The organism is Marinomonas algarum, from assembly GCF_020532605.1.
GTDB lineage: Bacteria > Pseudomonadota > Gammaproteobacteria > Pseudomonadales > Marinomonadaceae > Marinomonas > Marinomonas algarum.
This window is the reverse complement of the sequence record NZ_JAJATW010000001.1, coordinates 173,014-230,684: the sequence shown is the minus strand read 5'-3', so window position 1 is coordinate 230,684 and position 57,671 is coordinate 173,014. Positions and strand designations below refer to the sequence as shown.

Sequence of the window (57,671 nt, the reverse complement as noted above, 5' to 3'; positions counted from 1 at the left end):
ATTGGTTGCTCAAATTACTTTGGCAGGCCTAGAAGTAGATGAAGTACTGTCTGTGGCGTCTGCTTTTTCGGGTGTTGTCGTAGGTGAAATAACCGCGGCTGAGCAGCATCCCAATGCGGATAAGTTAAGAGTTTGCCAGGTCTCTGACGGCGTTGAGACGTTTCAAGTGGTATGTGGTGCGCCTAATGCGCGAGCAGGTATTAAAATTCCCTTCGCAAAGATTGGTGCTGTATTAGGGGAAGATTTTAAGATAAAAAAAGCAAAGCTGCGTCAAGTGGAATCATTTGGCATGCTGTGTTCTGCTTCCGAATTAGGTTTGAGTGATGATCACGACGGTATTATGGAATTGCCGTTATCGGCTCCCGTTGGTGAAGATTTCCGTGCTTTCTTAGATTTAGACGATTGCATTATTGATGTTGATTTGACGCCGAACCGTAGCGATTGTTTAAGTCTTGCTGGTTTGGCTCGTGAAGTTGGCGTACTGAATAAAGTAGATTTAACGCCTGTACAGATCGTGCCAGCCGTAACAACATTGGAAGACGTCTTTCCTGTTCGTGTTGAGGCGCCTAAAGCTTGTCCTCGTTATTTAGGTCGTGTTATCCGTGGTGTTAATGTTGCGGTTGAAACACCTTTATGGATGGTAGAGAAACTGCGTCGTAGTGGTATTCGCTCCATTGATCCTATTGTTGATATTACCAACTACGTCATGCTTGAGCTTGGTCAACCGATGCACGCTTTTGATTTGTCGAACTTATCGAATTCTGTGGTTGTACGAATGGCGACGCAGGGCGAACAAATTACTTTGCTTGATGGTCAAGATGTCACGCTCCGCGAAGACACTATGGTGATCGCAGATGAATCTAAGGCATTGGCTATTGCGGGTGTGATGGGCGGTGAGGGATCAGGTGTCACCACGGAGACACAAGATATCTTTCTTGAGAGTGCGTTCTTTGCCCCTATTGCTCTGGCTGGAAAAGCGCGTTCTTATGGTTTGCATACAGATGCTTCTCATCGTTATGAGCGTGGTGTTGATGCCACTTTACAAGAAAAAGCGATGGAGCGTGCTACCGCGCTCGTGTTAGATATCGCAGGTGGTAATGCCGGCCCGATAACCCATACCGTTGACGAAGGCTCTCTTCCTGAGGCAATGATCGTGACATTGCGCCGTAAGAAGCTTGATCAGTACCTTGCTGTGTCTATTGATCAGTCACTTGTGACCGATATTTTGACGCGTCTGGGTCTGGAAATGGTTGAGGTAACGGATCAGGAGTGGGTAACAAAAGCGCCATCACATCGCTTTGATATTGCTATTGAGGCGGATTTGATTGAGGAAGTCGCTCGCATCTACGGGTATGACAATTTGCCTTCTTCCATGCCAACGGCGGCGGTTAACTTTACACCATTGTCAGAATCAAAAGCACAAATACAGGCGTTGCGTTCTATTTTGGTGTCTCAAGGCTATCAAGAAGCGGTGACTTACAGTTTTATTGATCCTGTGCTGAGTAAACAGTTTTTACCGGCGATTGAGCCTGTGCCATTAGCAAACCCTATTTCAGTTGATATGGGGGTTATGCGACCTAGTTTAGTGCCAGGTTTGGTGAAGGCGTACTTGCATAACCAGAATCGTCAGCAATCCCGTGTTCGTCTGTTTGAAACAGGTCGTCGCTTTATTGGGTCTGTTGAGGCGTTGTCTGAGTTGGATCAGCAGCAGCAAATTTCAGGTCTTATTGCGGGGTCTCGTTACCCTGAAGGCTGGTATCACGGCAGTGAGAAAGTGGATTTTTATGACTTAAAAGCCCACGTTGAAGCCTTGTTTGCTTTAAACGACGGTGATCGTCCAAGTTATGAGCGCTCTCAGTGTGAGTTTTTGCACCCAGGCCGTTCTGCAGATCTGTTCGTTGGAGGCAAGTTTGTTGGTCTGATGGGGGAGTTGCACCCTCAGCTTGCTAAGTCATTAGGCGCCAATCAGCCTATTTATGTGTTTGATATTGCTTTAGACGCCGTGCTTGATGCTCAGCTGCCACAATATCAGTCTGTGTCTCGCTTTCCTGAAGTTAGAAGAGACCTGGCATTGCTGGTGGACCGTGATGTACCTGTTAGTCAACTTGAAAAGGTCATAGCGGACGCGGCCGGTGATGCTTTTAAAGCTGTGCTGGTATTCGATATTTATCAAGGCCAGGGCATTGATGAATCGAAAAAAAGTGTCGCATTGGGCTTGACGTGGCAGCATCCATCACACACTCTTAGTGATGAAGAAGTAAACAACTCTGTCGAAAAAACTGTCACCGCTTTGGCGGATCAGTTAGGAGCCGTTGTAAGGGGATAGATGTATGGCATCGTTGACGAAGGCCGATCTTGCTGAAAATTTAGTTGATTCAGTTGGGTTGAGTAAAAAAGACGCAAAAGATTTGGTTGAAGGTTTCTTTGATGTGGTGAGAGCTTCGTTAGTAGAGAGACAACAAGTTAAGCTGTCGGGCTTTGGTAACTTTGAAGTTCGAGAGAAAAGTCAGCGGCCTGGTCGAAACTCAAAAACAGGTGAAGAGATTCCTATTACTGCACGTACTGTTGTGACTTTTCGTCCGGGTCAGAAACTGAAGTCCAAAGTTGAAGACTATATGCAAGAGTAATTATTGCGACGAATGAAGTTCTGCTTTTACTGAAGAAGATCGGATCTTACTTAAAAAGCCACCTTTGAAGTTATTCCCATCAGTTGGGCTATCCAATTAATAGGGACTTCACTTAAAGGTGGCTTTTTAATGATCATAGTTTAGACGAGTTAAGAGGGCAAAAGGCCCCCTTGTTGGTTTGACGTAAAACAAGATTGATTTCTCGATATTTTTTTAAGAAAAGGCTTCCCTTTTTAAATTGTTATAGTAATATACGCACCCGCTGACAATGACAGGGAATACTCTTTTATTGTTAGTGTTCGGGGCGTAGCGCAGCCTGGTAGCGCACTAGCATGGGGTGCTAGTGGTCGCAGGTTCAAATCCTGCCGTCCCGACCAAGATTATTTATTTGCCGCTATAGCTCAGTTGGTAGAGCATCTGACTTGTAATCAGAGGGTCCCGAGTTCGACTCTTGGTGGCGGCACCAAAATAAAATTGGTCAAAGTTTTTGTTTGTTGGTAACAATAAATAGAAATAAAATAGTATCTGCTTTTTTAGCCGCTATAGCTCAGTTGGTAGAGCATCTGACTTGTAATCAGAGGGTCCCGAGTTCGACTCTTGGTGGCGGCACCACTTAGATTAAGTGTTAAAAAAGTGGAGAGCAGGGTGCGTTTTGTATTGCCGCTATAGCTCAGTTGGTAGAGCATCTGACTTGTAATCAGAGGGTCCCGAGTTCGACTCTTGGTGGCGGCACCACTTAGATTAAGTGTTAAAAAAGTGGAGAGCAGGGTGCGTTTTGTATTGCCGCTATAGCTCAGTTGGTAGAGCATCTGACTTGTAATCAGAGGGTCCCGAGTTCGACTCTTGGTGGCGGCACCACTTAGATTAAGTGTTAAAAAAGTGGAGAGCAGGGTGCGTTTTGTATTGCCGCTATAGCTCAGTTGGTAGAGCATCTGACTTGTAATCAGAGGGTCCCGAGTTCGACTCTTGGTGGCGGCACCATTTCTTAGTGATATGGTAATAATGTATGTTGGGTGTGTAGCTCAGTTGGGAGAGCGTCGCCCTTACAAGGCGAATGTCGGGAGTTCGAACCTCTCCACACCCACCACTAACTAGACAGTGGGTTTATTAATCGATAAACAAGAGTCCTAGAATGTGTTGGAGTGGTAGTTCAGTTGGTTAGAATACCTGCCTGTCACGCAGGGGGTCGCGGGTTCGAGTCCCGTCCATTCCGCCATTTTTACAATCGCAAACTATGAGTTGGGTGTGTAGCTCAGTTGGGAGAGCGTCGCCCTTACAAGGCGAATGTCGGGAGTTCGAACCTCTCCACACCCACCACTAACTAGACAGTGGGTTTACTTAAAAGGTAAATAAGAGCCCTAGAATGTGTTGGAGTGGTAGTTCAGTTGGTTAGAATACCTGCCTGTCACGCAGGGGGTCGCGGGTTCGAGTCCCGTCCATTCCGCCATTTTTATAATGGCAAAACAACGAGTTGGGTGTGTAGCTCAGTTGGGAGAGCGTCGCCCTTACAAGGCGAATGTCGGGAGTTCGAACCTCTCCACACCCACCATTAGTAATATTAAAAACACTCTTCAAGTTTCCAGTCTGTAAGTTTTTTCCTCTTTATGTGTTATATTACATCCATGGCTATAAATTTTTGAACTATGCCTTGTGTCGTAAATATAGCTAATCTACCTCTCAAAAATTATTCCTCTTTTTTATTACCTATATTCTAAAATTATTTTTGTGTATTCTGATTTTTGTATTAATAAGTCAAAAATTCTCTCTTTTTTCTTTCTAAATACGTAATCTCACTTCATCGAACTTCTTTATCACGCCAATATTTGTAGCTAATGAGTTAACTCAATGATTGTGTCTATTTTTCATAAGGTGCCAATTGGTATTCGTTATGTGTTGATGTCGGCGGCGGGCTTCGCTCTGATGGCGACCTTGGTTAAGTGGGTAAGCACCTACGGTATTCCTGTCTTTGAAATCGTGGCGGCGCGTTGTTTGGTGTCGGTAGTGATGAGTTATGTGGCGGTAAAGCGCAAAGGCATTTCTATTCTTGGTAATAATCGAAAACTGCTGTTTGCGCGTGGTGCGATTGGAACGCTGGCGTTGATGTGCGTGTATTACGCTTTAACAACCTTACCTTTGGCGGAAGCAACTTTATTGCAATACGTTCACCCTGTTTTTACCGCGTTACTCGCTTTATTTTTTTTAGGAGAAAAAATCACGAAATACATGGTTATTTGCATTGCGTTGAGTTTATCCGGCTTGTTGTTTATTGCGGGTGCAGATGTGTTTTCTATTGCCCATGCAAGCTTGCCGTTGCTCAGTGTTGTACTTGCCTTGATGGGGGCATTGGGAAGTGCGATTGCTTATGTCATTGTACGCCGGTTAAGTAAAACAGAAGACAGTTCAGTCATTATTTTTTACTTCCCCATGATTGCGTTCCCCTTATCGGTTTTATTACTAGGGGACAATTTTGTGATGCCCACGTTTGATGTTTTTATTCTACTGATTTTTATTGGTGTCTTTACACAAATAGGGCAGCTTGGCATGACCATGGGGATGAAAACGTTAGCCGCTGGCGTGGCTTCAGCTTACTCTTACATTCAATTGGTTTTTACGGTGGCATTAGGTTGGCTGGTCTTTAGCGAGATTCCTGTGATTACCACTTGGATTGGAGGGGCTCTCATTGTGTGTGGCGCTCTAGTGAATGTGTATGGTGAGATGAACAGAAAAAAAGTGCGTTAAAAACGCCATAATGGATATGGCTGCCCTTGCCATTATTCATATCAAATGTATTAGTGCATTGCCGACGGTTTTGATTGTGTCGTTCAGCTTCCTAGCACGTTTTCTTATATTCATAATATTTTCCTTCTCTGTCGCAATTTGGCATTCCTAAGGCGTGCTCGCGCATAGCATCTTCAATCAGACCCGCTAATATCCACTTCTACTGATGACATTGCTACGACAATGAGAGGTAAAACGCATGCTCGTTGCGATATATTGCCGATCAAAAAAGGCTAAGGCCTTAGGCGCTGGCCATCGGTTTTATCAATTGTTTTTTTAGACATTTGGCGGCTTGCAGCGATGTGTTAATGGCAAGACGGCCAGTAAATGGGAGCTGATATTATGCAGAAATATTCAGGTTTCGGGCTGTTTAAACACAGTTTGACGCATCATGAAAACTGGCAGCGCGTATGGCGTAATCCAGCGCCAAAGAAAAAATACGATGTGATTATCATTGGTGGCGGCGGTCATGGTTTAGCAACCGCTTATTACTTGGCAAAAGAACATGGCATTACCAATGTGGCAGTGCTTGAGAAGGGGCATTTAGGTGGTGGTAATGCTTGTCGTAATACCACCATCGTTCGTTCTAACTATCTGTGGGATGAGTCGGCGGCTTTGTATGAGCACTCCATGCAGTTGTGGGAAGGGCTTTCACAGGAGCTTAATTATAATGTGATGTTCTCACAACGGGGTGTCTATCATACCTGTCATACACTTCAGGATATGCGCACCAACGAGCGTTTGGTCGCAGCTAACTGTTTGCAAGGTATCGACAATGAAATGGTCGACGCAGAACAACTGCAAAAAGAAATTCCAACCATGGACTGCTCGAAAAACGCCCGTTATCCCATTATGGGGGCATCGGTTCAGCGTCGTGCGGGTAATGCTCGCCATGATGCAGTCGCTTGGGGCTATGCCCGTGCCGCAGATGCGTTGGGTGTGGATCTGATTCAAAACTGCGAAGTGATTGATATGGAGATCAACGATGGCAAAATCACCGGGGTGAAAACGAAGCAATACGGCATGATAAAAGCCGATCGTGTTGGCTGTGTTGTTGCAGGTAATAGCGGTGTATTGGCGAAAATGGCTGGCTTTGAATTGCCTGTTGAATCACATCCTCTACAAGCGTTGGTGTCTGAGCCGATCAAACCCTTCCTTGATACCGTGGTGATGTCTAACCATGTGCATGGCTATATGAGTCAGTCTGATAAAGGCGATTTAGTCATCGGTGCCGGTATTGATGGCTGGGTGGGTTACGGTCAGCGTGGTTCTTACGGCATTATCGAACATACCATTCAAGCCATTGTGGAGATGTTTCCGTGTACCAGTCGGGTTCGAATGAATCGTCAGTGGGGAGGAATTGTCGATGCCTGCCCAGATGCTAGCCCGATTATCTCTGAGACGCCGATTAAAAATCTGTTCTTTAACTGTGGTTGGGGAACCGGTGGGTTTAAAGGCACACCAGGGTCGGGCAATTTGTTTGCGCATACTTTGGCCGATGGCAAACCGCATCCCATTGCGGAGCCTTTTTCCATTAAGCGCTTTCACACAGGTGCACTGATTGATGAACACGGCGCTGCCGGCGTCGCACACTAATAGGGGCTAAACATGTTGCATATCTATTGCCCGCATTGTGCGGAATACCGTGAAGAAGAAGAGTTTCATTGTGCTGGTCAAGCGCATATTGCTCGCCCATTGGACCCTGAAGCCTGCTCTGATGAAGAATGGGGTGAGTATTTGTTCTTCCGTAAAAACCCACGTGGTCTTCATCATGAATTATGGGTGCATGCTGCCGGGTGTCGGAAATTTTTCAATCTGACTCGTGACACCCAGAGCTATGAGATTAAAGAAGTCTACATGATTGGCGAACAGCCATCTGTAGTCGCAGGGTCTGTTCAACAAACAACGGCGTCAGGAGCGAAATCATGACACAACGAAACCGTTTAACGAGCGGGGGACGTATCGATCGCTCGACCTCACTAACGTTTACCTATAATGGCAAAAGCTACCAAGGGTACAAAGGGGACACGTTAGCCTCAGCGATGTTGGCCAATGGTATTGACGTGGTTGCACGTAGCTTCAAATACAGCCGTCCACGAGGCATCGTTGCTGCGGGTGCCGAAGAACCAAACGCCGTTTTACAACTGGGTGCAACAGAAGCCACTCAAGTCCCGAATGTGAGAGCCACGCAACAAGAATTATTTGACGGTCTGGTCTCTTCTGCAACGAATGGTTGGCCAAGTGTCGACACCGATGTAATGGGAATGATCGGCAAACTAGGTGGAAAGATGATGCCACCGGGTTTTTACTATAAGACCTTCATGTTCCCCGAGTCCTCATGGGAAACTTACGAATCGATGATTCGTAAGGCGGCAGGCATGGGTCGTGCACCTCGGGAAACAGACCCAGACACTTACGACAGTATCAATCAGCATTGTGATGTGATGGTGGTCGGAGCCGGCCCTGCAGGTTTAGCGGCCGCGCTGACGGCGGCGCGTGGCGGTGCACGTGTCATTATTGCCGATGAGCAAAATGAATTGGGTGGCAGTTTACTCAACAGTGTGGCGTTGCTTGATGGTAAACCCGCGGCTGATTGGGTTCATGATGTTGTGCAAGAGTTAGGTACTTTTGAAGATGTGACTCTATTGCCGCGATCGACAGTAAACGGTTATCACGACCACAATTTTTTAACGATTCATGAACGTCAAACGGATCACCTGGCGGACAGTGCGCCGGCTAAAATGGTGCGTCAACGGATGCATCGTGTTCGAGCGAAATGGGTCGTGCTGGCCACTGGCGCCCATGAGCGTCCTTTGGTGTATGCGAATAATGACGTGCCAGGCTGCATGATCACAGGTGCGGTTTCAGCTTATATTAATCGCTATGGGGTGGTGCCGGGTAACGATTTAGTCGTGATGACAACCAATGATTATGGGTATCAAGCGGCGTTAGATTGGGCGGACGCAGGACGTAACGTTGTTGCGATCGTAGACACTCGTAGTGTGGCCAATGGCGATCGCGTCGAAGCCGCGCGCCAACGTGGCATAAACGTCATTACGGGTTCTGCAGTGATAGAAGTACAAGGCAGCAAGCGGGTTACGGGTGTTTCCGTTGCTGCATTAAATTCAAGTGGAACGCAAATTGTTGGTTCAGTCACCAAATTAAAAGCAGATACCGTAGCGACCTCTGGAGGTTGGAGTCCTGTTATTCATCTGTCTTGTCATACCGGTAGCCGTCCTGTTTGGAGTGACTCCGTAGTGGGCTTCTTGCCAGGGCCAACGGTGCAGAGGCAACTCACCGCCGGTGGGATTAATGGTCAGTATGAAACGGCGATAGCCTTGCAAGAGGGTCTCGATGCCGGTCAGCAAGCGTTGGTGAAACTGGGTTTAGCTGTCGTGAATGTAATATTACCTAAAACCAAAGCGCTTCACGTCGCCGCACCCATGAGCTTGTTTCATATTCCGCATTTGAAACCAACCTCTCAAGCGCCAAAGCAGTTTGTCGATTATCAAACTGATGTGACTGCGGCGGGTATTGAAATCGCGTGTCGCGAAGGCTTTGAAGCGATTGAGCATGTGAAGCGTTACACCGCGATGGGGTTTGGTACCGATCAGGGTAAGTTGGGGAATATCAACGGCATGGCAGTGGCCGCTAAGGCCTTGAACAAAACCATTCCTGAAACTGGCACAACGGTTTTCCGTCCAAACTACACACCGATTGCCTTTGGTGCGATTATCGGTCGTCACTGTGGTGCTTTATTCGAACCTGAGCGCTATACCGCCATGCACAAATGGCATGTAGAGCAGGGAGCCTTATTTGAAGACGTCGGTCAGTGGAAGCGCCCATGGTATTTCCCGAAAGCGGGCGAAACCATGCAGCAAACTCTTAACCGTGAGTGCCTCGCCGTGCGTAATTCGGTTGGTATTCTGGATGCTTCGACACTGGGTAAAATTGATATTCAGGGTAAAGATGCACGTGAATTCCTCGGCCGTGTGTATTCCAATGCTTGGGCTAAGTTAGCCGTAGGCAAGTGTCGTTATGGACTGATGTGTGGCGAAGACGGCATGGTGTTTGATGACGGTGTGACGGCTTGCTTAGGTGAGAATCACTTTTTGATGACCACAACTACTGGTGGCGCCGCGCATGTCTACGAGTGGCTAGAAATCTACCATCAAACCGAATGGCCTGAATTGGAAGTGTATTTCAATACGGTGACGGATCACTGGTCAACCGCAACCATCACCGGCCCCAACAGTCGTAAACTGCTGGCTGAACTGACTGAGTCTGATGTCACCAATGATGATTTTCGTTTTATGGATTGGAAGCAGATTACGGTGGCGGGTGTACCTGCTCGTGTGTTCCGTATCTCCTTTACCGGTGAGTTGTCATTTGAGATCAACGTGCAAGCAAACTATGGCATGTATGTATGGGAAAAACTGATCGAAGCGGGTAAAAAATACGATTTAACGCCTTATGGCACAGAAACCATGCACATTCTGCGTGCGGAGAAAGGCTTTATTATTGCCGGTCAAGATACCGATGGTTCGGTGCACCCTTATGATTTGGGTATGGGCTGGTGTGTCTCTAATCAGAAACCGTTTAGCTATATTGGTAAACGCGGCATGAACCGTTCCGACTGCACGCGTGAAAATCGTAAGCAATTGGTGGGCCTAAAAACCAAAGATCCTAAGCAAGTGATTCCGGAAGGATCTGCTGCTGTGTTGAATCCAAATGCACCGAAGCCGTTGTCGATTGAGGGGCATATCAGCTCCAGTTATTGGAGTGAATCTCTAGGACATTCTATCGCAATGGGCTTTATTAAAGGTGGTCTCGATAAAATGGGTGATACAGTCTATTACCCAATGGCTGATGGCACCGTGATTGAAGCTGAAATTTGCAGCCCGATCTTCTTTGATCCGAAAGGGGAGCGTCAAAATGTCTGAGATGAATAATATGACGGCTGCTGAAAGCGCAGCCACTAAAGCGGCTGTGATGAATCAAGTACCTGGTCCTGACGTTGAAGGGCAATCGCCACTGCATCACGCGGATTTTGCGGGTCTAGCCAAACGGGGAATGCAGGAAGGTGGCATTCATTTGCGTGAGCTTGCCCTGTTAGGGCATCTTACCTTGCGCTGTGATTCAAGCAATCATGAGCAGGTAGCGTGTGTGGCCGCTATTTTGGGTGTTTCCTTACCGTTAACGCCGCTCACTTCAGCCGAAAAAGGGGCGTATTCTATTCGTTGGATGTCGCCAGATGAATGGTTAATCTTAGTGCCAGGTTTAGAGGCGTTTTCAATTGAGAGTCAATTTCGTGACGCCATGCCAGGGCATTATTCGCTAGTAAACAGCAGTGGTGGTTCTACCGTGCTCATGCTCTCGGGTGATAATGCGGTTGAACTGCTGAAAAAATCCACCACGGTTGACTGGCATTTGTCTGAATTCCCTGTGGGTAAAGTGGTGTCCACCTTGTTCGCAAAAAGCACGGCAACGATTCGTCGGACAGGCGATCAGTGTTTTGAGTTGGTTATTCGCCGTTCTTTTGCCGATTATATCTGGCTGTGGATTCAAGATGCCAGTTTAGAGTATGGCCTCGTGATCAAAGCCTGACGGTTATCAAAGACCGACAGTTACCTAGCTTGCTCACGAGCATGGCTAGGAGAAACGCCAAAATAATCCTTATAACAATTACTGAAATGGCTGGTGCTCACGAAGCCACAGGCCAATGTAATGCTGGTGATTGATTCATTGCTTTGTAAGAGTAAGCGGCGCGCATGGGTAATGCGTAACTCTAAATAGTAACGCCCCGGCGATGTTTCGAGGTGGCTTTGGAATAATCGCTCGATTTGGCGACGTGAGACACCAGCGCAGGCTGCTAGCTCTTCCAGGCTCATGGGTTCTTCGATATTAGCAGCCATTAGCGTCATAATATCGCGTAAGTTTTGTGGTAAACGTGGGTTATCCTCTAGCGGATTAATCTGTACATCGCTACTTTCTGATAGCTGATCACAGCTGATAATTTCACGGACAGCGCGGGTTACATCATTGCCTCTCAGTTGGCTTATTAATGTCAACATCATGCCCATGGCGCTCATTGGGCCCGCGCTGGTCAAGCGTTTCCCTTCGATGATGCTCACCTGTTTACTGACGTTAACCTTTGGAAACTGTTCGTGCATATACGCATGGTTATCAGGGTGTAAAGCACAGTTTAACTGGTCTAATAATCCAGCATGAGCCAGTGCGATTGCGCCATTCCATAGACTGCCAATCAAACGGTCTTGCTTGTCGGCTAATTTGAGTAAGCGAGTGAGGGCGGTGTTGGGCTGGGTTGAGCAGCGATAACCGCCGCAGATAATCAACAGATCGGGCAATGGCTGATCGATCAGAGTGTTAAGTGATCCTTGCGTGGCGATCTCGATTCCCAAGTCACTCAACACGGGTGAAGCTTCAATAGCATAACTTTGATAACGAAATAACGGTGTTGTACAGACAAGGTTAGCGGTGACCAGCGTATCGACCGCAGCGGTAAAACTGGCTAGGGAAAAGTGTGGTTGAAGTACAAAGCCCACTTCTAGAGTGGCCTCAGCCTGCTTTTCTAATGGTAGGAAAGCCCTGTTTGTATCACGCATCAGCGTACTAAAATGTCGTTTGTCTTTCGTGATAGTCATGGTCCAACTCGTCTACTGTGTCTATTTTGCCTCCATCTTATCCATACCGTGCATTCATTAAGGAAAAATAAATGCAAATAGATAAAGGCTTTTTACCGTTATACTACAAATCTGATCGTTACTTGTCGTTTTTATACGACCGCTATTGAGTTAATTAAGTCCTTTATGACGAATGCATTTTACGTACTTCCTTTTAGTATGAGTGATCCGGCCATAGAAAATATACAGTAAGAAACAATAGTAATATTGTTATCTGCAAACTTGTTACCACAAAACTGGGATTAAAAAGTGCTTTTTAGTTATTATTAGGTAAAACTAATAAAATAGAGTTGACGTACTACAATGAAATCGTTTCTATTGAAATGCGACCTAATCAACATAAACAAAGACAAGGAAAGTAGCCAGTTAAGCTGCGCTCAATGACGATACTGTGAACAAAGTAAGCGTTTTGATTTGTCTTTTTTACGATCGGATTATAATTTTAACTGTTATTGCAAAGGAGAATGCTGGTTATGTTGAGCTTTTTTAAAAAGCCTGCGGTAATGGCAGAAGACAATGGTACATCTGATGATAAGCTGTTACTGAATGCGTTGTTGAAAGAAACCGCTCTGGTCATTTTTGGCAGCGATGGACTTATTATCGAAGTAAGTGAAAAATTTGCTGATTTTATGGGTTACAGCAAGGATGAGTTGCTTGGTAAGCACCATCGAACACTGCTTCAATCTGACTATGCGTCCAGTCCTGAATACGCGAGTTTTTGGCGTAACCTTCTCTCAGGCAACCCTGAGCGCGATACATTTAAGTATTGCACTAAAACCAAGGACACTATTTTTGTTGGTGCTCGTTATATTCCTATTAAAGACGACAGTGGTTCAGTGTATCGCATTGCCAAGCTGGCATCTGATATTACTGATCAGCATCGAGCAATTGAAACGCAAGATGCTGTTTTTGCCGCTCTGAATCGTTCTCAGGCGGTAATAGAATTCACACCTGATGGCCATATTCTCAATGCGAATCAAAAATTTCTTGAGGTTATGGGTTGTCAGTTAAGTGAGATCAAAGACAAACACCACCGCATTTTGTGTGAAGAGAGCTTCTACAAGGAGAACCCTCAATTTTGGGAAAAACTTGCGCGTGGTGAATATCAGTCTGGGCGATTTTCTAGACAGAGTTTTTCTGGGAAAAAAGTATGGTTGGAGGCGACGTATAACCCCATCATGAATGATGATGGGGAAGTGTTTAAAGTGATTAAGTTTGCAACAGACATATCAGAGCGTGTGAATGATGCGATTGATGCTGTTCTTATCGCGACACAAACTTCTGAGAATACCGCCGAGCTGACGGCAACAGCGATGCAAGAGTTGCAAAGCAGTGTACAGACGAGCACGCAAATCTCTTCTGAAGTGAAAAGTACCACAGAGGTTGGGCAAGAGCTGAGTGTCAATTCTAAAAATATCCAAGAAATTGTAACGATCATTCGCTCGATTGCAGATCAAACAAACTTATTAGCACTGAATGCTGCCATAGAAGCAGCTCGAGCGGGAACGTCAGGTAGAGGCTTTGCTGTGGTCGCAGATGAGGTAAGAACACTGGCTGCAAGAACCTCAACAGCAACCGCTGATATTGGTGATGTGGTGAAGAAAAATGCGGTTCTTATAGAGCAGATTGATTCAGGATTAAAGGAAATTAATATCACGGCACAGAGAGGTCAAGAATCCATAGAACACGTTTCAAACGCGATCAAGAGCGTTAACTCCGGAATAGATACGCTGGTGGAGGCTGTTGAAACGCTTAAACCATAATACTCTGTCTTTGCCTATCCTAATATTGACAAGGATATAATAGCCTGAAAAGCCCGAAGCGAAAGCGGTCGGGCTGTGGTTATCTTTCCCCTTCTGCCTCTATGATGCGAATAAAGATACTTTCTTCAAGTGAATTAAACGTCATCCTTCATTAAGAGACACCAATAAACGTAACTTGATTTTGTTTTTGTTGAGTGATTTTTACAATGTCGTAAGCATACGTTTTTGTTAGGTTAAGAAACTCTTGTTTCACTATGTTGAGTGCTTGTGCGACATGTCCGACGATCGGGTTTTCAGAAGAGAAACTGTCTTGGAATTGGCGAAGTTGATCGCTTAACGTCGCATAGGTCTCGATGGCTTCTTCAAACTGATCCATTCGACATTGAGCCTCAGCAAGGTTGAGTTTACTGATGACTAAAGCCGTTAAAGCGGTTTTGGTGTCATACCAGTGGGTAACTTGTTTTTGCGCTGCGTCAGCAGCTTGTTCGTAAAGGGAAATAGACCCTGAGTAGTCCGTTGCAGTGAAGGCTTGATTTGCTTTTACAATTAGATGTTTCCAGTAATCCATTGCACTATCTCCAAGAAGTAAGAGTAAGTTAATAATAACCATTATCATTAAAGGAGTCTAATAAAGTTTGTTCCATTTGTGCAATTAAGTGGTGTTATGAAAATCAACCTATTTCATTACAAGCCATTGCACTCTATGTATAATCAGCGCGTTGGATATTGAACGGTGCTACCCGAACACTATCTTGTATCAAATCAGCTGGAACGGATTAGCCAACAAGCTGACAGAGGGTTAACAGCTGTAAATAGAGGTAAGTATAATGGAAGACGAAAACTCTCCCGCTTTGCGCGTTGGTGTGGACTTTCGGGGTACCCCAAACGCCACAGAGCCAGTGCTTGAGCACATTAAGCCCGGTGGTAAACGCGCGCCACTTTTGCGCTATATTCGTATCAATCTGCCTAGAGCCACCCGGTGGTTGCTTGTCGCTCTCATCGCTTTAGTAGGTGTGGCTTCAGCAGCCGTAGCCTTGTCACAGCGTGACATCTTTCCGCTTGCCATTACTGCGCTGTGGAGTCTTGTTGGTTTGACGGTTGTGTTTGTCATTATAGGCTTGACGACCCATGCTCGAATCTGGACATGGGGTTTGCTTATTACCTTATTTTCCTTGCTTATTTACCTTGGTGGATTGCTAGGTAATGCCCCTTATGTATGGAATGGCGCCAGTGTTGCTGAAGCGGCGATTTGGAATCTGACATTGTTCGCTTCTGTCGTCTACAGCCTACTTTATTGGGCGCTGCGCTACGGAATGATAGTCGCCTCACCAGACCAACAAAATTTTACCGACTAATAAGGATTTCGTCATGGACCTCGGGTTTCCTTGGTGGCTTCGTGTGGAGCATTTTCTCAACATCATTTTTATTTCATTTCTTGTTCGTTCGGGCTTAGAGATCTTATCAACGTACCCCAAACTGTATCGATCACAACATACTGTACCAGGCCGTTCTTGGGCGCAATTTACGGTTCAAAAAGAGCCCAAGCATAAGTTTTATACCGTTGGGGGTGAATACAGCGATTACTCGCCCCGTATTGCTCTCCCTGGACGAGGTCTACTTGGTCTTGGACGATATTGGCATTTTATAACGGTTACCGGTTTTGTCACCTGTTGGGTGACGTATTTTATTTTACTGCTGGTGACAGGGCAGTGGCGACGTTACGTACCTACGAGTTGGGATGTGTTTCCACAGGCATGGCAAGATATGCTGTCTTATCTTGCTTTTACCATGCCACACCCTGTTGAGGGGATGGTGTTTAATGCGCTGCAACAATTGTCATACGGATTTATCATATTAGTTTTAACGCCTTTGGTTATCCTCACTGGTGCGTTTCAATCTCCCGCCATTGCCAATCATTTTTCGCGTATCACCCGTCTATTAGGTGGTCGCCAAGTGATTCGCAGTGCCCATTTTTTATGTCTTGTTGGGTATTTGGCGTTTTTTGCCATTCATGTGGTGTTAGTTTTTCTGCATGGCTATTTACATGAAACCTCCAAAATGGTGTTGGGACATTCTGATAACCCTGTGCTGGGCGGTACTATTTTTACTGTTGGCTTAATGCTTCTCGTGGTGTTGCATGTTGTTGCCACACGTTGGACATTGGCGGACGGTCGCGCGGTTGAAAAACTTCATAATAGAATTGTACGACCCTGGTCAAATCTACTTTATAAGCTACCGGCACGTATGCATTACGATCGATCCAATATTACCGGCAAGCCGGTTGGGCTTGATAATACGACGCAAAACTTTCGTGGCAGTGGGCGACCACCAGAAACAGAAGAGTATTTCGCTTTAATGGCTAACGGCTATGAAGATGATTATGTCCTTGAAATTGGTGGCTATGTAGAGCATCCGATGACACTGACGGTTGCAGAGCTGCGTGAGTTGGCTGCGGGTCATTCACAGACAACGCTTCATCATTGTGTACAAGGGTTTACTTCAATCGGACGCTGGCGAGGTATTCGGTTGTCGGAGCTTCTGGATCTGGCGGGTCCATTACCCGGTGCGACCGATGTCGTCTATACCAGTTTTCAAAACATGGGTCGTGATGATGTCTTATACGAGGGTGGCAGTTATTACGAGTCTACGCCGATGGTTGAAGCGAGGATGCCTCAAACATTGATTGCCTTTGAGCTTAATGACGAAGGTGAAATTCCCGCTAAGAATGGAGGGCCTGTACGCCTTCGCCTAGAGACGTCAACCGGATTTCGTAGTTTGAAATGGCTGGAGCGTATTGAGGTGGTCAACCGGTACGATATCATTCTTGAAGGTCGTGGTGGTTATTTTGAAGACACGGATTTCTTTGACCGTAACCAACTAATCTGACCGTTTACAAAAAAGGACAGGATTTCATGACGACAAAAAAGACACGACCACATACTCAAGCTGAACTTGACGCCTATATGGCGACAAGACCCAGGCCAGTTCGCAATACTTTTGAAGGCATGTACCCATTACACGAAGACATTGAGTTATCAGATGAGCAGGTTCAGATTGTATTGGATTATCTGAAAGAGGTGGATTTTCACTTACCCGGTGCGGCTGCAGATGAATTTCTTGTGGTGCGTTGGGCGCGTTACAGCGGTTTTCAATTCCTAAAAGAGGACTTGGAGGCTTATGCTATTGGGCTTAGATGCACACACCCGGGCATGGAGGATCAGCACACCTTTATTCGCCTTTCTTGGGGACAACTAATGGGCGATCCTGACGCCATTCGACTGCCCGTCAATAAGCCTGTATTGGCGAGTGATATGATGACACTCGCACGCTACCGTGACACACGTACAGGACCTTCAAGAACAGGAGTCGATGCTTACAAGGCTAAGTCTAAAAATACGGTGTCAGGCGTTGACTTTGATTTGACGTTATTGAACGGCGCTTTGGATGATGTGCTGAAGCATCATCTTACCGGCAAAGGTCGCGACATCAATTCATGGTGGGACCCTGCGCTTAACTGGGGGGTTGTTATGGCGGGTCGGTACCCACGGCTCAAGTATTTCGAGTCAAAAGGGCGCTTGACGGAAGAGGAATTAACAGCTTTGCATTCTTTTGAGGCACGGGCGACGAATGATGAAGCCATCTTAAAAGAGCTTGGCTTGGTAACGCCTTCGCCTGTTGCTAAAAAGACTCTGCAGCAGGCGGAGAAAGCAGAAAGCGGTAAGTTTTCCCATCGTCACCGCGTTCGCAATCCGGAGCCACTAACAAAAGAGTAAGCCTAGAGGCGCATGGTTAGGTGGCGGTAAGCAGGCTCTTTTTCCATTTGCTTAACATCTTAATATGGCTGGGCCAAATACCACAGCAACCACCAATAATATTGGCACCTAGATAACGCCAACGCTTAGCATATTCAAAGTATTGTTCGGGTGATACATCTCGACAGCCTTGCATGTTGTCATTGGCTTGGTGGTCCTGTGAAATGGGAGCAAAGCTGTTTGCGAAGACACCAATATCCAGTGTGATGTTGTGTTTTTTTAGGATGTCATTTGTAGCCTGAAGTGCTTGTTCCATGACTTCTGGTATAGAGCAATTGAAAAAAATGCCTTCTATTTTCCCCGTTATAATAGCTTCTATCGCGTCACATACCGACTCCCCAGAACGTAATGTTGAGGGAGAAGACACTTCGTCACTCAGTGTAAAGGCGTAATGACAAGGTTTTTGTGTTTGCTTAAAAATGCTCTGAACGACGAGGGCTTCTTTGATACTGGCGATGCTCTCAGCTAACCAGAGATCAACATAGTCATCTTGAGCCGCGAACAGTGCGGTTAAGATTTCTTTTGCACGTACGGGTTGGAATAAGTCTGGGCGATAAGAACCAAATGGAGGAGGCAGTGAGCCAGCGACCAACACATCCTGTTTTGCGTTAACAGCGGCGTCTTTGGCTAAGATGGCAGCGTGTGTTGCCAGTGTGCTGCCTTTCTCATCATAAAGCGCATCGCCTAAGTGAAAAGGAACGCAAGCATAGCTGTTTACTGTGATGATTTCAGCGCCAGATTCGATAAAGTTGAGATGAGCTTGTGTTACAAACTCTGGTGCTTCGATGAGGGCTTGCGCGCTCCACAAAGGCTGAGAAAAAGGGGCTCCAATGCGCTTTAATTCTCGTCCCATGCCGCCGTCTAAAATAGTCAGTGATTTCATATTTGTACTTTGTGAGATGGATGTAAGATGGTGCTATTTATTAAAGTGTTCTGCAATCCGATAAAACGACATTCGCATCACTACTTAAGTTCGAAGAAAAGCGTTTTTTAGAATCTCTCGATGTCTAGCAAACTCTGGGAAGTCCATTTTTTAGAGCGATTATGATTAAAATAATTTTCTTACTGGAAGATCCCTGGATAATGACGTTTTATGTTTGAAACGCCATTATTCAGTGATAACTGAGTGTCAGTTTACGTTAAAGCTAAAGTACATAGACTCTATTTAGAAATTATAAGCAGCACTTGCAAAGAAGCTACGACCTATTTCATAAGTGGTATAATTTGTATCTTCTTCATCTAAGCGAACATCACCGATGTTTTTAATGCCTGCACGGATAACAAGATTATCGGTAACATCCGCAACTAGACCGATATCGGTACGGTAGTAAGAAGGTAGCTCTTGATCACCTGAAGAAGATGCCTGCATACCTGAGATGTAATTAACCGTAGCGTATGTGCCTAAGATATCTGTTGCTTGATAATCAAAAGACAAGCTTGCTTGATCCTCTGGTCGTCCGGTTAGGACCGTTTTTGTACCATCAGAATCTTCGGCTTCCGTATCTAAATACGTATAATTTGCTTTAAGTTGCAAGTCTTCTGTCAATGAGGTGACAACACTTAATTCAAGGCCCTGTGTCATAGCTTTATTGACATTAATCCAGGCTACCTCTGTGTTACCATCAGAGTCTTTGCCGACATAACGATCGATTAAATTGTCAACGTCGTTACGGAAAACTGCACCCGTTATACCTAACCCTTTCTTATGATAATCAAAACCGAACTCATAACTCATACTGGTTTCTGCTTCCAGATCTGGGTTACCAGATAATAAGCAGCTACCACCACAGCTAGCCTGAGAGTAATTTTCACTATAATTAAGTAAGGCAGGTGCTTTAAATGCTTGTGTTACACCGCCTTTTAGAGTCAATGTCTCGTCAAGGTTATAAACAAGGTATGCTTTGGGAGAGAAGTTACTTCCATAGACTTCATGATTATCTAGTCTCCCACCCAGAGTAAGGGCAAGTTTTTCAGTCAATGCCATTTCATCTTGAGCAAAAAGGCCATATTGATAAGCACTTTCATCATCGCTTGTTAAATAGTAATCGTCTTTAAGCTCTTCCTGTTTGAAGTCGATGCCACCCATAAGTGCATGCTTACCTAACACCCTATTTGCATAGGCTTTCGCATAAGTGTTGTTAGATTCGAGGCCATCATGCTCGACTTCCCCTGTGCTTGCGTACTGAGTGTTGTAATCATACACATCACTTTCTTCTCGCTTAATATAGGCCGTCGTGTCTGCCCAGTCCCATTGTCCTTTATGAGTTATTGCTAAATCTGTGCGAGTAATTTCTTGCTCTCGATATGCTGTATTACTGAAGGCTTGGTAAGGTCGTTCATCATGGTTGTACCCAAAGTCGACATCAACCTGTTGATTCTCTGCTGCTTGCCAAGACAAGGTTGAGGAAAGGTTTTGAGAATTTCTTTCTTCACGTAGTGGATAGTTATCATCACTCTCTGCGAACCAAGCGTCTTGACTTGAGTCTTCAACGCTAATAGACATGGATAATTTATCTGTAATAGCCCCCATACCTGAAACACCGACACGATACTGATCACCGTCTTCTCCAGAATCAATAATTCGTGCTTCGGCAGTGATGGTACCAGTCCAGTCATCACCAGCCTGAGGCTTTTTAGTAATAACGTTCACCACGCCGCCAATCGCATCAGCGCCGTAAAGCACTGACATAGGGCCACGTATAACTTCAATTCGTTCAATAGAGTTTAGCGGTACACTGTTCACATCTGCGTCACTGCCTTTTGCAAAGGCACTTCCTGAGGAAACTCGTTTACCATTCACTAAGAAAACAGTGTAATCACCATCCATACCACGAATTTGAATCTCATCTCGACCTGATGAGTTGCTCAAGTTATTCACGCCAACCGTTTCACGCAATAAATCCGCAACACTATTAATAGAAGATTTAGCAATGTCATCTTTTGTAACAATAGTAGCAAAGGCTGGAGCATCTTCGATTTTTGTTTCCGCCATCGTAGCGGTCACTATCATGGCGTCTAATTGCACATCATTTTGATCTGTAGCTTCAGCGTAAGCACCTAGAAAAGGCGAAGTTGCAAGCATACTTATAAAAAGTTTTTTCTTAGTAAACATAAGATAAAGATCCCTACCATTTATCGGCAATTTAATAACGGAAGGAACAATATACATAATGAGAATTGTTATCAACAAAATTTACATTACTAATTATTGAAAGTAAAAAGCTTATTCAAATCATGAAAATAATCGATCTTGCTACCTATATAAGGGCACTTCCGCTGGAGGATAGCCGAAAGTTTTTTTAAAAGCATTGGTAAAATTGGAAGGGTATTTATACCCTGCACTGTAAGCTACTTCAGCTATTGAAAAGATACCTTTTTCCAATTGTTGCCGTGCAATTTCTAACCTTCGACGACGTATATAACTCTGCACATTACAACCCAAACTCTGCTTAAACCTTCTCTGTAGATTGGATTCACTCATAGCCATATATTCACTTAATGATTTAGCAGATAATTCTCTGTCTAAGTTATCTTCAATATAACGTATCAAATCATCGGTACTGTTCTTTGACTTGCTTGCACTGACACCTTCCCTCCCGTTAGATGCCTTTTCTAAGACTTCCATGCTAGCAGATTCCGTCGCTATAACTTGCTTTAACACTTGTACAATCAGTCTTTGAACCAAAATTTCTAAGTTGATTTTTTCCAGCAAATCGGCTGATTTTTTTTGACAAAGGATGTCAGCCACCAAGCTCAACATGTCATCCTTCAAATCCAAATATAAGCTCGCTTTATGTTCATTTATAAAAGCATTTAAGTTGAAATTCGCAGTGGCTCTCTCAGTGACCCATTCCGTCGGCAAGATAACGTTTAACTTGGTTAACCTATTTCCTTTACAAAGAATACGCCTAAAAATAACGGGTCTAGCAAGATTAACAAGCACTCCTACAGGGTGTACGCTAGCATCTAGCATAAACCGACGATCGTCATAACCGAAATCCAGCTTACCTTCCAGCAAAATAACTAAAATCAAGGACTTTTCAGCTGTTGAAATAACCTGATGATCTACAAGTTCTTTTGTTGTTCCGCCATTGAGCGAAAAGCTACTTTTAACGTTATAGCAAAGCAGCTCACTTTCTAGCAATGTCTCTGACACATCGGTTTTATCTGAGACCAGTACCCAGTCATTTTCATCTTTCACCCAACGTATCAAGGCATTCTTTTGGTATGGTGAAGTGATTTTTTTAGTCATTTTGATTTTTTGCCGTTTTTTAATAACGATATGATGGATTTGAATAGCACAGTAAGCTGTTAATTATAGCAACATAAAACTAACATTAATGATAATAAATATCATTAATGGAATGAGCTTGCTATCTTATGAAAAAAATTGGACTAACCACATTACTAATGATTTTTTCCTTAAATGCAAACGCAGTGGCGTTAAAAATAAATGAACCTCAGCATATCAAAATAGCCACAAAAGAGAGTGCTGACTTGCTGATTGAAAAACCACGCTATTTCAATGGGTACATCCGCAGCGATCAACGGCTTAGCCAAGTAACCGTGATGAATTCTAAAGGGGAAACGGTTAAACAGTTGATCAATTCACCAAGCAAAGAAGTAGAAATTTTCTGGTATGTGGACAAAAGCGACCACTACACCATTGAATTTATTACGGAAAACAAGAGTACGGCCAATATCGATGTCGCTCTTAATACAATGGCCCTACAAGAAAGTCAGTACGTTTCTCCAGACACGACAATCACGAGTCCTTTAATACTTCAAACAAAAAATCGCTTGGATCAAGGAGTTGAACAAGCCGATACCCTATTTTGGCAGCAAGTAGAGCAGAAAGGTGGCACACCTTTGGTCGAATACACAGATAATGGTACCGCACTGGTGACTTTTTTATACAAGGGTTTTGTAGACAATGTCAGAATATTAGGCGCACCTTACGAAGGTCACATACACTTAACTCAGTTGGATAACAGTAATATCTGGTTTCACTCCTATGAAGTGCCTTTAGAAACGCGTTTTTCCTACCGAGTCGCGCCTAATGTCCCACAACTTGTCGACAGTAAAAGCCGTCAGCAAAGAAGAGCGGTACTTGCGACATCCCAATCCGATCCACTTAACCTTCAACCAAAATTCAGTGAAAACGATAATTTATTCGGTGCCGCGTCAACCCTAACACTGCCAACCGCACCGAAAGATACGCTCACAAGTACCATGGGGAACCCCAAAGGATCGGTCACAGACCATATTTATCAAAAAGATAACAACGCATTAGCCAGAAAAATTAGCTTATACCAACCCAACAAAAGCTACCCAATCAAGCAAGACGCCCCGCTTCTTATTTTATTTGATGGGGATTCCTACTTAAATAAAGTCCCGACGCCTGTCATTCTTGATAATTTAATTGCTCAAAAACTGATTCCCCCCATGAGAGCCGTATTTGTTAATACACCGCTTCCTAGCATGAGAGCGGAAGAACTCACTCCAAACACAGCCTATTCTGAATTTCTAGCCAATGAATTTATGCCATGGTTGTGTCAAAGTGAAAAGATTTGCCCTACGGCGGAAAACACCGTCTTATCTGGCTCAAGCTTCGGTGGCTTGGCTTCCATGTACATTGCCTTCCAACACCCAGAACGCTTTGGGAAAGTGCTTAGCCAATCCGGTTCTTTCTGGTGGTCCCCTGAACCTGAAGCCTCAATCTTCCAGCTCACAACGAAAACAGAAACCGACAATTGGATGGCCGAGCTTTTTCGTTCAGAGCCTAAAAAAGAGTTGGAGATTTTTCTAACGGCTGGCCTATTTGAGGCAAAACCAGAAGGCAAAAGCATCCTTGACACCAACCATCAAGTGTACCAAGTGCTAAAATCAAAAGGCTATTCTGCCTCAATACAAGAAGCCGCCAGTGGCCATGATTACTTTAGCTGGCGCGTCATGTTAGCGGACGGGTTAATTGGGCTGTTTAATGAGTAAGCCCTTATCGTTACTCAGGAAATTTCTAGAACCACTCTAAGAGCTGTATTGCATTATAAACATTCAGTCGTGGCTTCAGTTGATCCCTAGGCATTTCCTTATCTGTGTTACGACTCCTTGTCATTACATCCATTTCATAAAGTACAAATCAAATTGACAATGCTGTTTACTTTAGCCAATGTGTTCAGAGTTGACCAGATGATACGAGCGACAAAGGAGTAGTTCGTTCAAAAGCTCCTAAATAAGGCAAAATGAACTTCTTTAGGAGGTAACAGTACTGAAAGTGTTTGATATTTTGCTTTTTAACCGAATTAGAAGTACTGACTGCTGTGCGACTTATTCATCACAGTTTCCTTAGATTATAAAGAAGAGGGCGTGCTGTTACCTACGATAGTAAAGTGAGATTCTGTTGCCATCAATCTCTTGAACCTTGAAGGGGATTTCGTAGATGTTGTTTAATACTTGTTCTTTAATGACGTCTTCGACACGACCGCTTTTTATGACTTCTCCCTGTTTCATCGCAACGATATTGTCGGAATAGCAGGATGCAAAGTTGATGTCATGAATCACAATCACCACGGCTTTGTTGTATTCATCAGCCAATTTTTTCAGGGTTGCCATGATATCAACGGAGTGTTTGATATCTAGGTTGTTTAGCGGTTCATCGAGGAAAATGTAATCCGTATTTTGAGCAACCACCATGGCAATAAATGCCATTTGTTTTTGACCGCCAGACAGTTGATCAATATAGCGGTCTTGTAAATGTGAGATGCTCAAATGGTGTAAGGCATCCTCAATGATGTTGTTGTCTTTTTCTGTCAGCCGACCTTGAGAATAAGGGAAACGTCCAAATGCCACTAATTCACGGACGGTAAAGCGCATATTGATATTGTTTGATTGGCTTAGTACGGATAAACGTTTCGCGAGATCAGTGCTGTCCCATTCTTCTAAAGGTTTGTCACCAATGACGATCTCACCGGCATCACTTTCCGTTAAACGACTGGCCATTGAAAGTAACGTACTTTTACCTGCCCCATTGGGACCAATAATGCTGGTCACTTTGCCTAAAGGAAAGAAGGCTTCGGCATTTTTGACGACGTATTTGTCGTTGTATTTTTTACTTAATCCGCTGATTTTAATCACTTAGTTTAGCCTTTAATCCAGTTTGTTTTTCATCAAAAGGTATAAGAAATAACTACCACCAATAAAGTTGATGATGACGCTAATGGTAGTGTTAAAGTCGAATAAATTTTCTATAACCCATTGGCCTCCGACGAGCAAAACGATGGAAAGAATAGCGCTCGCTATCATTAAAAAACGATGCTTGAAGCTAGAAAATAACTGGCGAGTCAGCGCTACAACAATAAGCCCAAAAAAGAGTATCGGGCCAATGAGTGCTGTTGAGATGGACACCATGATGGTGATCACAAGCATGACTTGCATGGTCAGTCTATGGGTGTTTACCCCTAAACTTTTTGCGTTTTCTGCACCTAGCCACATTACATCGAGTTTATTAGACAACCTTAAAAGGTAAACGCAGCAAAAAAAGATTGGGATAAGGCACCAATAGACGAGTTCTGAATTGATATTGTTAAAGCTTGCAAACATGGAGCCTTGGATAAAAGTAAATTCATCGGGGTTTATAACCATGGTGAAAAACCCCGTAATGCTGCTAAACAAGCTGCTTAACACAACTCCAACAAGCAGTAGGGTAAAAATATTGCGAGGGCGTCCACTAAAGTAGAAATGAAATAGCGTCATGGCGCTTACTATCATGATGCTGGTTGCAATCAGGAAGTTTAATTTGCTGTCCGTAATCACCATACTAAAACCACCAAAGGCCACCACAAGCAATACCTGAATCATCACATAGAGTGAGTCAAAGCCCAGTATGGAGGGGGTGAGGATTCGATTGGTCGTAATGGTTTGAAAAATCAGTGAGGAAGAGGCAATGGCGATGGCGGCCAATGTGATGGCCAAAATCTTAGGGATACGGCGAGATAAAAAGAATTCGTAGTTGTCTGCGGTTAAGCCTTTTCCTAAGAATACAGCGCAAATGGCGATGGCTAGCGCTGCTAATATCATCAGCTTTACCGTATCGCCTTTTATTAAAGGATGGTTGGACAAGCTTTTGGGCGTTAGGTTAGGCATTCGACTTGTCTCGTAAAATTAAGCAGATGAACACAATGCCGCCTAAGATGCTGATAATCATGGAGATAGGGATTTCGTATGGGAAAATAATTAAGCGCCCAATAATGTCACAAGCCAGTACGAGTAAAACGCCGAGATAGGCGGTCCAAGGTAAATTTCGACTCATGTTGTCGCCAATAAACAAGGAGACGATGTTAGGGACGATTAACCCTAGGAAGGGAATCATACCGACAATCATAACAATGGAAGAAGACAGTATTGCCACTAACATCACGCCAATTATGATAATACGTTGGTAATTTAGACCAATGTTTTTTGCGAAGTTTTCTCCTACACTGGCTGCGCTAAATTTGTTGGCGTAAACGTAGGCCAATAAAGAGACTGGGAGTGCAATATAAAGAAACTCATAGTTGCCTTGAAGTACAGAGGCGAAGTTGGCTACTGTCCATGAGCCGAGTGTCTGAACTAAGTCATATTTGTACGCAATAAAGGTGGTTAATGCTGAGACAATATTGCCGTACATGATGCCAATAAGCGGCACCATGATGGTGTTTTTAAATTTTAAGCGTTGTAAAAAACGTACGAATAACAGCGTACCAAAAACAGAAAAAGCAAAGATGGTTAGTAGATGAATCCATCCACCCATATTTGAAAAAGCAATGAGTGCCACCATATAGCCCAGCATGGCCCAATCAATCGTGCCTGTCGTAGAGGGCGCTGCAAAACGGTTTTGCACGATTTGTTGCATGATGAGTCCGGCGATACTGAGTCCGGCGCCAGCCAACATGATGGCGAGTAAACGGGGCAGTCGACTGGTCAGCAGAATATTGGTTGCTTGGCTGTCGCCAGAGAAAACAGCACTAAAAGAAAAGTGTGCGACGCCGACCGAAAGAGACGTGACTGCCAACAGGACTAACAGTAGTGCGGCGAAAAGATGGATTGGTTTCATATAGAATCAAAAGTATGGGGGGGCAAAAACGTAAATAGCCAGATAAACCATGCATCATGGTATATCTGGCTAGCACTCAATGATGAGATTAATTATAAGCTTTCATTAAATCATCAATCATTACGTTTGTTGAGTGATAACCGCCTGAAGACAAGTACCAAGCAACAGGATCAATATACGTGATACGTTCATTTTTTGCTGCAGGTGTTGATTCAACAAGGTTGTTTGCAAACATTTCTTTTGCTTTACCTGTTGCTCTGCCAATGGCTTGGTCACGGTCTAATACCAATAAAACATCTGGTTGTGCATCGGCGATGTATTCAAAGGAGATGAGATCGCCGTGTGTACGGGATTCGGCTTCTACATTCACCGATTTCGATGTTTTAAATCCTGCTTCCTGATACACAAAAGAGAAGCGGCTAATAGGGCCAAATGATGTGATATTGCCACCGTTGCTCATAACCGTCATGGCTTTTAGTGGAGTGGCTGTGCTTTTTGATTTTAACGCATCGATTTTGGTTTGTACGTTAGAAATAAGCTCTTTACCTCTCTCTTCTTTGTCGAAAATTTCACTAAGGTTATTCCAGTGATGCTTAGTGGTTTCCCAGTAATTTTGACTGTCAATTTTATACATGTAGACAGGTGCAATATCGTTCAAATCTTTATAAAGGGCTGCCATGCGAGCTTCAGCAATAATCAGATCAGGCTTTAATGTAAAAAGTGTTTCATAGTTGGCTTCTTGAAGGCTGCCGGTATTGGTGTATTTATCTGCTTTGTATTTTGCTAAGTTTTCAGGCAGTAATTTCTTTGGTATCGCTATAGGCTCGATACCTAGCACGTTGACAAAATCGAGGCTACCAAAACCCAGTACGATGACACGTTGCGGGACATTATCAATATCAATAGTACCAAGGCTGTGTTGGTATGTTTTCGCGATTGCTGATGTCGTTCCTACAGCCATAAGAGTGAAGCTGAAAAGTAACGTTTTTAAGTGTTTAGATGGCATCACATAGCCCTTTTAAAAATTGACATATCAATAGTTTTTGAGAATAGTTTTTAATCACGTTAAGGTTATCATAATGGGAAAGAGCGTCAATGAAAGGTTCTTTAAGCTTTGTTAAAGAAATAATGATGGAGCTCAACGTGAGGTGTTTTTGAGTTTAACAACAAATGTCGTAAAACACGCAAAAAGATTTTCTTGACTCGAATAGATAACCTGATGCCGTGTGATCGGCTTGAAGCGGTGATTGAGTCCTTCTATCCAAAAGCTGGGAAAGAAAAACCGTACCCTTTGTCGGCACTTTCTATAATGTGTTTGTTCCGGGCAATACCAGCTCCATGTCTATGGAGTTTCCAGTTCGGTTTGAATATTTGTGTATTCTAAGGAATACTTGACGACAAGGTTTTTGGCTAATGTGCCGATTTTGACCAACAGAAAGTTTGTAACCACAAACGTCATGATTTTTTTTCAGACCAAAACAAGCGAAAGTCAAAAAGCACCCACAAAATAAGAAAAGTGGCTGTTTTATAGAAAATAAAGAGAGATAGTATATTAGGAATGATCACGCAGTGGTCAAAGATTCGCCACATAATAAATTTAGTCAAGTCTAAATTTTTTAGTTAACAGAGAAAAGAAAAAAATTTAGAATATTTATAAATATGAAATTCTTATTTATCAACTATTTAGATATAGTTAGTGGAAGATAAAAAATAATAAGAACTGGTGGGTGTGGAGAGGTTCGAACTCCCGACATTCGCCTTGTAAGGGCGACGCTCTCCCAACTGAGCTACACACCCAACTCGTTGTTTTACCATTATAAAAATGGCGGAATGGACGGGACTCGAACCCGCGACCCCCTGCGTGACAGGCAGGTATTCTAACCAACTGAACTACCACTCCAACACATTCTAGGACTCTTGTTTATCAATTAAATAAACCCACTGTCTAGTTAGTGGTGGGTGTGGAGAGGTTCGAACTCCCGACATTCGCCTTGTAAGGGCGACGCTCTCCCAACTGAGCTACACACCCAACTCGCTGTTTTGCCATTATAAAAATGGCGGAATGGACGGGACTCGAACCCGCGACCCCCTGCGTGACAGGCAGGTATTCTAACCAACTGAACTACCACTCCAACACATTCTAGGACTCCTATTTACCTTTTAAGTAAACCCACTGTCTAGTTAGTGGTGGGTGTGGAGAGGTTCGAACTCCCGACATTCGCCTTGTAAGGGCGACGCTCTCCCAACTGAGCTACACACCCAACTCATAGTTTGCCATTATAAAAATGGCGGAATGGACGGGACTCGAACCCGCGACCCCCTGCGTGACAGGCAGGTATTCTAACCAACTGAACTACCACTCCATACAAATTAAACCATACTAAACAATGACTTAATTTTTTTCTTCAAGTCATAACTGCTTTAAATAAAAACTTAAAACGGCTACCCCGTGAAGACGAAGCGCATATTACACTAACAAAATGAAAAGTCGAATCTTTTTTTTAAAAAATGTTAAAAAGCAGTCAAGTTACTTTTACGCGGGTAAAGATCATTAAAGAAGTGATACGGATAACTCGGGCTAATATGGCCAAAATTTGAGATATGTCATGATTTATTTAGTGAAAGGGTGTAAAACTATCTGAGTGGTTGGAGTAACCACAAAAACAACAAGGAGAAAGCACTATGAGCAGTACATTTTATATCCCTGCAGTTAACATCATGGGTGAAGGCGCACTAAATGATGCTATTTCACAGATTGAGAACTTTGGTTTTAAACAAGTATTAATTGTTACCGATCCAGGAATGACCAAGCTTGGTGTAACCGATGAAGTAAAAGGGTTGCTAGAAGAGCGTAATATACAAAGCGCCGTATTTGACGGTGTGCAGCCAAATCCAACCGTTAATAACGTCAATGCAGGTCTTGACGTATTACACGCGAATAAATGTGATTGTGTTGTGTCTTTGGGTGGTGGGTCTGCTCATGACTGTGCGAAAGGGATTGCTTTGGTGGCTACTAACGGTGGTCACATCAGTGATTACGAAGGGGTTGACGTCTCTAAAAAAGCACAGCTGCCACTTATTAGTATCAACACAACAGCAGGTACCGCTTCTGAAATGACGCGCTTCTGTATCATTACGGACCAAGACCGTCATATTAAAATGGCCATTGTTGATCAAAATGTAACACCATTGTTATCTGTTAACGATCCTCGACTAATGGCTGGTATGCCAGCGTCGTTGACCGCTGCAACGGGTATGGACGCGTTGACCCACGCTGTCGAAGCTTATGTATCAACAGCGGCAGACCCCATTACCGATGCATGTGCTATTAAAGCGATTGAGTTGATTAGAGATAATCTTCACGAAGCTGTCCACAATGGTACTAACATGGTAGCTCGTGAAAACATGGCTTACGCTCAGTTCTTAGCTGGAATGGCGTTTAACAATGCGTCGCTCGGTTACGTACATGCCATGGCGCATCAATTGGGTGGTTTTTACGACTTGCCTCATGGTGTTTGTAACGCGGTCTTATTACCACATGTGCAGCGTTATAACACACAAGTGGCTGCGCCACGATTAAAGGTCATTGGTACCGCATTGGGTGTTAATGCCGTTGACTTGTCAGATAAGGAAGGGGCGGATGCTGCGATTGCTGCGATCGTTTCTTTATCACAAAGCGTGAACATACCCGCTGGTTTAACAGATCTTGGTGCTAAAGAAGAAGACTTTGCAACCTTGGCAACAAACGCTATGAAAGACGCTTGTGGTTTTACAAATCCGATTCAACCTACTCATGAAGAGGTTGTCGCTATCTTCAAAGCGGCTATGTAAACAAAACACGGCTTTTACTAGGAGAAATCTTAGTTAAAGTGTTAAAAACCGAATGCAGCACCCGACATTAGAGGGGGCTCATTCGGTTTTTTGTTTTGTTGAAGCGGTTCATGAATCTTTATACTATCTTCACAGGGCATCATTATTTAGGAGACAGTCAATGGGTCAGGAATTTATCGAATTTATGCGTAATCGTGTGTCGCATGCCGCGCTTGAGGCGCCGTCACCTTCTGAAGACGAATGGCGAGGTATTTTGAGCGCTGCGTCACGCGCGGCCGATCATGGAAATTTGAAACCGTGGCGCTTTCGTATCTTTGAAGGAGAAGGGCGTAATGCATTGGGGCAAGTCTATTGGCAACATGCGTTGTCAGAAGTAGCGTCTCTTCCAAAAGACAAAGAAGACGCTTTTGTACGCAAAGCGTTTCGGTCACCTGCGGTGTTGCTTATTTATGCCCATATACAAGACCACCCTAAAGTGCCGGCGATTGAGCAAATCATGGCGGCATCGGCTGTGGCTCAGCAAGTACTGCTTGGTGTCGACGCCCTTGGTTACGGTGCAATATGGCGAAGTGGTCCTGCTTGCTTTACAGAGAAAACAAAAGAGCTACTGGCATTAGAAGCAAACGATCAAATCATTGGTCTAATTTATATCGGCACCCCTAAAAATGCCGTTGAATCTAAACCTGACGTCGACATTGATTCCTTGTTAACCTGGGTAAAGGATTAATTTTAAACGCGAAATTAAAAAACGTATTGCAATCATAAAGCATCGTGATTATTATACGCCACACAAATTAAGCGCTAGGGAAAGTGACTTATTACGGTGGGTTGTCCGAGTGGCCGAAGGAGCACGCCTGGAAAGCGTGTATGTCGAAAGGCATCAAGAGTTCGAATCTCTTACCCACCGCCATTATCCCTCTAGAATCATGGGTTACAGAGTGTTTCTAGAATTTGTACATCAAAAAGTACATCAATAGAAACCGAATAGATTAGCTTCTGTTCGTTTTTTTTGTGTCTAATCCTTCTTCAATGTATGCACTTTTTATAAATTTTTCTATTATATCGTTCTTTTTAACCCCTATGTCTGCACAGTTGGTTTAAACCTTTTTTAACAGACAATACAAGAGACCTATTAGAAGTCACCGAAGCAATCTTTCAGCAGATTTATAGGGAAGGTTTTCGCTATGCCAAAGCCGGTGTCATCCTCTCTGGCTTTTATGAGTATGGAACATTCCAAGAAGACTTGTTTCGACCATCATCAAGTAACGCCCATTTCCGTATAAGCCACAGCGGACTGGGGGCGTATTCTTTGCTTCACAAGATGTTTCACCAGCCTGGGCAATGAAGCGAGAGTACCTGTTACCAAGCTACACTACAAAATGGCAAGATCTACCAAAGGTCTGGTGAGAATAAGGTGCTGTTGTCTACAAAAGACTAAAGAATTTATTTCTTATCAATGATTTAATTATAAAATCAAACATGAAATAGCATAAAATCATCGCTACCGCTTAAAAATAGGAACAGCTTTCATATGCCGTATTCGCCACCATTTGAACTAACACACTCCATGATACGTTTGGTTGCTGAAATTTCTCAGCAAGTAGGTGAGTGGACGGCAACGAATAAAGATAAGCTTGTTCCTAAGTTAAGAAAAGAAAACCGCATACGTACTATCCAGGCTTCTCTTGCCGTTGAACAGAATACTTTATCGTTAGAGCAAGTTACCGCTCTAGTTGATGGTAAGGCTGTCCTTGGTTCACCAAAAGAGATTCAAGAAGTTCATAACGCCTTCGCTGTTTATGAATCGATGGATAAATGGAATGAAACAAGTGGTGATGACTTGCTTAAAGCGCATGCCATTATGATGAAAGGGCTGCTAACGGACGCCGGACAATGGCGTAATGGTGGTGCTGGTATCTACCGTGGCGATCAATTAGTTCATATGGCACCACCAGCGAACCAAGTCCCTCGACTCATGATTCAACTAATGGATTGGTTGAAAAAGACTGATGCACATCCTCTAATTGCCTCTGCAGCATTTCACTATGAATTCGAATTTATTCACCCGTTTAGTGATGGAAATGGCCGTATAGGACGTTTTTGGCAAACATTAGTATTAAAACGCTGGCATCCTTTGCTTGCCTTTTTGCCAGTAGAAACAGTTATCAAAGCAAGGCAAGAAGAATACTATCATTCACTTCGAGAAGCAGACGCCAAATCTGATTGCAGTGTTTTTATTGAGTTTTTGTTATCTGCTATTAACGAGTCACTTACAGAAGCAATTCAGTCAGAAGAAAAAACGCGGGTAGAAATGAAGGATAAAACGCGGGTAAAAACAGCAGATCAAATACTAGAAGTTTTAAAAGAATCTCCAAGCTTAGCTCTTGTCGATGTTGCTAATCAAATCGGTCGTTCTGTGAGTGCTGTAGAGCGTGCGGTTTCAAAGTTAAAGCATGAAGGGCGCTTGGAGTACGAAGGCCCTAAGAAAAATGGTGTGTGGGTGGTTAGAGAGATCTAGTATGACTGAATGATATTTGTAACGTGCTAGCTAAGCAGTCTCTTTAAACCAATCTTCCATAAGTAGTCTTCTTTTTTGTAACAAATCCCCACGCTGGTAGGCGTCCTTTACTTGGGCTTTCAGCCTATGTGCTAGGGCATGCTTAATAGCTTCTTTAGGAACGAAAGCCATGCTTAGTTCGAAGAAAAGTGTTTTTTTAGAAGTTTCCACTGTCTAGCAAACTCTGGGAAGTCCATTCACATTGGGCCATGTTATGTCTGTCAGTGACTTGGTTTTTTACCCGATTTAACATATAAAAAATCTTAATTAGTTTTTGTCTATATAAAGCTTTTTTTTACTGTTATTCTGATGTCCCTGTTTCAGCATTTAAGGAAGCGCTGATGAATAAATCGAGTCATACCCCGTCGTTTACCCACTCTTTACTAACCTTTCTGCTTATTGTTGCTGTTATTGGTATAGGCTTGTTCTATCTAAAAGCCAGTCTTCACAGTCTTATGTTGATTTCACTGATCATTGCTGGTGTGAGCGCGTTCCGATTGAGTGAAAATGGTTTCACTGGCATTCGAGACGCGATGAATAAGGGTATTTTTAAAGCGCTGCCAGCTTTGTATATTTTCATTCTGATTGGCGTATTAATCGCTGCGTTTATTCAAAGTGGAACCGTCGCATCCCTTATCTACTATGGGTTAAATATCATATCCCCCGCTATTTTCCTTCCCGCTGGGTTGATTCTTTGTAGTTTTATGTCTGTTGCAACGGGAACCAGTTGGGGGACGGTCGGAACAGCAGGGGTTGTGTTGATGGGAATTGGTGAAGTGATGGGCATACCCTTACCCATCGTGGCGGGTATGGTGATTTCAGGGGCGTGTTTCGGCGATAAAATGTCGCCAGTTTCAGATACTACGAACCTGGCTGCTATGTCTTCCGGCACCGACCTTTATGGTCACATAAAGAGCATGTTAGTCACTACGTTACCAACCTACCTTATTTCTCTGGTTATTTTTGCCTTTGTAGGGCTGCAATATGCCAGTCAGCCCTTACCAAGTGCAACCCTCGAAGCCATGTTGTTAGGGATTAAAAACACGTACACAGTGTCTTTTCTTTGTTTACTGCCATTTATTGTGATGCTCGTAATGAGCTTTAAAAAAATCAGTGCAGAAGTCTCGATGTTAAGTGCTGCAATTGTTGCGGTGATCATTGCCATTGTTGTGCAGGGTGCGAACTTCACTGAAGTATTAAACGCTCTGTATTCGGGCGGCACATTTGAAACAGGAATAGACACGCTTAATAACTTATTTTCTAGAGGGGGCATATCATCAATGATGTGGACCTTCTCTCTGGCGGTTATGGCGCTTGCCTTGGGTGGAATCCTAAGTCATTTTGGTTTTTTATTGGTACTGATCAGCACTATTTTGGTTAACGTTAAACGTGCTTCAACACTGGTTGCGACCACCATTATCAGTTGTTTTATTGGCAACATGACAATGGGCGAAGCCTATATGACCATCATTTTAGGAGGGCAATTATATTCAAAAGCCTACGATGATCATGGTTTGGATAGAAAGATGTTATCTCGCTCATTGGAGGAAGGCGCGACACTGACAACGGCTTTGATTCCATGGACAACCGGTGGGGCTTTTTTTGCTTCCACGCTTGGTGTCAGTGTGTTGGACTATGCACCATGGGCATTATTAAACTGGATCAACCCCTTGCTGTCTATTGTTCTCGCCATGCTTGGTATTGCGGTATTTCGTAGTGTGAAGAAGGTCAAGTAATAAGACACTATCCGATCGAGTAACTTCGCTATTAGCTTATGCAGATTTGGTATTAACCTTATCTTGTTGTTGCCTAGCGTTGCTTTAGAATGGCCGTTTTTTATGAATGCAGATATAAAATACTGCACTGTAAAAGACGTTTTGTCTAAAGGTCGGATAGTCATTATGAACACAAAAGAATACATTAGCGGCTTTTTGTTGCTCGCAATGGTAGTGGTAATTGGAAGTGTGGCGCTCGATTCGTCTATCTTTTTTAGGTTGATGATTGGTCTTGGCCTTGGTTATGCGTTAACTCGTTCCGCATTGGGTTTTGCGGGCAGTGTGAACAGAGCCATTCGTTCCGGCTCCACCCGTTTAATGCGTGCTTTGATGCTTATGTTCACCGTAACCGCCATTGCGTCAACGGCTTTTTTGTACAATCAAAACCCGCTTGATATGAATTTATGGGTCAACCCCATTAACGCCGGTTTGATCCTAGGCGGATTGATGTTTGGTTTTGGGATGTCTTTTGCAAGCTGCTGTGCGTCAGGCGTGTTGACCTATTTTTCGAGCAGTCTGATGCGTCCTGCACTTGTTTTGGCAAGCTTTGGCGGCGGTGTATTTCTTGGTTTTCCCATGCAAGCGCAAGAGAGCTGGATACGAGAAAGTGTTGTTTCAACCGCAACGTATGAAGGTAAAGGCGTCTATTTACCTGATCTTTTTGCCAACACACCGATGGATGGTTACTTGGGCGCTATCCTTTTAACCATCTTGTTTGCTGGAATCGTGAGTTGGTTGGCACACCGGTATGAGCGTAACCGCCGTTTAAACGACACTTATATAGGTGCGGCTTCTGAGAAAGAGCAAACAGACAACCTTCCTCATGATTTTGCTGCACACCCTTTCTTCAGCTTTAAAACATACGAGGCGTTATTTGTAAAACGCTGGTCAATGGGCATGGGCGTGGCTGCGATTGTTATTCTGTTTACTTTGCTGATGGGCGTAACAGGCTCGGGGTGGGGCGCATCAACACCTTTCGGTCTTTGGGTAGGACGCATCTTAATTGCTGTGGGTGTTGATCCTCTTGCCATTGCAGAGTTTACCCATAGACCTGTTGGGCAATTTACGATGCCTTTCTTTGATCATCCGGTTAATGTGCAAAATATGGGTATCATGCTCGGATCCATTGTGTCCCTATTATTGGGTGGACGCTTTGTGAAAGGCATGTCCCGACTTCGTCTAAGCGGTAGAGAAGCGGGCATGTTAATTATTGCTGGCTTAGCGATGGGACTTGGTACTCGTTTCGCCAATGGTTGTAACGTTGGTGCGTTGTTTACGCCTATCGCTAACTTTTCTTTGTCAGGCTGGGTCTTCTTGGTGGTTATGGTCGCAGGGGGAGTCGGAGGTAACTGGCTGGGTAAGCGTTTAAAACTGGCATAATACGTTACAAACAGACGGTTCTAGAGTGGGTGATTATGGCTTAATCACCCATGACTTCGATAAGTTGGACCTCACACTCTCTCCTTCGTTTCTATTTATAAGCACCTGCTTGGACATTTAACACGTTAAATGGCCTGGTGGGTGCTTTTTTGTGCGTCACCTTCTTTGATTATCATTGCTAAAAGAATGAATAATTTGACAATTTACTTATTGTTACGATATAACATTGCGAAATATCGTTATGTCTATTTTTTTAGTAAAGTTTTCACAAATTGGAGAGTGATTTTGAACATGAGTTACACGGTTCTATCAACAGCGTTGTCAGTGACATTTGCTGTTATGCCAGGGTTAGTTTTTGCGGAAGATCAGGGTGAGTGGACTGAGCTTGAGCCAGTCGTCGTTATGGGGCAACAGGAAGTGGGGTCAGAAAAAATTGATCTTGGGCAAAAGCAACTGCAACAAGCCAATTCCTTTTTTGACACATTGAAAAATGAGCCGTCTGTCGATGTTGCGGGTGGCGGTGCGTCAAATGCCAAACGTATTTATGTCAGAGGTGTAGAAAGCTCGACATTGGATATTACGCTTGATGGCGCGACGCAGGGTAAGAATATCTTCCAACATCGAGGTAATGAACTCGGCATTAACCCAGACATTTTGAAGGTTGTGGACGTTCAAACTGCCCCCGATGCCTCAAATGCCGGAGCACTCGGTGGCGCTTTATCGATGACGACGAAAGACGCTAAAGATTTTGTTGAAGATGACAAAACAAGTGGCGGTCGTGTTAAAGCGGGTTATAACAGTAACACACAATCTAAATTAGGTGCTTTAACCGCGTATAGTGTTTTTGATGAAGACTTTGGGGTGGTTTTTTCGGCCTCTGGTGTAAACAGTGAGAATTACGAAGACGGTAACGATCAAGAAATGTTGGGTACCGCGTATGACGACCGAAACTACTTTTTAAAATTTAACGCGGATGATATGAATGGTCATGACCTGTCAGCGACCTTCAATCAAAATTCCAACAGCGGTGAAATGCAATGGGGACGTACTGGTAGTGACAAAGGTCTTAATGTCGATCCAGCGTCACTTGAAGAGATTTCCTCTACCACCACAACGTATGGGCTTCAGCACCGTTACAGCGAAGGGCAACTTCTTAATCTCGACACCAATCTTTATTTTACCAACATCTTAGTGGATCGTGTGGATGCAGAAAATGAGTACGAGAATGACAATATTGGTTTAAAAGTACAAAATGTCTTTTATTTCGATACAAGCTCAATGAAAAGCGATTTAACCATTGGCTTTCAAATTGACGATGAATCCTCAACATCCGACCAAGAAACAGGCAGTACCTACAAAGATGAGAATGGCCTCGATGTAAATTCAGGCTACGCTCAGATCGACTCTGATAGTAAAGCATTGTTCTTGCAGGCGGTCACTTCCGTCAATGATTTTGATATTAGCTACGGTGTAAGGTGGGATGACTACAACTTAGAAACCGGGCTAGGAGAGGAGTCTGATAGTACGCTTTCACCCAACCTTGGTGTAAGTTATCAAATAAATCAACGATCAAATGTCTATGCAAACTACGGCCAAGCGTCGAGAATGACCGGAACCATTCCTTTTACGTGGATGATGCACGTTGCTGATGGCTACCGCTATTCCTCAGATCTAAAAGCTGAAAAATCGGCACGCTCTGAAATTGGTTACAACTTCACACAAGGCAGTTTATTCAAATCGAAAGACACCTTTATGTTTGAGGCCAGTATTTTTCGAACAGAAATTGATGATGTGATTCTATCGAAATCCGGTCTCACGAATAAAGGCGGTAAAACCAGCGTAGCGGGCGAAGCCGGTATTGCTCTGACGGACATGGTGAACAGTGATGAAACGAATATTTCAGAGGGCTATGAGCTTAAAGTGAGTTACTTCATTGATGATTATCATGCATCGATCGCTTATATGGACTTGGATACCAACACCACGATTGAGTCAGCGGGTGAGCCTCTCACCATTCGACGCATAGCGGGTTTTGATAGCAAAAAAGTTGTCCTTAATGCGGGAATGGAAGTGATGGAAGGTTTGACGCTAGACTACACCGTCACGGGTGTGGCAGGCATTGATAATGATCAGCTGAAAAGAGGTGGGTATGCTGTTCACGATATCAGTGCTATGTACCAACCCAGCCAGAACTCTCCTTGGGCCTTCTATGCGGCAGTTCATAATCTAACCAATAAATACTACGCTCCTCATACGACGCTTGTAGGTGGTGACTTTCAAACGAGTGACAATTACCGAAGAGAAGTTGGGCGTGATATCCGATTAAGTACGGAATATAAGTTCTAAACGACAGATTAACGGTTAGAGCGTAGTGCTTTTAGGTACTAAAAAAGTGGCGCTTATTCAAAACTGAATGAGAGCCACTTATGTCAAAGCCCAACACGTATCATGGTTAGATTACAAAACCATGATACGTTTATCTAAAACAGTCAGGCTATTTTACGGTTTTATAAATTGCAGCGATGTCTTCATCACCAAAGCCCGCTTTTAGCGCTTGCTTAAACGCTTCATTAGCAATGGCCGCGGTTGGCATAGGCTGGTCCAACTTATCACCAAGAGCCACTGCCAAGCGCATGTCTTTTTGCATGTGTTTTAATGGAAAGCTTGTGGTGTAGTTTTCATTAAGCAACATAGCGCCTTTGCCTGCAAACATCGGGTTTGCCATGGCGCCAGCACCGACAACATCCAAGATTTGATCACCTGTCAGACCGGCTTTAAGCCCCAAAGACAGCCCCTCACTGAAGATGCTTAGCATTCCGCCCATCATCATATTGACCACCAGCTTCATGTTAGCACCTTGGCCAACTTCACCTAAGTAGGGTGACATTTTTCCCATTACTTCAAAAGCGGGCAAGGCGTCTTGGTATAGAGATTCATCTCCCGCTGCCAATATGATCAAAGTACCGTCTTCTGCCGGTTTCTTTGTACCAGAAACTGGCGCCTCTAAGAAGCGACCGCCGGCTTGTGTGATAGCGCGAGCGATCGCCTGTGATGTGGTATCGTCCACTGTTGACATATCAATGTAACCACGGCCTTCACCAATCCCTGCTGCTACGCCTTCTTTGCCTTGGCAAATAGCAAGCGCTGCTTCTGGATCAGACACCATAGCAAAAGTTAGATCGCATTGTTCTGCTACTGCCTTGGGTGTGCTGCCGTGAGCGGCACCTAATGCGACGAGTTCGTCTGTTTTGGCAGGGTTGCGATTCCATACTGTGACATTAAATCCGGCTTTGATAAGATTAACGGCCATTGCTTTGCCCATAATTCCTAGGCCAAGAAAACCAATGCTCTTCATGTTATTTCTCTTCCTGTGTCAATGAATGTTGTTCAGTTTGTACGTTTAGAGGATGCGCACGATTTGCGTACGATAATCTCGAAATTTGCGTTTAAAACCATGAAAACACAGCTTCAAGCACTAGGCAATATCACCTCTTACATTGTGGCTGTTATGTTGAGTATTACACTGACTGTTTCTCTTGGTGTCTACAAATAAGGGAGCGCTTAGAAGACAAATGGCAAACGGATTATACAAACGAAGATGGCGACATTACTTATGATAACATCATGATCGCAGACGGTGATCGAGTTAATGAAATGCGGTTGGCTTTACTGCGTGACAGTCAATACACCATACGTAATGTCTTGGCTTTGGCACTGCCTTCTGCTGTCCATTCTGACATAGGAGAAGGTTTGGCGAAGTAGTAGCCTTGCAAGATAGTACACCCTAATGAGACCAATAAATCGGCTTGCTCTTTGGTTTCTATGCCTTCAGCAATGACGTCCATATTAAGGGAATTGGCCAGTGCCATGGTCGATTTTACAATATCCATGTGGCGCTGGTCATCCGGTAAGGGGGCAATAAAGCGACGGTCAATTTTTAAGATGTTGGCAGGTATGTCGATCAGCTGACCTAATGAGGCTTGCCCTGTACCAAAGTCATCAATCGCAATGGAGTAGCCGTATTGGGATAAACTTCTTAAGCGCTTATGAATCAAAGGGTTTGTCATTACCGGACTGGTCTCTGTTATTTCCAGCTCTAGCATGTCACTTAACCAAGGGTTGTCCGAGACCAATGACATCAGCAAAGCGAAGAACGCATCGTTCATCAGCTCTTGGCCCGCTAAGTTGAACGCGATCGGCGTGTGAACTTTCTCTTCATGCCAGTAAGTCAGTGTGCTAACCAGTTCCTTCACCATATTCTCTGCTAGCAAGGGGAGTAGCCCTAAGGTTTCAGCAATGCCAATAAAAATATTAGGGGGAATAAACTGACCATTATTGTTCCATCGAGACAGTGCTTCGAAAGAACGGATTTGGCCATCTGGTGTGACTTGAGGCTGTAGCCAAACTTCAATTTCTCGGTTTCTAATGGCCGTGCCGAGTGTTAAGCCAAGCGTGTGTTCTTCAAGTAGGCGTCTTTCTAAGCCTGGATCATAATAGGACAAACAGTCGGTTTTATCTGGGTATTCCAAAGCCATTTCACAGTGTTCAAGCAATTCTTCTGCGTTCTTTCCATCGGAGTGATAGTAGGCGATGCCGACTTGGTAATCCATGTTTAATGTATCCCCTTTGACCGTCACTTGATCTGGTAGGACAGACCGGATGAGGGTGGATAAATTCCGTTGCAACAAATACGCCTGCCCAACAGGCACGAAGCAGGCAAATTTAATGCCTCTTAAACGTCCCATTATGGCTTCATTCGACAGCTTATGCTTTAAACCACTGGTGAAGTCTTGAATAATCCGGTTTGCACTGTTTTTCCCATAACGTTTGTTCAGCAGTTTGAACTGACTAATGCGAATAATAAACATGGCACCAGTAAAGTGATCACTTTGCGCGGTAATTTTATCGTTTACCTGTTGGCAGAAATGCTTGCTGTTAGGTAATTGTGTCAAAGCATCGAAGTGGGCAAGACGACTGTGAGCCTGTTGAGAGCGAATCAATTCTTGTTGAGAGTTGGCCAATTTTTGCTGGACTGTTCGAAGTGTTGTGGTGTTCTGTAGGTTTAAAATAAGATAGTGACGGTAGGAAATCGCACTTTTTTTTACATCAATTTTGATACTGTTGTCATGCTTGAGCACGCATTCTGCTGAGTTGCCACGCCATTGTATTTTTGTCTTCTTTGCTTGGCTCGAATGTTGATTTTGATTCGAATGTTGAGCTGGCGTAAGCCAATCTGATAGCGTTGATCCGCTTAGGCTTTTGGTGGGTTTTGTGCGTCCACTTGAAGGGGAACAAAGCAAGTCCATTGCGAGCTGGTTAGCTCTCAATATTTTACCTGATTTATCACACAGTAGAGAGGGCGTGCCTGTGTGTTGGAAAAAAGCTTCGTATAAGTTGCTGTTGTCTGTTAGACGTTGCTGTAGGGAGGTAATCTTTTGCGTGTTGTCCTCTAGCTTTTTAATAATCTGCGAGGCGACAACAGGCAAAATAAAGCTTAATGCGGTCAGTATCAAGGTTTGGATATAAAACGCTGCGGTATCCAACTGGTTATGACTGATTGTTTGGTAAATAAAAGTACTGAGTAGTCCAATATTTAAGCAAACAGAGACCAAAGACGCTTTTGTGTTTATTAAGATCCGTGCAAAAACGGGCAGCAGAGATAAAAGGCTGATGGCAAAGGTACTGGCATAGCTGATCGTGTTTAGAAAAAGAATGGCAGCACTTGCGACGAACAAACTGACTAAGAAAATTAAAGAAGCGATTTTCCGATTTGTCTTTTGTTCGGATGATGTGGCGTGAACCTGCGTCCCTGTCTGAGAGGCCGATTTGTTAGGAAATAAACGTTGTATTAAATGAGTGTACACATCGATCTACTTCAATAATGAAAAAGTTGAGTCCACAAAAATGCAACTCAACTTTAAGACTACCTAAAAACGTGGGTCGTGACCACGTTTCAAATGACTTTTGTGTTTGTATTCAAACGTTTATTGCTCTCAAATGATTATCCCAATGGATGCCTGCATGTTTTTTAAGCACACTTGCGTCATTTGTGACGGGATTGTTCAGTAACTGTTTGCCGCTCCCGCTGGTAAGCAAGAACTGATGAGGTGTCTCTGTGGCAACGAGTCCGCAAACATCTCGACAGTTTTCTACCCCTAAGAAGGTTTTTGACTCTACGTGCCAGTAGGCAACAAAACCGCCCCTAGGCGTACTGATGGCCAGTATTTCGCCTGATTGATCAAAGCAAACACTGCCGCAATATTGATTGAAACGTACCCTGACATTTTCAGGAATGGGCAAATAAACCAATTCTGTTTGATCGACACGGGAAAGTGCCACCAAGGGTACTTGATCCCATATTTCACCCTGATACTGAAAACCCAGCGCAACATCCCCTTTTGAGTTGACATCAAGGTGGCGAATGCTCAATTGATGCAGTGATGCGTCATTTTCCGCTTGATGTAATACCTTGCCATCGCTGAGTGATAAATAGGTGACATTGGGCTTCATAGTGTCCAGATTCAAAATATCTCTGTCTTCATCTGGGTGCGTCATGAGGCCGCCATTGGCAATCACTAAAACGTTGTCATTTAGGAACACGGACTCGTGAGGACCGATGCCGTTACTGCTGAATACGTTAAGAATTTGACCACTTGGCCATGCCCGTACAAAGATTTTACCTTGCCCCGTTGTGTAATGATTTTCCTGCGTGATCAGTCTTTTTCCGTCGCTTGTAAACAACGCATGCCCATAAAAATGGTGTTCTTGAGTCGGCTCAATACGTTGGATTCTTTGGTTGCTTGATACATCAAAGAAATCCATATAAAAACCAGGGCGGCGGGCCACAATACCGACGACGCTTTGGTTGGGGTGTATCACTGGTGCATGGGCTCTGTCTGTCAGAGGAGAAGACCATATCAACTCACCCTTGGCATCGAAAAGACCAAAGTAGTGTTCTGCTTTGCTCAGTGAATACGCAGAGGCATACAATTTATTATCTTGCGGGTTTTGCGCCATTGCCGCCCATGACGGTGCGCTCAGCGCTACACCGCCTAAGGCGAGGAAAGATCGCCTAGATAACATGATTAATCTCCATCTCTGCTGTTAAAGCCAATTTGGAAGCCAAGGCTGGTGACCAAACTGGAAAGGTAGGTTTGGCTGTTGGAAATAGATTTCACTAAAGGTCTCGCCAGCTCAACGCGTTCTTCTTGCGTCATGCCTGTTTGGAAGAAGCCTTCTGGTAATTGCAAAGCCAGTTTGATGTTTTGCATCAGTTGTTCTTCGAGCTGCTGTGCAACATCTGGATTGGCCTGGCTGGCGATGTCATACAGTGATGGTGAGCCTGAATGGTATATCTCACGGTAAGACTGCAAGTTAGCTTGTATTGCCTTCAGAGGTAGCTCACTGCGGTAGAATTCCGCAAGTTTTAGGTTTTCGCGGGTGTTGTAGCCAATCGGTGTCTCTAACTTGGCATCTTTGACAGCAGACATGTGTTCGATCCACTGTTGTAAAAATTGTTCCAGTGCCATTCTTTCTGGATCAAAACTGTCGCCTTCTTCTTCAAATACCCAGTCCTGAGCTTTGCTTTCTTGCCATTGTTTCGCAACAGCAGAGGCGCTATCAAGATGATGCGCTGTCACTTTCTCTAATAATTGGCAATGCGTTGCAGACTGAGTAGGTTGAAAGTCAGGATGATAGAGTAGGCTTTCGATTGCCGTTAAGCCACGCACGGCGATACTGGCGGACGTCCAAAACTTTGGCGCATCCATCACTGCAGGGTCACCTTGAGCAAGCGCTCTTAGTTGACGTTGAGTCACGCCTTTTTTATCTGGCCAATACTCAAAGGCGTAATAACGCATAAAATAGGTAACAGGCCCAAAGTTCAACCATTGCATTCTTTGCCAATCCAGGGCATTGGCTTGAAAGGCGGATTTGGCTTCGTTTAGCGTTTCCTCAGACGGGTTGGCACACAAGGCCTGTGACGTTTGTTGCAGTGTCTGAGAAGAGTTCGCGTACTGAGCATACCCGTCTTTGATGATGTGCTCTGTTACACCGTTAAGGGGGCCTTCCCACTGCCCTGCAGAAGCAAAAATAGGGGCAGTGCTGAGGGCAAGGGCGATCAATGTTGGAACGTATTTCATTACAGCGACTCCAAAAAGTAAATGAGTGTATCTCTTTGTGTTTTATCCAATTGTTTATAAGCCTGTTGACTGTGTTTGGCTTCTCCGCCATGCCAAAGTATGGCTTCTTCGATTGTTCTTGCACGACCATCATGCAAGAAACCAACACGTCCTGATACGGAAGCAGACAGACCTATTCCCCATAATGGTGCTGTTCGCCATTCCCTTGGCGATGCAGAGAAGCTTGGAAAGCCACTGGCTAAGTCTGGACCCATATCGTGCAGAAGCATGTCGGTAAAGGGGTAAAAAGTTTTATTCTTTAAGGCAGTAAATGAAACCTGCTGTCCTGTTTTTTGCTTTGGCGTGTGGCAGCTAACACAACCGCTTTCTTCAAAAATAGTTTTGCCTTCTAAAAACCGCGAGGATTGCAGATTTCGCATAGAAGGCGGTTTTGACAAGGAAACAAACAGGTTAACAAGATACATTTGCTGCTTATCAATCTCTAGATTGTCTAAGTGTGGACTATTGCCATTAGGGCTTGTCATGCATTCCTGTTGAAGGTCTGTGCAATCTCCAGAAGCAAAAGGCAAATCGGGCGTTGAAAGCCCCATATCGATATTAAACGCTTGTTGGTTTTGCGCACTGACGCTGGGCGTAGAGGCTTTATAGCCGAAACGCCCAACAATCGCGGAGCCATCTGAAGAGGGTAACCAGCTAACACGACCACTGATGCCATCTTTGTCTAGATCCTGAGGGTCAGCACTGTTAATAATGCTGTCGTTGTCTATAGCGCCCAGCAAGCCCATTCCGACGAGTGGTGGCGCAACAAAGGTGGTTACTCCTGTTTTATCGTCAAGAGGCCCATAGTTAAGAGTGTCCCAATGCAGTGTCGGCTTGCGTAATGTTACTTGAGTGCCATCTGCCAAGGTTTCAATTTTTCTTGAATAGGTTAAATGGTAGTCTCCTTCAGGAGTAATCCCTGCTGAGCTTTGACTTTGCAGCTGGTGGCCATAACGCTTATCCCCTATCGCCGGATAAATGGTTTCGTCTAACGGCTCTTTATCCACTATTGCTAAATGAGAGGGGTAGGTTTTCCCAAATCGAATCAAAAAGGAAGGCACCGATGTGCCGCTGATATTAGCGTTGGGCGCATGTCCGCGACCATTATTGATATGGCAGCTGTGGCAAGAACGCGCGTTGTAAAGAGGCCCCAAGCCATCACTGGCGCTGGTTGAAGAGGGTGAGGGTACCCAGAATTTTTGAAATACCGCTTCGCCAATGGCGTAGTCTAATTTTTCATCGATAGAGATGTCTTTAAGTGGGGTGGAGTATTCGCTGGCAAAAGCCATTGCCTGAAAGCAAAAAAAGCCGACCATTAAGCCAGCATGACGAACCCAGTGAGAGGGTAAGCAGTTCATAATAAAACCACTTTGGTTAATTCAGTAAAAAACACATTTATTATCCTTGCTAATCTATAGATTATACAAAAATAAAAAAGGTTGCGCTCAGAGGCGCGCAACCTTTTTTTACACACCTAATGCTTATTCAAAAACAGCGCTTGGATTGTCAAGACTGTCAGATCCTTCTAGGGCGATGTTTTGAAGATTTAAGTGGTGAATCACATCTTCTGTTACACGAGTTTCATCAACCAAGGTATCTACGAAAGTTTGCACCAACTGGTTTCCTTGTGTGTTGTTCATAGCGATCAGCACATCAAATGTTTGGCCTTGAGCGGCTGCATCAACCATGGCTTGAGCCGCCATTTCTGTGCTGTTTAATTTTGTTTTCATTTCAGCATCAAGTTGCATATTGTCTTTGGATACTAACGAAGACAAAGAGGCTCCTTTTACCCAGCTACCATCAACGCGTTGGTATTCACCTAGGTAAACGTTTTTAATGCCTTTCACATCGTAGTAATGCGACCAGTGAGTGTTATCAGCAAAACAATCGTGCTCTTCTTCTGGATCATGAAGCATCAAACCTAGTTTGGTTCTTTCACCTGCAAGTTCACCGTATGCCAAGCTACCCATACCAGTTAGGATAGTAGACAAGCCTTGTTCTGGTGATTGCTCTAACAAAGCAACACGTGCAGCGCCACCTTGTTTCCAGTTATTGGCCATTTCTTCAAGGTCAGAAATAAGAAGATCGGTTGCTGCACTTAAGTAAGCACGGCGACGATCACAGTTACCGTTTGTACAGTTGTTTAGGTCATAATCGCTGGCTGGACGCTCACCTGCACCTGGGTTAGTACCGTAAAGGTCTTGACCCCATAATAAAAACTCAATCGCGTGGTAACCACTGGCAACGTTGGCTTCAATGCCGTCGGCTTCTTGCAAAGATTCAGAAAGAAGCTCAGGTGTGATATTGGTTGCATCAACTTTTTTACCACCAATCATCAAGCTTTTGGAAGCAATGACGTTAGCTGAGTAAAGCGGATTGATATCAGATTGTGTTCCGTAGCTATCCACTGAAACATAGTCAATCAAGCCTTCATCAAGCGGCCATGCATTCACTTTACCTTCCCAGTCATCAACAATGGCGTTACCAAAACGGTAAACTTCACTTTGTTGGTAAGGAACGCGTGAAGCAATCCATGCTGTTTTAGCTGCTTCAAGATTGGCTTCTGTTGGTTCAGCAAGGAAAGCATCGATAGAGGTACGCAAGTCAAGGGCTGTTGTTAAAGAATCTCCATATACGGCTTCAGCAATGTCAGCATAATGCACAACAACGGAATCTGCGCTTACAGCGGCGGACTCATTTTTCACTGTTGCTGTACCACATGCTGTCAAAAGCACACTTGATACACAGATAGCGATGGGGGTTAACAATCGTTTCATAGGTTTGACGCTCCGATCTAATATTAGGTAAGTACAATCATAGTATTAGAAGTGAAAACGATTATCAATAATAAGGAAGAAAAAAGCTTAAATGAAATTTTAAGCTAAGGTGTAGCGGAAGATATTGATGACTGATCAGTCGTTGCACTGATGGTGAAAGGTATTGCTCGAATTGTTGACCAGGCTATATTTGCAAGCGCTGTCCCTTAAAAGATTCGGCTTTTCCCAAGACACGCTCATGCTAACAGGCCGTGTGTCTTTGTAACTGGGGATGAAACGGTGTGCTGCGATCACATCAATATGACTATTCGGCCCAAGCTCAATAGAATTACCAATTAAACGTTGGCGTGTGTCGGCATTATAGAAAACATAGTCTGTGGTGTATTCAAGGTCACCGTTTTCGTGCAAGAAGTTAAGCCAAATCTTGCGATAGGTTTTTGCCGCTGAAGTTGGGTTCGATAACTGCAATTTGGTATAAATAATCTGCGGTATGGATAAGTTTGACTGTGCATTTTGACCAACAGTTAAATAGTTCGATTGTTGGCTTTGCCAAGGTAAGTGGTTACCAAATGAGACGTCGACAATTCGGATGGTTTCTGCAGCAAACCATGTGTTAACCAATTTAAAAAGATCCTTGGCTGGAGCATACAGTGCTAATACCATCACAATGAGAATTGCCATCTTGCGAGCAGAGTAGAAAGAATTTGTTTTCTCCATCATTTTAGTTTTCACTCTCTTTACTGTTTATTTGTACAGTACTGTATAAATAAACAGTCTTTTTGTACAGTATCATTGTTTTTTTTTTGATTTTTTTAACAACAAAATGCTTTTTACGCTTGATATTTATTTTTTTTGTGTTTCTGTAAAGAATGTTTGATTTCATGCAACTATATGAAAAACATGAATATTTTTATGATGCCCACAGGCTTTTTAACGGTTTTTGTGGACAAGATGAGAGTCTTCTTCTGTATGCCTTTTACCGCTACTCTTTATATCTTTTACTCTTATATAGTGCGTTGGGGTCATAGCATTAAAAAAGTGAGGCTCTATAATGGCGCCACTAATGTAAAGAGAGGTGAGTTGTGGATAAAGTCGACGTGATTGTGATTGGTGCTGGTGCATCTGGTTTGATGTGTGCCGCGACGGCAGGGTATCGAGGCAAGCGTGTTTTGGTATTGGACCACGCTAATAAAGCAGGCAAAAAAATTCTCATGTCGGGAGGAGGGCGCTGCAATTTCACGAACATGGACGCCGCGCCAAAACATTTTTTGTCTGACAATGCGTATTTTTGTATTTCGGCTCTAAAACGCTATTCACCGCAGGATTTTGTTGATCTCGTGGATCGTCATGGACTTGATTACATAGAAAAAACACCAGGGCAATTGTTTTGTGAACACTCTGCTAAAGACTTGTTGAGTATTCTTTTGACTGAGCTTGAGTGGTCTGGTGCTCAGCTGAAATTAAGCACCGACATTAAGCACATCGAGTTTCATGACGATTACACCCAGTTAACCACCAGCCAAGGCACTTTTCAATGCACGTCGCTTGTGGTTGCCACGGGGGGCTTGTCTATCCCAACCATGGGGGCAACGGGGTTTGGCTATGAGATAGCGAAGCAAATAGGCCATGATGTTCTTGCTACTCGTGCCAGCTTAGTGCCTATTACGATTCAGCCAGAGCGTAAAGCTCAGTTATCGACGTTATCAGGCATGGCGTGTGATACTGAGGTGTCATCCAATGGGGTAAGTTTTAAAGAACCTATGCTGTTTACACACCGCGGTGTAAGTGGACCAGCGATTTTGCAGATTACGAACTTTTGGCAACCAGGTGAAGCGCTTGCAGTGAATATTACACCGAATTTAACAGTGAATGATCTGAGTAAGATAAGACAAGACACCCCTAAAAAGAGTTATGAAAGCGTATTGTCCAACCTTTTACCTAAACGCTTAGTGGAACTGGTGAAAGAAGAGCATTCTTGGCTGAGTGAGCGCAGTGCGCAAATCTCTAATGAGCAGATTGAACAGTTGAATCACTACCTTTCTCATTTTGACATCAAGCCCAATGGTACGGAAGGTTATCGAACCGCAGAGGTTACCTTGGGTGGCGTGAATACCAACGAAATTTCTTCAAAAACCTTTGAGTCACAAAAACAGAAAGGCGTGTACTTCATCGGAGAAGTGCTCGACGTCACAGGTTGGTTGGGGGGGTATAATTTCCAGTGGGCCTGGGCCAGCGGTTACTGTGCAGGGCAGTATGTTGTGTGAATTCAGTGGGTGAATCCAACTAATTAAAACGAAAAGGATTTTCCACTTACAGATCTTTGAATAAAGGTTCAATCATTTGTACAAGTGGATTCCAAGAGGGTGATTCATCCACGTGAGAAGAGCTATATAAAAGCCGCAGGCGCTCTTGGATCCGCTATAAATTCTCATATAGAAGGTATGTCAGAGGCAAGTAAACACTAGTTCCAACCGCTTTTACTTATGCTGACATTCGCGTTGACCATAAAATCGCGGTCATCTACATCAACGGTGAATGCTACTTTTGATTGAGGTTGGTTTTCAATTTTTGTCCCGTTAAGAATCACGCTTCCGTCTTCACCATATACGGCGCGATAAACGATGCTGTAGCCGGTGTTTTTCCGTACATTTTCAAAGTCTGAGTGAATGATATTAGTCACTTGGTCGCCTCTGGTGATAGTGAATACAGGGGTGGTAGAAGCGTTGGGGAAATAATAGTTTCTCGGTCCAGTCACGTGTACGTTATTAATGGTGATGGCCACGATGTCATTGTAAGAAGGGGCGTTTTTTCTGTCTGCTACTCTCGTATTTAGCTCGCCCTTGATGTTTTCTAACCTGTTTAGGTTATCAATCAGCTTTTGTTTGTCAGAGGCCACTTTTCTTTTTGACATTGATACTTTCAGTGTATTTGGGATGCTGTGCTTAATGCCTGTGCGTTCATTTAACTCCTCTACTAAGTCCTCATTCATTTCTCTAAGGGTGCTGTTGCCCTGTTTGCTAAGATCATCTGCGTTCGCATTTAGTGATGTTAAGAGCAGTAAAGTCGTTAAAACAGTGCCAGTATGTAAAAACGCCATGTTTGATCCCTTCGCTTTATGATTGAAATTATGTGCTGAACGTTCAATTATACTGAATTTTTTATCATGTTAAGCCAGAATAAACTTGCCAGGAAAATACGATCAACAATAAGCAACGACTAGTCCCGCAAATCCAGACTCTTAAAGACCATGTTGAGTCAGTACCTACCGTTAACCTCATTAGATGAACCTCGACTGAAAATTGACTAAACGCACAACATCTATGGTTAATCCGGTTTTTGCAAGAAAAACCTGGAAGAGGGCGAATGACTGCTTCCCATGAGGTTCGTCTTCTCAAGAAGCGCCCTAGAGTAGACAAGCAGCCCATTCGAACGGAATACGTCAAAGCTAGTAGTAGAGCACTCGTCTCGGATCAATAGACCTTTGAAAAAATAAACAGACAAACGCTATAATCGCGTTTATGGCACGGACTACTACCCGTTTTACAACACAATAGGAGCAAAGCATGAGAAAATTATTACAGGTTGATTTTGATTTCGCAGGACCTTTTGGTGAAGAAATGTCCAATGCTTTAGTTGGGTTGGCTGAATCCATTAATAATGAGCCTGGCTTTATTTGGAAAGTGTGGACGGAAAATCAAGCGAACCAAGTCGCTGGTGGCATTTACTTGTTTGAAGATGAAGTATCAGCGAACGCTTACCTTGAGATGCACACTGCCCGTTTAAAAGAAATGGGCGTGAAAGAAGTGCGTGGTCAGATCTTTGATGTTAACACACCATTATCTACTATTAACAAAGCTCCCGTCGCTTAATCTTCCCTAAGCTATAGTAGTTAAGTAAAAGGTTCTGCGGGATATGTGGTGGATAAATAAAGTGGCAGGGCCTACTAAGTTGATGTCTAAAATGATTGTGAATGGACCACCGTCAATAAAAAACCTCGGCACATGGCCGAGGTTTTATACTGCCTGATAAAAGCGGTCAATAAGACAGGCTAGAACGCCTAACCGTCTGTCATGACCGCTTAATCAAGCGGTTTATTCCCAAGAACGTAATAGCGCATCGTAAGACACGGTCACGCCTTGAGGTTTCTCGTTAGACAATTTCGCTTTCGGTGCGCCCGGTTGCGCTAACCAGTAAGCTTCGTCGCGAGGCGTGTTGAGTTTAGGACCACACAAAGGCTGTACCTTAGCGCGTTCCAAACGCATCATCACTTTATCCTGTGCTTCTGCCAAACCATTCAACGCTTCTTGAGGTGTGGCTTCGCCGCTGGCGGCTTGAGAAATGTACTGCCACCAAAGTTGCGCTAGCTTAGGATAATCTGGCACGTTGATCCCAGTCGGTGACCACTGCTTACGCGCTGGCCCCTTGTAGAATTCCACCAAACCACCCAGCTTAGGTGCGGCTTCTGCCATTTCCGGTGAATTGATATCTGACTCACGAATCGGCGTTAAGCCAACCAAAGTTTTTTGCAACGACACTGTTTTTGCCGTGGTGAACTGGGCGTACAACCAAGCAGCAAGACGACGATCGGTTGGCGTTGAATTCATAAAGGTCCAGGCGCCTACGTCCTGATAGCCTTTTTTCATGCCTTCTTCCCAGTATGGCCCAACCGGCGATGGCGCCATACGCCATTTTGGCGTGCCGTCTTCGTTTACCACAGGCAAGCCTTTGGTCGTCATGTCCGCCGTAAACGCGGTGTACCAGAAAATTTGCTGAGCCACGCCGCCTTGCGCTGGCACAGGGCCAGATTCAGAGAAGGTCATGCCTTGTGCTTCTGGTGGCGCATACTTACGCAGCCATTCAACGTATTTCGTTGTTGCATACACGGCAGCAGGGCCGTTTGTTGCACCGCCACGAGACACACTGGAACCCACCGGTGAACACGCGTCTTTAATACGAATACCCCATTCGTCAACCGGCAAACCGTTTGGTGTGCCTTTATCGCCAGCGCCAGCCATAGAGAACCAAGCATCGGTGAAACGCCAGCCTAAAGATGGGTCTTTTTTACCATAATCCATGTGGCCGTATACCGGTTCGCCATCGATCGTTTTGACTTTATCGGTAAAGAATTCCGCGATGTCTTCATAGGCCGACCAGTTCACAGGCACACCGAGGTCGTAGCCGTAAATGGATTTAAACTTCGCTTTCAAATCGTCACGGGCAAACCAATCCGCACGGAACCAGTACAAGTTAGCGAACTGCTGCGTTGGCAATTGGTAAAGCTTACCGTCTGGGCCAGTGGTAAAGTCCAAACCGATGAAATCCGCCAAATCCAACGTAGGGGAGGTCACATCTTTGCCATCGCCAGCGATCATGTCTGAGATAGGCACGACTTTACCGTAACGGAAATGCGTACCGATCAAGTCAGAGTCATTCACGTAGGCATCGTAAATATTACGACCGGATTGCATTTGAGTTTGCAGCTTTTCAACCACATCGCCTTCTTGGATCAAGTCGTGATTGACCTTGATCCCAGTGATTTCTTCAAAGGCTTTTGCAAGCACTTGAGATTCGTATTTATGCGTTGTGAGCGTTTCAGACGCCACATTGATTTCCATACCACGGAAACGTTCCGCCGCGTCAGTAAACCACTGCAGTTCATCAAGCTGTTGTTGCTTAGTCAGTGTGGACGCAGCGAATTCGGTGTCTACCCATTTTTCTGCGGCATCAGAATACGCATCGGCCCACAGCGTGGCAGAGTGCATCATAACGGCAAAAGGTAAGGCGGCGAGTGCAATTTTTTTCTTATTGTAGTGCATGAAATACCTCAACAAAGTTTCGTGTTTCTTTTGGTTTTAAACGTGTGCTTCCGTGCAAGACAGTCCATAGGTTGTAACAAGTCATCGATTTTCAGTGATGAAAATATGACCTAACCCCAGCGCATCAGGATCACCATCCAGAAAGCGCACATCACGGTCGCGACCGCAATGTTGACATCCGTTAAAGCAACGAATGCGAGGTGGATAAAAGCACTGCTTAGCAGGCCAATAAATAAGCGATCCCCACGGGTCGTCGCCAATGGCAAAAAGCCACGGCGTTCAATCGTCGGTGAGATAATCTGCCAAGTGGTCATACCGACCAAGATCACTCCGATGCCAATAAAAAACAGCGCAGTGGGTAATGTCCAAGACATCCAAGCCATGATAATTCCCCTTATACTCGGCCAAGGGCAAAGCCCTTCGCGACATGGTTACGAACAAAATAAATCACCAACATACCTGGAATGATGGTTAAGACCCCGGCCGCCGCCAACAAGCCCCAATCCATACCCGATGCAGAGACAGTACGGGTCATAATAGCGGCAATCGGTTTAGCCTCGACCGAGGTCAGAGTGCGTGCCAGCAAGAGCTCTACCCATGAAAACATAAAGCAGAAAAACGCCGTTACGCCGATCCCAGAGCGAATCAAAGGAATGAAAATGCGCACAAAGAACTTTGGAAATGAGTAACCGTCAATGTAGGCGGTTTCATCAATTTCACGGGGCACACCGCTCATAAAACCTTCCAAGATCCACACCGCCAGTGGCACGGTAAAGATACAATGGGCCAGCGCCACAGCAATGTGGGTGTCGAATAAGCCCACAGAAGAGTAGAGCTGAAAGAAAGGCAGTAAGAACACCGCAGGCGGTGCCATACGGTTAGACAGTAGCCAGAAAAACATGTGCTTATCGCCAATAAACTTATAACGACTAAACGCATAGGCCGCCGGTAACGCCACCAGCAAACTGATGATCATGTTCATCGACACATAGAGAATGGAATTCAAATAGCCCATGTACCAGGTCGAATCACTGAAAATCTTCGCGTAGTTTTCTAGGGTGAAATCCGCAGGGTAAAAAGACAGACCACTGAGGATTTCCGTGTTGGTTTTGAACGACATGTTCACTAACCAATAAATCGGCAACAGCAATAACACCAGGTACAGCACCAGACCGAAACGACCGCGTAGCGTTGCATTTCGAGCTTTACGCTCAGCACGGCTGTGCACCGGTGCTTGCTGTTTATGAGCAATAGGGGTGGAAGAGTGCGTCATGATTCGCTCCTACTTGTCTTTTTGCATGTTCATAATGGTGGTGTAGAACACCCAACATACGAGCAGAATGATTAAGAAATACACCAGCGAGAACGCCGCCGCAGGGCCTAGGTCAAATTGACCGATGGCTTGTTGAACCAAAGACTGACTCAAAAACGTGGTTGAGCTGCCAGGGCCACCGCCGGTCAATACAAAGGGTTCGGTGTAAATCATGAAGGAGTCCATAAAGCGTAGCAGCACACCGATGATCAACACATTGGTCAATTTAGGCAACTGAATGTAACGGAACACCGCCCAGCGTGAGGCCTGGTCGATGCGCGCGGCTTGGTAATAGACTTCAGGGATGGCGCGTAACCCTGAGTAGCACAAGAGCGCCACCAAAGGGGTCCAATGCCAGACATCCATCAGAACCACGGTCAACCAAGCGTCGGTCGGATCAGACGCGTAGTTATAATCCACACCAATGCCGCTCATAAAGGCACCGAACAAGCCGATGTCTGCGCGACCGAAAATCTGCCAAATGGTGCCTACAACGTTCCATGGGATCAGCAAAGGAATGGCCACCAAGATTAACGCTAACGACGCGCCTCGACCTTTGGTTGGCATCATCAAAGCCACACAAATACCCAATGGCACTTCAATGGCTAAGATAGTAAAAGAGTACAAAAATTGACGTAACAAGGCTTCATGCAGACGGCTGTCGAGCATGACTTGTTTGAACCATTCCGTACCCACAAAGTAGCGCGTATAAGGATCAAAGATATCCTGTACCGAATAGTTCACCACCGTCATCAAAGGAATGATGGCAGAAAAGGCAACGATCAGGAAAACGGGCATCACAAGGAACCATGCCTTGTTGTTCTCGACTTTAGTTTGCATGGTGGATCTCCTCGGTTTGATTAACGGCCGGTTCGGTCATATTGACGAGATAGTCGTCCACATACACCTTGGTCCATTGTTCCGGAAAGCTCACATAAATTTGCCCTGAAGGGATGGCTTGGTCTTCGCTTAAACGCGCTTTCATGGTTTGGCCATTGAACAAGAAAGACAAAATCTTATAGGTGCCTAGGTCTTCAATAAAATCCACATCGACTTTAAACGCATCATCATTTTTGCCTTCCCAGACATGCACAAACTCTGGGCGAATGCCGACGGTGATTTTCTTTGCCGGTAGGTTCTTTAGGCGAGACAGCATGGCGTCGCTGGTGGCGATTTCGTGCTCGCCAAAGCGGAGCGTGTCGTTCAATTCCACCTCGAAAAAGTTCATGCCTGGGCTGCCAATAAAGTAACCGACAAAAGTGTGTGCGGGTTCTTCAAACAATTCACGAGGGGTGCCAAATTGGACAATTTGACCTTGGTACATCACCGCAATTTTATCGGCGAATGTGGACGCTTCGAGCTGATCGTGGGTCACATACACCATAGTGATGTTAAATTGCTCGTGGATTTGCTTGAGTTTGCGACGCAATTTCCATTTAAGCTGTGGATCGATGACGGTTAATGGTTCGTCGAACAAAATCGCCGACACATCGTCACGCACCAGGCCGCGTCCCATGGAGACTTTTTGTTTCTGATCCGCCGACAAACCTTTGGCTTTGCGTTTGAGTTGGTCGGACAATTCCAAGATGTCAGCCACTTCAAACACTTTGGATTTGATTTTGTGTTCCGGCACGCCAATGTTGCGCAGCGGGAAAGCAAGGTTATCAAACACCGTCATGGTGTCGTACACCACGGGGAATTGGAAAACCTGAGCGATGTTGCGCTCCTCGGGTTTGAGTTCGTTAACGCGCTTGCCATCAAACAAGACTTCGCCATCAGAGGGCTCTAATAACCCTGAAATAATGTTCAAAAGAGTCGATTTACCACAACCAGAAGGGCCAAGTAGGGCAAAGGCACCGCCTTGTTCCCATTCGTGGGTCATCTCACGAATCGCATAGTCTTCTGGACGCGTTGGGTTATCTGAGTAAGTGTGCGCTAAGGCGTTGAGTGTAATAGCGGCCATGATTATTGCTCCCTCATTCGTGCTGGGGAATGCACCATTGTGCCGTTTGCATCAAAGGCATACAGCTTGTGCGTGGGGAAATACACCTTGATTTCTTGGTCCACGTGATAGGCGTGGACCCCCGAAAGGTGCAAAACCAAATCGAAATGCGGGTTATGGACGTGCAAAAAGGTTTCTGATCCGCTGATTTCAGCAAGGTCAACACGCACCGGTAACTCCAGATCGTCATCCGCATGGGGGACTAAGCCAATGTGTGAGGCGCGCACGCCAAATTGATATTCACCGGGCGACAGACGGCGCAGATCGTTGTTCAAACGAAAGTGAACGGTATCGTCAAAGGTGACTTCTTCTTCGCTGACACGACCCGGCACCACGTTAATAGGCGGTTCAGAAAACATCTCGGCGGTGATGATGTTTTTTGGCTGGTGGTAAACCTCAGCGGTGGGGCCCATTTGCAACAAACGGCCTTCGTTGAGTACCGCGGTGTTGCCGCCTAATGCAAGAGCTTCGTTGGGCTCGGTGGTGGCATAGATCGCAATGCAATTACGTGCTTTAAACAATGCACGCAATTCTTGACGCAGTTCTTCGCGCAGCTTGTAATCTAGGTTAACTAGGGGTTCATCGAATAAGATGATTTGCGAATCTTTCACCAAGGCGCGTGCCATAGCGGTACGCTGTTGCTGACCACCCGATAATTGCAAAGGCAAGCGATCGAGAAAAGGATCAATGCGCAGCATGGTGGCGGTTTCACGTACTCGACGATCGACTTCTTTTTCATCCATATTGGCCAGACGAAGCGGTGACGCGATGTTTTCGTAAACGGTGAGGTTGGGGTAGTTGATGAACTGTTGATACACCATGGAAATATTGCGTTCACGCACCGGCATACCGGTTACGTCGACGCCATTCATGAGAATCTTTCCCTTGGTGGGTCGGTCAAGACCGGCCATAAGGCGCATCAGCGTGGTTTTACCGGACAAGGTGCGTCCGAGCAAAACATTGAAGGAGCCGGGTTCTAGGGTCAAATTGACCTCATCAATCCACGTCTCGCCTTCAACAACGCGCGATACATTCTGCAGCGTTAAAGACATTGTAAGTACCTTTTTTGTTGTTATTTTGTAATCTCGTTGCTCAAGATGTGTACATAAATGAACACGTTCAGCGAACAAGTTATGCTTAAATACAATACAAAACCTATGCCAAAATAATCCAAACGCATAAAGTTGAGGTTAAATAACTGATATATAACAATTATTTAACCTTATTAAGATAAAAGTCAGTGTGTTCGTTATCGAAAAGGGGGTG

At 44.5% G+C, this 57,671-nt stretch carries 45 protein-coding genes, 18 tRNA genes and 1 pseudogene (1 of these 64 running past the window's edge); 35 read left to right on the top strand and 29 right to left on the bottom strand.

Features of this window, described 5'->3' with window-relative positions; genetic code table 11:
- The 18 genes from pheT to LG368_RS01060 all read left to right on the top strand — a co-directional run.
- On the top strand, positions 1-2,326 hold the 3' portion of the coding sequence (pheT, locus tag LG368_RS01145) for a phenylalanine--tRNA ligase subunit beta (RefSeq protein WP_226752878.1). The gene continues 59 nt to the left of window position 1, outside the view; 2,326 of the gene's 2,385 nt are visible here — the last part of the coding sequence; its start codon lies off the left edge, out of view; the stop codon is at positions 2,324-2,326.
- Positions 2,327-2,330: 4 nt separating this feature from the next.
- Positions 2,331-2,627 carry an integration host factor subunit alpha gene (locus tag LG368_RS01140; protein ID WP_226752877.1) on the top strand — a complete coding sequence of 99 codons (297 nt, stop codon included), beginning with the start codon at positions 2,331-2,333 and terminating at the stop codon, positions 2,625-2,627.
- 300 nt (positions 2,628-2,927) lie between these two features.
- Positions 2,928-3,004, top strand: a tRNA-Pro gene (locus LG368_RS01135).
- A gap of 13 nt (positions 3,005-3,017) precedes the next feature.
- Positions 3,018-3,093, top strand: a tRNA-Thr gene (locus LG368_RS01130).
- A 70-nt stretch (positions 3,094-3,163) separates the two neighbouring features.
- Positions 3,164-3,239: transfer RNA gene (locus tag LG368_RS01125), tRNA-Thr, on the top strand.
- 47 nt (positions 3,240-3,286) lie between these two features.
- A tRNA-Thr gene (locus LG368_RS01120) sits at positions 3,287-3,362 on the top strand.
- 47 nt (positions 3,363-3,409) lie between these two features.
- Positions 3,410-3,485, top strand: a tRNA-Thr gene (locus LG368_RS01115).
- 47 nt (positions 3,486-3,532) lie between these two features.
- A tRNA-Thr gene (locus LG368_RS01110) sits at positions 3,533-3,608 on the top strand.
- Positions 3,609-3,638: 30 nt separating this feature from the next.
- Positions 3,639-3,714, top strand: a tRNA-Val gene (locus tag LG368_RS01105).
- A gap of 52 nt (positions 3,715-3,766) precedes the next feature.
- Positions 3,767-3,843: transfer RNA gene (locus LG368_RS01100), tRNA-Asp, on the top strand.
- 25 nt (positions 3,844-3,868) lie between these two features.
- Positions 3,869-3,944, top strand: a tRNA-Val gene (locus tag LG368_RS01095).
- A 53-nt stretch (positions 3,945-3,997) separates the two neighbouring features.
- Positions 3,998-4,074, top strand: a tRNA-Asp gene (locus tag LG368_RS01090).
- A gap of 26 nt (positions 4,075-4,100) precedes the next feature.
- Positions 4,101-4,176: transfer RNA gene (locus tag LG368_RS01085), tRNA-Val, on the top strand.
- Between the two features lie 296 nt (positions 4,177-4,472).
- Positions 4,473-5,366: a DMT family transporter gene (locus LG368_RS01080; RefSeq protein WP_226752876.1), complete on the top strand. Its 894-nt coding sequence runs from the start codon at positions 4,473-4,475 to the stop codon at positions 5,364-5,366.
- A 381-nt stretch (positions 5,367-5,747) separates the two neighbouring features.
- Entirely contained in the window at positions 5,748-7,001 is a 1,254-nt protein-coding gene (locus tag LG368_RS01075) for a sarcosine oxidase subunit beta family protein (protein WP_226752875.1), read from the top strand.
- A 12-nt stretch (positions 7,002-7,013) separates the two neighbouring features.
- A complete protein-coding gene (locus LG368_RS01070; protein ID WP_226752874.1) occupies positions 7,014-7,334 on the top strand; it encodes a sarcosine oxidase subunit delta in 321 nt (106 codons plus the stop codon).
- Positions 7,331-10,348: a sarcosine oxidase subunit alpha family protein gene (locus tag LG368_RS01065; protein ID WP_226752873.1), complete on the top strand. Its 3,018-nt coding sequence runs from the start codon at positions 7,331-7,333 to the stop codon at positions 10,346-10,348. The genes LG368_RS01070 and LG368_RS01065 overlap by 4 nt, the downstream gene beginning before the upstream one ends.
- The gene (locus LG368_RS01060) at positions 10,341-11,012 is read left to right on the top strand and encodes a sarcosine oxidase subunit gamma (RefSeq protein ID WP_226752872.1); all 672 of its coding nucleotides are present in this window, start codon (positions 10,341-10,343) and stop codon (positions 11,010-11,012) included. The genes LG368_RS01065 and LG368_RS01060 overlap by 8 nt, the downstream gene beginning before the upstream one ends.
- Positions 11,013-11,032: 20 nt before the next feature.
- Here the strand turns inward: LG368_RS01060 and LG368_RS01055 are convergent, their stop codons facing one another.
- Positions 11,033-12,070: a GlxA family transcriptional regulator gene (locus tag LG368_RS01055; protein ID WP_226752871.1), complete on the bottom strand. Its 1,038-nt coding sequence runs from the start codon at positions 12,068-12,070 to the stop codon at positions 11,033-11,035.
- A 503-nt stretch (positions 12,071-12,573) separates the two neighbouring features.
- On the opposite strand from LG368_RS01055, the pseudogene LG368_RS15615 reads away from it, so the two are divergent.
- Positions 12,574-13,341, top strand: a pseudogene (locus LG368_RS15615) (PAS domain-containing protein); the annotation flags it as partial.
- An 81-nt stretch (positions 13,342-13,422) separates the two neighbouring features.
- On the top strand, positions 13,423-13,872 hold the full coding sequence (locus tag LG368_RS15610) for a methyl-accepting chemotaxis protein (protein ID WP_420827957.1): 450 nt from the start codon (positions 13,423-13,425) through the stop codon (positions 13,870-13,872).
- Positions 13,873-14,023: 151 nt separating this feature from the next.
- Here the strand turns inward: LG368_RS15610 and LG368_RS01040 are convergent, their stop codons facing one another.
- Positions 14,024-14,440, bottom strand: coding sequence for a hypothetical protein (locus LG368_RS01040; protein ID WP_226752870.1), 417 nt, complete (start codon positions 14,438-14,440; stop codon positions 14,024-14,026).
- A gap of 259 nt (positions 14,441-14,699) precedes the next feature.
- On the opposite strand from LG368_RS01040, the gene LG368_RS01035 reads away from it, so the two are divergent.
- Genes LG368_RS01035 through LG368_RS01025 form a run of 3 tightly spaced genes read left to right on the top strand, consistent with a single transcriptional unit; the run spans position 14,700 to position 17,645 of the window.
- Positions 14,700-15,227 carry a hypothetical protein gene (locus LG368_RS01035; RefSeq protein ID WP_226752869.1) on the top strand — a complete coding sequence of 176 codons (528 nt, stop codon included), beginning with the start codon at positions 14,700-14,702 and terminating at the stop codon, positions 15,225-15,227.
- Positions 15,228-15,240: 13 nt separating this feature from the next.
- Complete coding sequence (locus tag LG368_RS01030; protein WP_226752868.1) at positions 15,241-16,758, top strand: molybdopterin-dependent oxidoreductase; 1,518 nt, start codon at positions 15,241-15,243, stop codon at positions 16,756-16,758.
- Between the two features lie 26 nt (positions 16,759-16,784).
- Positions 16,785-17,645 (top strand): hypothetical protein, encoded by an 861-nt coding sequence (locus LG368_RS01025; protein WP_226752867.1) that lies wholly within the window; start codon positions 16,785-16,787, stop codon positions 17,643-17,645.
- 16 nt (positions 17,646-17,661) lie between these two features.
- Here LG368_RS01025 and LG368_RS01020 read toward each other — a convergent pair whose 3' ends face one another.
- The 3 genes from LG368_RS01020 to LG368_RS01010 all read right to left on the bottom strand — a co-directional run bounded on the left by LG368_RS01020 (position 17,662) and on the right by LG368_RS01010 (position 21,936).
- Positions 17,662-18,567: a homocysteine S-methyltransferase family protein gene (locus LG368_RS01020; RefSeq protein ID WP_226752866.1), complete on the bottom strand. Its 906-nt coding sequence runs from the start codon at positions 18,565-18,567 to the stop codon at positions 17,662-17,664.
- A gap of 282 nt (positions 18,568-18,849) precedes the next feature.
- Positions 18,850-20,796 carry a TonB-dependent receptor domain-containing protein gene (locus LG368_RS01015; RefSeq protein WP_226752865.1) on the bottom strand — a complete coding sequence of 649 codons (1,947 nt, stop codon included), beginning with the start codon at positions 20,794-20,796 and terminating at the stop codon, positions 18,850-18,852.
- Between the two features lie 141 nt (positions 20,797-20,937).
- On the bottom strand, positions 20,938-21,936 hold the full coding sequence (locus LG368_RS01010) for a helix-turn-helix domain-containing protein (protein ID WP_226752864.1): 999 nt from the start codon (positions 21,934-21,936) through the stop codon (positions 20,938-20,940).
- 128 nt (positions 21,937-22,064) lie between these two features.
- Here LG368_RS01010 and LG368_RS01005 point away from each other — a divergent pair, with 128 nt between their 5' ends.
- Positions 22,065-23,675, top strand: a complete 1,611-nt coding sequence (locus LG368_RS01005; protein WP_226752863.1) for an alpha/beta hydrolase-fold protein — start codon at positions 22,065-22,067, stop codon at positions 23,673-23,675.
- A gap of 381 nt (positions 23,676-24,056) precedes the next feature.
- On the opposite strand, the gene LG368_RS01000 is transcribed toward LG368_RS01005, so the two are convergent.
- From LG368_RS01000 to LG368_RS00950, 10 genes are all read right to left on the bottom strand, one after another.
- Complete coding sequence (locus LG368_RS01000; protein WP_226752862.1) at positions 24,057-24,818, bottom strand: iron ABC transporter ATP-binding protein; 762 nt, start codon at positions 24,816-24,818, stop codon at positions 24,057-24,059.
- Between the two features lie 12 nt (positions 24,819-24,830).
- Positions 24,831-25,826 (bottom strand): iron chelate uptake ABC transporter family permease subunit, encoded by a 996-nt coding sequence (locus tag LG368_RS00995; protein WP_226752861.1) that lies wholly within the window; start codon positions 25,824-25,826, stop codon positions 24,831-24,833.
- Positions 25,819-26,775 (bottom strand): ABC transporter permease, encoded by a 957-nt coding sequence (locus tag LG368_RS00990; protein WP_226752860.1) that lies wholly within the window; start codon positions 26,773-26,775, stop codon positions 25,819-25,821. Before LG368_RS00990 ends, LG368_RS00995 begins: the two co-directional genes overlap by 8 nt.
- An 88-nt stretch (positions 26,776-26,863) precedes the next feature.
- Entirely contained in the window at positions 26,864-27,781 is a 918-nt protein-coding gene (locus LG368_RS00985; protein WP_226752859.1) for a siderophore ABC transporter substrate-binding protein, read from the bottom strand.
- Positions 27,782-28,496: 715 nt separating this feature from the next.
- Positions 28,497-28,572 (bottom strand) — tRNA-Val (locus LG368_RS00975).
- A 26-nt stretch (positions 28,573-28,598) separates the two neighbouring features.
- A tRNA-Asp gene (locus tag LG368_RS00970) sits at positions 28,599-28,675 on the bottom strand.
- A gap of 53 nt (positions 28,676-28,728) precedes the next feature.
- Positions 28,729-28,804 (bottom strand) — tRNA-Val (locus tag LG368_RS00965).
- 26 nt (positions 28,805-28,830) lie between these two features.
- Positions 28,831-28,907, bottom strand: a tRNA-Asp gene (locus tag LG368_RS00960).
- Positions 28,908-28,960: 53 nt separating this feature from the next.
- A tRNA-Val gene (locus tag LG368_RS00955) sits at positions 28,961-29,036 on the bottom strand.
- A 25-nt stretch (positions 29,037-29,061) separates the two neighbouring features.
- Positions 29,062-29,138: transfer RNA gene (locus LG368_RS00950), tRNA-Asp, on the bottom strand.
- A gap of 319 nt (positions 29,139-29,457) precedes the next feature.
- Here LG368_RS00950 and yiaY point away from each other — a divergent pair.
- From yiaY to LG368_RS00910, 9 genes are all read left to right on the top strand, one after another.
- Entirely contained in the window at positions 29,458-30,606 is a 1,149-nt protein-coding gene (yiaY, locus tag LG368_RS00945) for an L-threonine dehydrogenase (protein WP_226752858.1), read from the top strand.
- 160 nt (positions 30,607-30,766) lie between these two features.
- Positions 30,767-31,333 carry a nitroreductase family protein gene (locus LG368_RS00940; protein WP_226752857.1) on the top strand — a complete coding sequence of 189 codons (567 nt, stop codon included), beginning with the start codon at positions 30,767-30,769 and terminating at the stop codon, positions 31,331-31,333.
- Between the two features lie 95 nt (positions 31,334-31,428).
- A tRNA-Ser gene (locus tag LG368_RS00935) sits at positions 31,429-31,516 on the top strand.
- Between the two features lie 174 nt (positions 31,517-31,690).
- On the top strand, positions 31,691-31,951 hold the full coding sequence (locus LG368_RS15560; protein WP_338086291.1) for a DinB/UmuC family translesion DNA polymerase: 261 nt from the start codon (positions 31,691-31,693) through the stop codon (positions 31,949-31,951).
- Complete coding sequence (locus LG368_RS15605; protein ID WP_226753020.1) at positions 31,948-32,013, top strand: DUF4113 domain-containing protein; 66 nt, start codon at positions 31,948-31,950, stop codon at positions 32,011-32,013. The genes LG368_RS15560 and LG368_RS15605 overlap by 4 nt, the downstream gene beginning before the upstream one ends.
- A gap of 124 nt (positions 32,014-32,137) precedes the next feature.
- On the top strand, positions 32,138-33,124 hold the full coding sequence (locus LG368_RS00925) for a Fic family protein (protein WP_226752856.1): 987 nt from the start codon (positions 32,138-32,140) through the stop codon (positions 33,122-33,124).
- A gap of 380 nt (positions 33,125-33,504) precedes the next feature.
- The gene (nhaC, locus tag LG368_RS00920; RefSeq protein ID WP_226752855.1) at positions 33,505-34,899 is read left to right on the top strand and encodes a Na+/H+ antiporter NhaC; all 1,395 of its coding nucleotides are present in this window, start codon (positions 33,505-33,507) and stop codon (positions 34,897-34,899) included.
- 165 nt (positions 34,900-35,064) lie between these two features.
- Positions 35,065-36,318: a YeeE/YedE family protein gene (locus LG368_RS00915; protein ID WP_226752854.1), complete on the top strand. Its 1,254-nt coding sequence runs from the start codon at positions 35,065-35,067 to the stop codon at positions 36,316-36,318.
- 291 nt (positions 36,319-36,609) lie between these two features.
- The gene (locus LG368_RS00910) at positions 36,610-38,664 is read left to right on the top strand and encodes a TonB-dependent receptor domain-containing protein (RefSeq protein WP_226753019.1); all 2,055 of its coding nucleotides are present in this window, start codon (positions 36,610-36,612) and stop codon (positions 38,662-38,664) included.
- Between the two features lie 148 nt (positions 38,665-38,812).
- Here LG368_RS00910 and LG368_RS00905 read toward each other — a convergent pair whose 3' ends face one another.
- The 7 genes from LG368_RS00905 to LG368_RS00875 all read right to left on the bottom strand — a co-directional run bounded on the left by LG368_RS00905 (position 38,813) and on the right by LG368_RS00875 (position 47,995).
- Complete coding sequence (locus LG368_RS00905; protein ID WP_226752853.1) at positions 38,813-39,673, bottom strand: NAD(P)-dependent oxidoreductase; 861 nt, start codon at positions 39,671-39,673, stop codon at positions 38,813-38,815.
- A 325-nt stretch (positions 39,674-39,998) separates the two neighbouring features.
- Positions 39,999-42,182 carry an EAL domain-containing protein gene (locus LG368_RS00900; protein WP_226752852.1) on the bottom strand — a complete coding sequence of 728 codons (2,184 nt, stop codon included), beginning with the start codon at positions 42,180-42,182 and terminating at the stop codon, positions 39,999-40,001.
- A 112-nt stretch (positions 42,183-42,294) separates the two neighbouring features.
- Positions 42,295-43,401 (bottom strand): DUF1513 domain-containing protein, encoded by a 1,107-nt coding sequence (locus LG368_RS00895; RefSeq protein ID WP_226752851.1) that lies wholly within the window; start codon positions 43,399-43,401, stop codon positions 42,295-42,297.
- A 2-nt stretch (positions 43,402-43,403) separates the two neighbouring features.
- On the bottom strand, positions 43,404-44,459 hold the full coding sequence (locus LG368_RS00890; protein ID WP_226752850.1) for an imelysin family protein: 1,056 nt from the start codon (positions 44,457-44,459) through the stop codon (positions 43,404-43,406).
- Positions 44,459-45,856, bottom strand: coding sequence for a di-heme oxidoreductase family protein (locus LG368_RS00885; protein WP_226752849.1), 1,398 nt, complete (start codon positions 45,854-45,856; stop codon positions 44,459-44,461). The genes LG368_RS00890 and LG368_RS00885 overlap by 1 nt, the downstream gene beginning before the upstream one ends.
- A gap of 123 nt (positions 45,857-45,979) precedes the next feature.
- Positions 45,980-47,275: an imelysin family protein gene (locus LG368_RS00880; protein WP_226752848.1), complete on the bottom strand. Its 1,296-nt coding sequence runs from the start codon at positions 47,273-47,275 to the stop codon at positions 45,980-45,982.
- 135 nt (positions 47,276-47,410) lie between these two features.
- Positions 47,411-47,995, bottom strand: a complete 585-nt coding sequence (locus tag LG368_RS00875; protein WP_226752847.1) for a hypothetical protein — start codon at positions 47,993-47,995, stop codon at positions 47,411-47,413.
- A 362-nt stretch (positions 47,996-48,357) separates the two neighbouring features.
- Between LG368_RS00875 and LG368_RS00870 the strand changes: the two genes are divergently transcribed.
- The gene (locus LG368_RS00870; protein WP_226752846.1) at positions 48,358-49,539 is read left to right on the top strand and encodes a BaiN/RdsA family NAD(P)/FAD-dependent oxidoreductase; all 1,182 of its coding nucleotides are present in this window, start codon (positions 48,358-48,360) and stop codon (positions 49,537-49,539) included.
- Positions 49,540-49,736: 197 nt separating this feature from the next.
- On the opposite strand, the gene LG368_RS00865 is transcribed toward LG368_RS00870, so the two are convergent.
- Positions 49,737-50,372, bottom strand: coding sequence for a hypothetical protein (locus LG368_RS00865; protein ID WP_226752845.1), 636 nt, complete (start codon positions 50,370-50,372; stop codon positions 49,737-49,739).
- A 466-nt stretch (positions 50,373-50,838) separates the two neighbouring features.
- On the opposite strand from LG368_RS00865, the gene LG368_RS00860 reads away from it, so the two are divergent.
- Entirely contained in the window at positions 50,839-51,144 is a 306-nt protein-coding gene (locus tag LG368_RS00860; RefSeq protein WP_226752844.1) for a monooxygenase, read from the top strand.
- Positions 51,145-51,366: 222 nt separating this feature from the next.
- Here LG368_RS00860 and LG368_RS00855 read toward each other — a convergent pair whose 3' ends face one another.
- The 6 genes from LG368_RS00855 to LG368_RS00830 form a co-directional block, all read right to left on the bottom strand.
- Positions 51,367-53,091, bottom strand: coding sequence for an ABC transporter substrate-binding protein (locus LG368_RS00855; protein WP_226752843.1), 1,725 nt, complete (start codon positions 53,089-53,091; stop codon positions 51,367-51,369).
- A 110-nt stretch (positions 53,092-53,201) separates the two neighbouring features.
- Positions 53,202-53,474 carry a DUF2160 domain-containing protein gene (locus LG368_RS00850; RefSeq protein WP_226752842.1) on the bottom strand — a complete coding sequence of 91 codons (273 nt, stop codon included), beginning with the start codon at positions 53,472-53,474 and terminating at the stop codon, positions 53,202-53,204.
- 11 nt (positions 53,475-53,485) lie between these two features.
- Entirely contained in the window at positions 53,486-54,364 is an 879-nt protein-coding gene (locus LG368_RS00845; RefSeq protein ID WP_226752841.1) for a carbohydrate ABC transporter permease, read from the bottom strand.
- Between the two features lie 9 nt (positions 54,365-54,373).
- On the bottom strand, positions 54,374-55,243 hold the full coding sequence (locus LG368_RS00840; RefSeq protein WP_226752840.1) for a carbohydrate ABC transporter permease: 870 nt from the start codon (positions 55,241-55,243) through the stop codon (positions 54,374-54,376).
- Complete coding sequence (locus LG368_RS00835; protein WP_226752839.1) at positions 55,233-56,366, bottom strand: ABC transporter ATP-binding protein; 1,134 nt, start codon at positions 56,364-56,366, stop codon at positions 55,233-55,235. Before LG368_RS00835 ends, LG368_RS00840 begins: the two co-directional genes overlap by 11 nt.
- Before the next feature lie 2 nt (positions 56,367-56,368).
- Positions 56,369-57,457 carry an ABC transporter ATP-binding protein gene (locus tag LG368_RS00830; protein ID WP_226752838.1) on the bottom strand — a complete coding sequence of 363 codons (1,089 nt, stop codon included), beginning with the start codon at positions 57,455-57,457 and terminating at the stop codon, positions 56,369-56,371.
- Between the last annotated feature and the right edge of the window lie 214 nt (positions 57,458-57,671).

What these genes read in the sequence shown, in the direction of transcription:
- LG368_RS00880 (WP_226752848.1), bottom strand. Translation starts at nt 47,275, where the DNA reads ATGAAACGATTGTTAACCCCCATCGCTATCTGTGTATCAAGTGTGCTT.
- LG368_RS01040 (WP_226752870.1), bottom strand. Translation starts at nt 14,440, where the DNA reads ATGGATTACTGGAAACATCTAATTGTAAAAGCAAATCAAGCCTTCACT.
- LG368_RS00910 (WP_226753019.1), top strand. Translation starts at nt 36,610, where the DNA reads ATGAGTTACACGGTTCTATCAACAGCGTTGTCAGTGACATTTGCTGTT.
- LG368_RS01055 (WP_226752871.1), bottom strand. Translation starts at nt 12,070, where the DNA reads ATGACTATCACGAAAGACAAACGACATTTTAGTACGCTGATGCGTGAT.
- LG368_RS00845 (WP_226752841.1), bottom strand. Translation starts at nt 54,364, where the DNA reads ATGACGCACTCTTCCACCCCTATTGCTCATAAACAGCAAGCACCGGTG.
- LG368_RS01020 (WP_226752866.1), bottom strand. Translation starts at nt 18,567, where the DNA reads ATGAAATCACTGACTATTTTAGACGGCGGCATGGGACGAGAATTAAAG.
- LG368_RS01140 (WP_226752877.1), top strand. Translation starts at nt 2,331, where the DNA reads ATGGCATCGTTGACGAAGGCCGATCTTGCTGAAAATTTAGTTGATTCA.
- LG368_RS00850 (WP_226752842.1), bottom strand. Translation starts at nt 53,474, where the DNA reads ATGGCTTGGATGTCTTGGACATTACCCACTGCGCTGTTTTTTATTGGC.
- LG368_RS00875 (WP_226752847.1), bottom strand. Translation starts at nt 47,995, where the DNA reads ATGATGGAGAAAACAAATTCTTTCTACTCTGCTCGCAAGATGGCAATT.
- LG368_RS00890 (WP_226752850.1), bottom strand. Translation starts at nt 44,459, where the DNA reads ATGAAATACGTTCCAACATTGATCGCCCTTGCCCTCAGCACTGCCCCT.
- LG368_RS00860 (WP_226752844.1), top strand. Translation starts at nt 50,839, where the DNA reads ATGAGAAAATTATTACAGGTTGATTTTGATTTCGCAGGACCTTTTGGT.
- nhaC (WP_226752855.1), top strand. Translation starts at nt 33,505, where the DNA reads ATGAATAAATCGAGTCATACCCCGTCGTTTACCCACTCTTTACTAACC.
- LG368_RS00915 (WP_226752854.1), top strand. Translation starts at nt 35,065, where the DNA reads ATGAACACAAAAGAATACATTAGCGGCTTTTTGTTGCTCGCAATGGTA.
- LG368_RS01065 (WP_226752873.1), top strand. Translation starts at nt 7,331, where the DNA reads ATGACACAACGAAACCGTTTAACGAGCGGGGGACGTATCGATCGCTCG.
- LG368_RS00940 (WP_226752857.1), top strand. Translation starts at nt 30,767, where the DNA reads ATGGGTCAGGAATTTATCGAATTTATGCGTAATCGTGTGTCGCATGCC.
- LG368_RS00840 (WP_226752840.1), bottom strand. Translation starts at nt 55,243, where the DNA reads ATGCAAACTAAAGTCGAGAACAACAAGGCATGGTTCCTTGTGATGCCC.
- LG368_RS00905 (WP_226752853.1), bottom strand. Translation starts at nt 39,673, where the DNA reads ATGAAGAGCATTGGTTTTCTTGGCCTAGGAATTATGGGCAAAGCAATG.
- LG368_RS01060 (WP_226752872.1), top strand. Translation starts at nt 10,341, where the DNA reads ATGTCTGAGATGAATAATATGACGGCTGCTGAAAGCGCAGCCACTAAA.
- LG368_RS00995 (WP_226752861.1), bottom strand. Translation starts at nt 25,826, where the DNA reads ATGCCTAACCTAACGCCCAAAAGCTTGTCCAACCATCCTTTAATAAAA.
- LG368_RS01075 (WP_226752875.1), top strand. Translation starts at nt 5,748, where the DNA reads ATGCAGAAATATTCAGGTTTCGGGCTGTTTAAACACAGTTTGACGCAT.
- LG368_RS00895 (WP_226752851.1), bottom strand. Translation starts at nt 43,401, where the DNA reads ATGTTATCTAGGCGATCTTTCCTCGCCTTAGGCGGTGTAGCGCTGAGC.
- LG368_RS00985 (WP_226752859.1), bottom strand. Translation starts at nt 27,781, where the DNA reads ATGCCATCTAAACACTTAAAAACGTTACTTTTCAGCTTCACTCTTATG.
- LG368_RS00990 (WP_226752860.1), bottom strand. Translation starts at nt 26,775, where the DNA reads ATGAAACCAATCCATCTTTTCGCCGCACTACTGTTAGTCCTGTTGGCA.
- LG368_RS01010 (WP_226752864.1), bottom strand. Translation starts at nt 21,936, where the DNA reads ATGACTAAAAAAATCACTTCACCATACCAAAAGAATGCCTTGATACGT.
- LG368_RS15610 (WP_420827957.1), top strand. Translation starts at nt 13,423, where the DNA reads ATGCAAGAGTTGCAAAGCAGTGTACAGACGAGCACGCAAATCTCTTCT.
- yiaY (WP_226752858.1), top strand. Translation starts at nt 29,458, where the DNA reads ATGAGCAGTACATTTTATATCCCTGCAGTTAACATCATGGGTGAAGGC.
- LG368_RS01030 (WP_226752868.1), top strand. Translation starts at nt 15,241, where the DNA reads ATGGACCTCGGGTTTCCTTGGTGGCTTCGTGTGGAGCATTTTCTCAAC.
- LG368_RS00830 (WP_226752838.1), bottom strand. Translation starts at nt 57,457, where the DNA reads ATGTCTTTAACGCTGCAGAATGTATCGCGCGTTGTTGAAGGCGAGACG.
- LG368_RS01035 (WP_226752869.1), top strand. Translation starts at nt 14,700, where the DNA reads ATGGAAGACGAAAACTCTCCCGCTTTGCGCGTTGGTGTGGACTTTCGG.
- LG368_RS01015 (WP_226752865.1), bottom strand. Translation starts at nt 20,796, where the DNA reads ATGTTTACTAAGAAAAAACTTTTTATAAGTATGCTTGCAACTTCGCCT.
- LG368_RS00925 (WP_226752856.1), top strand. Translation starts at nt 32,138, where the DNA reads ATGCCGTATTCGCCACCATTTGAACTAACACACTCCATGATACGTTTG.
- LG368_RS01080 (WP_226752876.1), top strand. Translation starts at nt 4,473, where the DNA reads ATGATTGTGTCTATTTTTCATAAGGTGCCAATTGGTATTCGTTATGTG.
- LG368_RS00855 (WP_226752843.1), bottom strand. Translation starts at nt 53,091, where the DNA reads ATGCACTACAATAAGAAAAAAATTGCACTCGCCGCCTTACCTTTTGCC.
- LG368_RS00835 (WP_226752839.1), bottom strand. Translation starts at nt 56,366, where the DNA reads ATGGCCGCTATTACACTCAACGCCTTAGCGCACACTTACTCAGATAAC.
- LG368_RS00885 (WP_226752849.1), bottom strand. Translation starts at nt 45,856, where the DNA reads ATGAACTGCTTACCCTCTCACTGGGTTCGTCATGCTGGCTTAATGGTC.
- LG368_RS01005 (WP_226752863.1), top strand. Translation starts at nt 22,065, where the DNA reads ATGAAAAAAATTGGACTAACCACATTACTAATGATTTTTTCCTTAAAT.
- LG368_RS00865 (WP_226752845.1), bottom strand. Translation starts at nt 50,372, where the DNA reads ATGGCGTTTTTACATACTGGCACTGTTTTAACGACTTTACTGCTCTTA.
- LG368_RS01070 (WP_226752874.1), top strand. Translation starts at nt 7,014, where the DNA reads ATGTTGCATATCTATTGCCCGCATTGTGCGGAATACCGTGAAGAAGAA.
- LG368_RS01025 (WP_226752867.1), top strand. Translation starts at nt 16,785, where the DNA reads ATGACGACAAAAAAGACACGACCACATACTCAAGCTGAACTTGACGCC.